Raw genomic sequence first — 54,300 nt, 5'->3', positions numbered from 1 at the left:
ACGACAACAAGGCGCTGGTGACCGACGAGATGAAGGCGGCGGTCGAAAAGGCCAAGGCCGACATCATCGCCGGCAAGCTCGAAGTGCACGACTACACCGCCGACAACGCCTGCCCCTATTGATCGGTAGGCACCAGGTTTCGAACCGCCGGGTGAAAGCCCGGCGGTTTTGTTTTTTGGAGGGATCTCGAAGGACGCTGAAGATTGGCGAAGGTCTCGGCGATATCCGATCTCCCCCCTTGCGGGGGAGATGCCTGGCAAGGCAGAGGGGGGTGCTGTCCCTCGGCCTAACAGCCAATTCACCGTTATTCAGAAGTCATTCAGGTTGGCGATCCTTCACACCCCCCTCTGGCCTGCCGGCCATTTCCCCCGCATGGGGGGAGATGGCAGTTCCGGCGTTGCGGGTCCTTATTCGCAAGAATCTTATTTGATTGGCTCGCAGGTCAGGGCAGAAGTGCGCTACCCGTCGACCAAAGCCCAGCGAGATAGCCAAGCGCGAAAACCGCGATCAGCACGATGGCGATGATAGCCCCGCGCCGGCCGCCAAGCGAATGCACGCCGACGCCATGGGGACGATGCTCCAGCTTGCTGATCACCGGCGTCGGCTTCGCCCCGTCCTGGCCGACCACACGCATCTGCGGCAGTTCGGCGATGCGTTGCGTCACCAGCGCCCAGTGATTGGCGCCACCCGGCTTTTCGGCACGGTCGAACATATGCATGCGTTCGGCAAGCTGCACCACCGCGTCGCGGAAGGCGGGGTCGATTTCCAGATCGCGCTCGGCCCGTTCGCGCTCCGCGTCGTTCATAAGGCCAAGCACATAGTCACCGGCCCTTGCGATGCGGTCGCTCATGATTGCACCCTCCCCTTTTTCCTCACCAATGCGGCGGCTTGGTCACCGGCACGTCGGGTGCGGACTGCTCCTCCAGCGCCAGGAAACGGTCGGTCAGCGCGTCGAGCTTGCGCTGCATGCGCTCGATCACCTTCCACTGCTCGGCAATCTGGCCTGACAGTTCCTCGATGGTCTTCTCTTGCTCGGCGGCGCGAATTTCCAGCGTCGTCAGCCGGTCGGCGGGCATGGTCATTGGCAATCCCTGGCTTTCATCAAGATGCTGATTTCGGCTCGTCATATTAGCGAATATGAAGGCCAGGGACACGTTGGAAATTGACAAGCGCACCGGGATTTGCCGAGAGTGGACGCCGCTCCGGCCGATTGGCATGGGCCGAGCGTCATGCTAGGCATTTTGACCAAGCGATAAAAAAATAAGAGTGGGACTGGCTGCATGGCGCAAGCCGCGATCGAACTGATTGGCATCAACAAGAGCTTTGGCGCCGTACGCGCCAACCGCGACATCAACCTGGAGATCGCGCGCGGCACCATCCACGGCATCGTCGGCGAAAACGGCGCCGGCAAATCGACGCTGATGTCGATCCTCTATGGCTTCTACCAGGCCGACAGCGGCGAGATCCACGTTGGCGGCAAGCTGGCATCGATCAAGACGCCCAACGATGCGATCGCGCTCGGCATCGGCATGGTGCACCAGCATTTCATGCTGGTCGACAATTTCTCGGTGCTGGAAAACATCATCCTCGGCGCCGAAACCAACGCCTTGCTGAAGAGCAGCATCGCCAAGGCGCGTTCCGAGCTGGAGCGGCTCGAGCGCGAATACGGGCTCGAAGTCGATCCCGACGCCATCATCGAGGAACTGCCGGTCGGCCTGCAGCAGCGTGTCGAAATCCTCAAGGCGCTCTATCGCGGCGCCGATATCCTGATCCTCGACGAACCGACGGGCGTGCTCACGCCGGCCGAGGCCGACCATCTCTTCCGTATCCTCAAGCAGTTGAAGGAACAGGGCAAGACGGTGGTGCTGATCACCCACAAGCTGCGCGAGATCATGGCCATCACCGACACGGTGTCGGTGATGCGCCAGGGCACGATGGTCGCGACCCGCGAGACCAAGAAAACCACCGTCGGGGAACTGGCCGAACTGATGGTCGGCCGGCGCGTGCTGCTCCGGGTCGAGAAGGGCGAGGCGGAAGCCGGCGGCGTCAAGCTCGCGGTCAAGAACCTGACGGTCAAGGATTCCCGCGGCGTCACCATGGTCGACGACATCTCCTTCGATGTGCGCGCCGGCGAAATCGTCGGCATCGCCGGTGTCGCCGGCAACGGACAATCCGAACTGCTCGAGGCGATTTCCGGCATCAGGCGCGCCGTTTCAGGTTCTGTCATGCTCGACGGCACGCCGATCGACCTGACGGGTGCCGCCGATCCGGGCGAACTGCGCGACCGGGGCTTGGCCCATGTGCCGGAGGATCGCCACCATGTCGGGCTGGTGCTGGCCTTCGAGGAGAACGAGAATTCGATCCTCGGCTATCACGACGATCCGCGCTATCTCAAAGGGCCGCTGCTCAACATCGAGGCCATCATCGCCGATGCCAAGGACAAGATCGAGAAATACGACATCCGCCCCGGCAATCCGCGCCTGAAGACCGCCAATTTCTCCGGCGGCAACCAGCAGAAGATCGTGCTCGCGCGGGAGATGGAACAGGACCCCGGTGTGCTGATCGTCGGCCAGCCGACGCGCGGCGTCGACGTCGGCGCCATCGAATTCATCCACAAGCGCCTGATCGCCATGCGCGACCAGGGCAAGGCCGTGCTGGTGGTGTCGGTCGAGCTCGACGAGATCCGTTCGCTCTCCGACCGCATCCTGGTGATGTTTGCCGGCCGCATCGTCGGCGAGCGCGGCCCCGAGGCGACCGAAGGCGAGCTTGGCCTGCTGATGGCGGGCGTCGAGCGCCAGGAGGCTGCCGAATGAGCACGCCTTATGCCAAGCTGCCGGCCTGGGCCGACTACGGGCTGATCCCGCTGATCAACCTTGCGGTGGCTTTCATCGTCGCCGGCTTCGTCGTGCTTCTGGTCGGCGAAAATCCGTTCCGCGCCGCAATCATCCTGGTCGAGGGCGCCTTCGGCAAGGGAACAGGCATCGCCTTCACCCTCTTCTATGCCACCACATTCATCTTCACCGGGCTTTCGGTTGCGGTGGCGGCGCATTGCGGCCTGTTCAACATCGGCACCGAGGGGCAGGCCTATATCGCCGGCCTCGGCATCGCCATCGTCTGTCTGCCCTTGGACAGCGTATTCCCGTGGTGGCTGACATTTCCGCTGGCGATCGTCGCTTCGGCGCTTGTGGGCGCGTTGTGGGCGCTGATTCCCGCCTATCTGCAGGCCAGGCGCGGGTCCCACATCGTCATCACCACCATCATGTTCAACTTCATCGCCGCCTCCATCATGGTCTACCTGCTGGTCGGCCCCTTGAAGCCGGCGGCCTCGCAAGCACCGCAGACGCGCAACTTCCTCGCCGGCGCCGAATTGCCGAAGCTCAACTGGATCATCGAACTGTTCGGCGCCAAGATCCGCTCGGCGCCGCTCAACGTCACCTTCCTGCTGGCGCTGGTCATGGCCTTCCTGGTCTGGCTGCTGATCTGGCGTACCAAGCTCGGCTACGAAATGCGCACCTATGGCCACAGCCCGAAGGCGGCGCGCTATGCCGGCATTTCGGAGACCCGCATCATCATCACCGCCATGATGATCTCGGGCGCGCTCGCCGGCATGATGGCGCTCAATCCGGTGATGGGCGACCAGCACAATGTCGCGATCGACTTCGTTTCCGGCGCCGGCTTCGTCGGCATCGCCGTGGCGCTGATGGGGCGCCTGCATCCGGTCGGCATCGTGCTGGCGGCGATCCTGTTCGGCATGCTTTACCAGGGCGGCGCCGAACTCGCCTTCGAGATGCCTGCGATCAGCCGCGACATGATCGTCATCATCCAGGGGTTGGTGATCCTGTTCGCTGGCGCGCTGGAGCACATGTTCAGGCCATACATCCAGGCGCTGTTCGCCTCGTTCAGTCCGGGATCGGTCGGGATGGAAGCGGTCAAGGGAAAGGGTGCCTGAGATGGATGTCTTTATCGCCATCGTGCAGATACTTGACTCGACCATCCGCCTGTCGGTGCCGCTGCTGCTGGCCTGCCTCGCCGGCCTTTATTCCGAGCGTGCCGGCATCTTCGACATCGGCCTCGAGGGCAAGATGCTGGTCGGCGCTTTCGCCGGCGCCGCCGCCGCTTCCGTGTTCCATTCGGCCCTTCTCGGCCTCGGCATGGCCATCCTGATCTCGGTCGCCTTCGCGCTGGTGCACGGCTTCGCCTCGATTACACACCGCGGCAACCAGATCGTCTCCGGCGTGGCTATCAATTTCATCGCCGCCGGATCGACCATCATCCTCGGCCAGGCCTGGTTCCAGCAAGGCGGGCGCACGCCGGCACTTGGACCTGGCGAGCGGTTCGACGCGATCATCTGGCCCGGCGCCGAGGCGGTTCGCGGTGTGCCGATCATCGGCCCAATCTACGCGGAACTGATCTCCGGCCATTCGATTCTTGTCTATCTTGCTTTCCTGATGGTGCCGTTCACCTGGTGGGTGCTGTTTCGCACCCGGTTTGGCCTCAGGCTGCGCGCGGTCGGCGAAAACCCGGCCGCCGTCGACACCGCCGGCATCTCGGTCGCCTGGCTGCGTTACCGCGCGCTGATCTGCACCGGCATCCTCACCGGCGTTGCCGGCGCCTACCTGTCGATGGTGCAGAATGGCGGCTTCGTGAAGGACATGACCGCCGGCAAGGGCTACATCGCGCTGGCCGCGCTGATCTTCGCCAAATGGAAGCCGGTCAACGCCATGTTCGCTTGCCTTCTGTTTGGCTTCCTCGACGCGGCGGCAATCCGCCTGCAGGGATCACCGCTGCCCTTGATCGGCAAGGTGCCGGTGCAGTTCATGCAGGCGCTGCCCTATATCCTCACCGTCATCCTGCTTGCCGGCTTCATCGGCAAGGCGATCCCGCCGCGCGCCGGCGGCGTGCCCTATGTCAAGGAACGCTGAGACCGCACCAGCGGGAAATCGCAGCGGTCGAAATCGGCACCGGCTTTTTGAACAAGATCATGGGAGAGAAGTACTGAAATGTCGCATGATCTGTTCGAGGCGGCCAGGGCCGCCATGGCCAAGGCCTATGCTCCCTACTCGAAGTTTCCGGTGGGTGCGGCCTTGCGCACCGAGGACGGGCGTGTCTTCACCGGCGCCAACATCGAGGTCGCCTCCTATCCCGAAGGCTGGTGCGCCGAGACCACCGCGCTGGGCCATTACATCATGGGCGGCGGCGGCAAGATCGTCGAAATCGCCGTCCTTGCCGAGCGCATGGCCAAATGCTCGCCTTGCGGCGGCTGCCGCCAGCGGCTAGCCGAATTCTGCCGACCGGAAACCAAACTCTATCTCTGCGACAATACCGGCGTCGCCGAGACCGTGACCATGGGCGACATGCTGCCCTACGGTTTTCGCGGCGATATTCTCAAGTGAAAGATCGGCTCCAATGAAGGGCAGGCAGGAATGATCGAAAAGGCCGTGGATCGTCTTATCGAAAGGCTGGACGGCTTGGCACCGACCACGGCGCTGGTGCTGGGGTCGGGCCTCGGCGGCTTGGTCGACCGGATCGAGAACCCGATCCGTGTCTCCTATGCCGACCTGCCCGGCTTCCCCAGAAGCGGCGTCAGCGGCCATGCCGGCGAAGTGGTGGCCGGGCTGTTTGCCGGCACGCCGGTGCTGATGCTGTCCGGCCGTGCTCACTATTACGAGCATGGCAATGCTGCGGCGATGCGACCGGTGCTGGAAGTGCTTGCCGGCATCGGCATCACCAAACTGATCCTCACCAACGCCGCCGGCTCGGTCGATCCCGAGATGCTGCCGGGCTCGGTCATGCTGATATCGGACCACATCAACTTCTCCGGCACCAATCCGCTGATCGGCGAGCCGAGCGACCGCCGCTTCGTCGGTCTCACCGAAGCCTACGATGCCGGCATCCGCAAAGCGATTGAACAGGCCGCGAAGGCAACCGGCACGGCGCTGCACAAGGGCGTCTATATGTGGTTTTCCGGCCCATGCTTCGAAACACCGGCCGAGATCCGCATGGCGCGCATCATGGGCGCCAACGCTGTCGGCATGTCGACCGTGCCTGAGGTCATTCTCGCCCGTTTCCTTGGCCTGCGCGTCGCCGCTTGCTCGGTCATCACCAATCTGGCGGCCGGCATGACCGGAGCCGAGCTTTCGCACCAGGAGACCAAGGACATGGCACCGGTCGGCGGGTCGCGGCTGGCGACGGTCCTGCAGCGTGTGTTCCGCGACGGACTGCTGGAGAACTGATGCTTCCACAGGAAATCATCCGCCACAAGCGCGACGGCCAGAGGCTGCCGGCCCGTGAAATTGCCGCCTTCATCGACGGCGTGACGTCGGGCGCCGTCACCGATGGCCAGGTCGCGGCTTTCGCCATGGCGGTGTTCTTCAACGGCATGAACCGCGACGAGGCCGTGGCGTTGACGCTGGCCATGCGCGATTCCGGCGACGTGCTCGATTGGTCGGATCTGCCGGGGCCCGTCACCGACAAGCATTCGACGGGCGGCGTCGGCGACAATGTCTCGCTGATGCTGGCGCCGATCGTTGCCGCCTGCGGCGCCTATGTACCGATGATATCGGGTCGTGGCCTCGGCCATACCGGCGGCACACTGGACAAGATGGATGCCATCCCCGGCTATGCCAGCCAGCCCGACATCGCGCTGTTTCGCAAGGCGGTGCTGGAAACGGGTTGCGCCATCATCGGCCAGACCGCCGATCTCGCGCCGGCGGACCGCCGGCTTTACGCCATTCGCGACGTCACCGGAACCGTGGAATCGGTGCCGCTGATCACCGCCTCGATCCTGTCGAAAAAGCTGGCCGCGGGCCTCGGCTCGCTGGTGCTCGACGTCAAGGTCGGCAACGGCGCCTTCATGGAGAAGTCGCGCGACGCGACGGCACTCGCCAACAGCCTGGTCGAGGTCGCCAGCGGCGCAGGACTGAAGGTCTCGGCCTTGATCACCGGCATGAACGAACCGCTGGCGTCCGCCGCCGGCAATGCCGTCGAGGTGCGCAACGCCGTCGATTTCCTGACCGGCCGTTTTCGCGACCGGCGGCTGGAGGATGTGACGCTGGCGCTGGCGGCCGAAATGCTGCAGTCGGCGGGACTGGCATCGTCCAACCAGGACGGCATGCGGCGCGCCACGGAGACGCTTGTCAGCGGCCGCGCCGCCGCCACCTTCGCGCGCATGGTGTCGGTGCTCGGCGGCCCCGCCGATTTCATCGAGAGGCCGGAAAAATACCTGGCCGAGGCAGCAACCGAATTTGCAGTCAAGGCAACGACCGGCGGCTTCGTCACCGGCATCGCCACCCGCGACATCGGCCTGGCGGTGGTTGGCCTTGGCGGCGGGCGCACGCGCCCGGACGACAAGATCGACCCGGCGGTCGGCATCACCAGGCTGCTGCCCATCGGCGCCGAGGTCGGTGCAGGCGAGCCGCTGGCGCTGGTGCATGCCCGCTCGCAGTCCGATGCCGAGGCCGCGGCCGCGGCCGTGCTTTCAGCCTACACGATCGGGGCTTCGAAACCACCGGCGGATAAAACCGTCATGCGGCGGATTCTGGCGCACGGTTGACCGGACGGAACTCTTCCTATTGAGCGAGCAGCAAGGTGCCGTTTTCGGCCTGGTATTTGCCAAGCCTGTTGAGGAAGCTCATGCCGATCAGGTTGGTGCGCAGCGCCTTGTCGTCGAGCACGATAGCCTGCACGTCATTGACGGTGATGCTGCCGATCTGCAGCCGATCGATCATCACCACGGCCGCCTTGATGGTACCGTTGGCGGTGCTGACCTCACGGCTGAAATCGGATGGATTGAGCGACAGCCCGATCCTGCGCGCCGTCGACGTATTGACCGCAACCAGTGTCGCGCCCGTGTCGACCATGCCATCGACCTGACGGCCGTTGAGCTTGAAGGTCGATGAAAAGTGCCCGCGCTCGTCCGCCGCGACGACGACCTTGCGGCCGGCCGGTTTCGGCGCCACCGGCTTGTCGGGCACCGATGCCAGGTTGATGTCGGGCTGGGCCTGGGTCTCGGCGTCGGGCTTGGCCGTCACCGCCGATCTCAGAAGGTCTTCGAAGACCTGCGGATTTGACTGGTAGACAACCGGGATCGACGCCGATGTGCCGGCAAAGACGCTGAAGATGAGAAGTTTGCGCAGCATGGATCGGCCTTTGTGAGTACCGATCCTTTAGCGCCGGATGGTGTTTGCCGCTTTAACGGTCGCTAAAACCGCGCCGTTGCGTAAACATTTGGTAAATTATTTGGTCCCGTACATGCGGTCGCCGGCATCGCCGAGGCCGGGCATGATGTAGCCCTTCTCGTTGAGCTGGCGGTCGATGGACGCGGTGAAGACCGGAACGTCGGGATGCGCGGTGGTGAAGCGCTCGATGCCTTCGGGCGCCGCCAGCAGGCACAGGAAGCGGATGTTGGTGGCGCCGCGCTCTTTCAATTTGTCGATCGCCGCGATCGCCGAATTGGCTGTCGCCAGCATCGGATCGACGACGATCACAAGCCGGTCGGCCAGATCGCTCGGCGCCTTGAAGAAATACTCGACTGCCTCCAGCGTCTCGTGATCGCGGTAGAGGCCGACATGGGCGACACGGGCCGCCGGCACCAGGTCGAGCAGGCCTTCCAGCAAGCCGTTGCCGGCACGCAGCACCGAGGCGAAGACCAGCTTCTTGCCCTCGAGCGTCGGCGCTTCCATGGTCTCCATCGGCGTTTCGATCGTCGTCGTCGTCAGTTCGAGATTGCGGGTGACCTCGTAGCCGAGCAGCAGCGATATTTCGCGCAGCAACCGCCGGAAGCCGGCTGTCGAGGTCTCCTTCTTGCGCATGATGGTCAGCTTGTGCTGGACAAGCGGATGGTCGACTACGGTGACGCCCTTCATGATGTTCTCCTGATGCGTGTCGCCCTATCCGCGCAGGCGCGGCAGGCAGCTCGGACGACCCTAGCGACTATGCGCCGGCCAAGGAACCGCCTGGGCTCGGTGGACCACAGATTTCGCAGAAATCAGCGCGCCACCGCGTTCAACCGGGCAAGAAGCGCGGACTTGGTCTTGCGATCGACGAAAGCGGCCTCGATCGCCGTTCGGGTGACGGCGGCCAGCGCTTTCTCGCTCATCGCGAAATGTTCGGCGGCGATGTCGTATTCGCGCTTCAGCGAGGTCCAGAAATAGGGCGGGTCGTCGGAGTTGAGCGTCACCTTGCAGCCGGCGGCCTTGAGCGCCGGAAACGGATGATCGGCAAAGCTGTCGAACACTTTGAGCGCGATGTTGGAACCCGGGCAGCACTCCAAAACGACGCCTTCGTCCGCGATACGCCGAACAAGATCCGGGTTTTCGATGGCGCGCACGCCATGGCCGATGCGCGAGGGACGGATATGGTCGAGCGCGGCCTGGACAGTCTCCCAGCCGGTCAGTTCGCCGGCATGGACGGTGATGCCGAGCCCGGCTTCGCGCGCGATCTCGAAAGCCCTGACATAGTCCTCCATGTCGCCGATGCGCTCATCGCCGGCGACACCGAAGCCGGTGACCAGCGGATGCCCGGAGCGCGCCGCGAAGCGCGCCGCCCGCTCGATCGATTCCACGCCGACATGACGCACGCCGGTGACGATCATGCGGCCCTCGATGCCTGTCTTGGCCTTGGCGCGCAGCATGCCTTCGCCGAGTGCGTCGGTATAGGCCTTGGGGGACAGCCCGGCTTTCTCCGCATGGTCCGGCGAGGTGAAGACCTCGGAATAGATGGCGCCGTCACGGGCCAGGCTGGTCAGATAATGGTCGGCCAGCCGCGCATAGTCCTCCTCGGTCCGAAACAGGTCGGAGGAGAAGTCATACGCCGCGAGAAAGGACGTGAAATCATGCCAGACGAAGGACCCATTCTGGATATAGGGCGAGGTATCCTTGCCATATTTCTGCGCCTGGCGGATGACGAGTTCGGGCGCCGCTGCCCCTTCGATGTGGCAGTGCAGTTCCGCTTTCAAAGGCATTCAAACATCCCGTCGGTCAGTCCAGGTCTTGAAAACCAGCACCTGGAAGCGCGGCTGAACACCGCGCCTTAAACAATAGCGCCCGCACCATCGATCGGCTATGGTCCCGCCGGTTTTATGACGGATCAAAAAAATGTCAGTTGAGAGAACCACGGCCGCGGGCGGCATGGAAACCTCCTATGGTTTCAAGCGTGTAGGGGAAGGCGAAAAGCAGTCCCTGGTCAACGATGTTTTCCACAAGGTCGCCAACCGCTACGACCTGATGAACGATCTGATGTCGGGCGGCCTGCACCGGCTGTGGAAGGATGCCATGGTGACATGGCTGAACCCTCCGAAAAGAGTGGGCTGGAAGGTGCTCGACGTGGCCGGCGGCACCGGCGACATCGCGTTTCGCATCGTCGACGCAAGCCATGGCCACGCGCATGCCACCGTGCTCGACATCAACGGCTCGATGCTCGCTGTCGGCTGCGACAGGGCGCAGAAGAAAGGCTTGTCCGGCAACACCGACTTTGTCGAGGCCAATGCCGAGGAACTGCCTTTCGCCGATGCCACTTTCGACGCGTACACCATCGCTTTCGGCATTCGCAACGTGCCGCATATCGACGTGGCTCTGGGTGAAGCGTTCCGCGTGCTGAAGCCGGGCGGCCGTTTCCTGTGCCTGGAATTTTCCGAGGTCGAGATGCCGCTGCTCGACAAGGTCTACGAAGCCTGGTCCTTCAACGCCATTCCCAAGATCGGCAAGATGGTCACCGGCGACGGCGAGCCCTATTCCTATCTGGTCGAATCGATCGCGAAATTCCCCAACCAGGCAAACTTTGCTTCCATGATCACCCACGCGGGCTTCGACCGTGTTTCCTTCCGCATTTATTCCGGCGGCATCGCGGCATTGCATTCGGGCTGGAAGCTTTGAGGCTGCACCGCGTTTCCCATTCTCGATATGGCCCCTGCCGGTTCTTTGAACCGACAGGATGTATGCAGCCATGAGCAGCGTCGGCGCCGGTTTCAGGCTCATGCGGGCCGGCTGGGTGCTGGTGCGCGAGGGCGTCGTCGCCGCCTTGCCGGGCGAGGAACTCTCAGGCCTGCCGAAACTCGGCTGGCGACTGGCGCGGCTGTTCACCCGCCGCCGCGCGCTGGCCTATGAGCGCAGCGATCGACTGGCCAAGGCAGTGGTCCGGCTCGGACCATCCTATGTCAAGCTCGGCCAGTTCCTCGCGACACGGCCCGACGTCGTCGGCAACGACATGGCGCTCGATCTCGCCATGCTGCAGGACAAGATGCACACCTTCCCGAAGGTCGAGGCGGTCGCGGCCATCGAGGCTTCGCTCGGGCGCAAGATAGGCGATCTCTACACGCAATTCGGCGATCCGGTCGCCGCTGCCTCGATCGCCCAGGTCCATGCCGCTGAAACCGTCCAGGCTGGCGCCGCGACCAAGGTGGCGGTCAAGGTGATCCGGCCGGGCGTGCGCCGCCGCTTCTTCCAGGACCTCGAAAGCTATTTTCTAGCCGCGCGCCTGCAGGAGAAATACATCCCGTCGTCACGCCGGCTGCGGCCGGTGGAGGTGACCGAGACGCTGGCGCAGACCACCAGAATCGAGATGGATCTGCGCCTCGAGGCGGCGGCACTCTCGGAACTCGGCGAAAGCACCAGGAATGATCCTGGTTTTCGCGTGCCATCCGTCGACTGGGAGCGCACCGGCCGCGACGTGCTGACCATGGAGTGGGTCGACGGCGTCAAGATGAACGATATCGCAGGCCTTCAAGCGGCGGGCCACGATCTCAAGGCGATCGCCACCAATCTCATCCAGTCCTTCCTGCGCCATACGTTGCGCGACGGCTTCTTCCATGCCGATATGCATCCGGGCAATTTGTTCGTCGAGGCAAACGGCACCATCGTCGCCGTCGATCTCGGCATCGCCGGCCGGCTCGGCAAGAAGGAGCGCCGCTTTCTCGCGGAAATCCTCTACGGCTTCATCACGCGCGACTATCTGCGCGTTGCCGAAGTCCATTTCGAGGCTGGCTACGTTCCGCGCCAGCACAATGTCTCGGCCTTCGCGCAGGCGATCCGCGCTATCGGAGAGCCGATCCATGGCCAGCCGGCCGAAACGATTTCGATGGCCAAGCTTCTGACGCTGCTGTTCGAGGTGACCGAGCTCTTCGACATGGCGACACGGCCTGAACTGATCCTGCTGCAGAAGACCATGGTGGTGGTCGAGGGCGTGGCGCGCACGCTCGATCCGGGCTTCAACATGTGGAAGACGGCCGAACCGGTCGTCGGCGGCTGGATATCAGGCAATCTCGGCCCGCGTGGCCTGATGGCCGATGCGCGCGACGGCGGCAAGGCGATGCTGGCGCTGCTTCGCCAGGTGCCTGAGCTTGCGGTGCGCACCGAGCGGCTGTCGCGCGAGATCGACCTGATGGCCGAGCACGGCCTGCGCTTCGACGAGAACACCGCCCGCGCCATCGGCAAGGCTGAAGCGCGCTACAGCCGCTCCGGCCGTATCGCGCTGTGGGTGATCGCGCTGACGCTGGTCTATATCGCCTGGAAGATCTTTTAGGCTCTGGCGCCATAGGTTGCGAGCATTTGATTGCATTGATATCATTGCAATCGATCAATCTCGGCAAAGTGCAATCATATGGCTAGCATCACGATCCGCAATCTCGACGATGAGGTCAAGGAACTGCTGCGCCGACTCGCGGCGGAAAATAGCCGTTCCATGGAAGAACAGGCGCGGGTGATGATCCGGGCCGCTGTCGACCGCCAGATCGTGCCTGAAGAGACCCTGCGCGAGCTGACGAGCGTGCACGGCACGGCGATCCCGGCTGCTGCCCCGGCAGACAAGATGTCGCCGCGCGGCGCCCTTTCCGGCAAACGCATCCTGCTCATCATCGGCGGTGGCATCGCCGCCTATAAATCGCTCGATCTCATCCGCCGGCTGCGCGAACGCGGTGCCGCGGTGCGCGTGGTCATGACACCGGCGGCGCAGGAATTCGTCACCACATTGTCGGTCGGCGCGCTCTCGGCCGATCATGTCTTCACCGAACTGTTCGACCGCAACGACGAGCACGATGTCGGCCACATCAGGCTGTCGCGCGAAGCCGACCTTTTGGTGGTCGCTCCCGCCACCGCCGACCTGATGGCAAAGCTCGCCAATGGCCATGCCAACGATCTTGCCTCGACAGTGCTCATCGCCACGGACAAGCCGGTGCTGATGGCGCCGGCCATGAACCCCAGGATGTGGTCACACCCCGCTACCCGCCGCAATCGCGCGACGCTGGGCAAGGATGGCGTCGGCTTCGTCGACCCGGCCAAAGGCGAGATGGCCGAAAGCAACGAGGCCGGCGAAGGCCGCATGGCCGAACCGCTGGAGATCGTGGCCGCCGTCGAGGCGCTGCTCGATGTCGGCCCCAAGCCGCTGGCGGGGCGCAAGATCATCGTCACCTCCGGCCCGACGCACGAGCCGATCGACCCGGTGCGCTATATCGCCAACCGTTCGTCCGGCAAGCAGGGCCATGCGATCGCTGCCGCATTGGCAAGGCTTGGCGCCGACGTGCGCCTCGTCTCCGGTCCTGTTGGCATCGCCGATCCCGCCGGCGTGAAGACCATCCATGTCGAACGTGCACAGGAAATGCGTGACGCGGTGGAACAGCTCCTGCCCGCCGACGCGGCGGTGTTCGTCGCCGCCGTCGCCGACTGGCGCACCGAAAATTCAGCCGATGAAAAGATCAAGAAAGTGGCTGGCGAAGGGCCACCGGTACTGCGCATGGTCGAAAACCCCGACATCCTTGCAGGGGTCGGCCACCACAAGCAGCGGCCCCGCCTCGTCGTCGGCTTCGCGGCCGAGACCCAGTATCTCCTGCGCAACGCCGAGGCCAAGCTTTCGAAGAAGGGCGCCGATTTCATCGTCGCCAACGATGTGTCGCAGGAAAGCGGCATCGGCGCTTCGGGCGTGATGGGCGGTGATCGCAACCGGGTGCGGATCGTGTCCGAGGCCGGTGTCGAGGAATGGCCCGAGATGACCAAGGACGAGGTGGCGGCACGGCTCGCCGCCCTCATCGCCGAGCGGTTGAAAACGATCGTCGTGTAGGCGTTTCCAGGAAAAGCGTGAAACGGTTTTCCCGGGAAAAGCGCGTAGCGCTTTCCCTTGGGAATTGCGTCAAAACAAGGGGTTACAGCAGTTCACCGGTACCGTGAACTGCTCCGTCAATTGGACAGGAGTTCCGCGGTTCGAGCCAGCTGCTGGGTTGCCGGGCAGATTCTCCGCCGCCGCGAAGGCAATCCAGGGCGATCCATGTGCCGGCCATGGCATCGCCGGACAAACGCCCTATATGCAAGGGATGAACAGGATTTTTTGCAGGAACGAGCGAATGTCAGCGCGTCGAACACCGGCGGCCGTTGCCGCGGCGCTACTGGCCGCTGTGGTCCTGGCGGGCTTTGGTCAATCTGCTTCCGCGCAGATCGTCATTCCCTCGGCCAACGGCAATGCCCAGATCCAGCAGAACGACCTGCAGGCCTTGCAGAACCGGGTTCAGCGCCAGCAATTCCAGCAGCAGCAGCAACAGTATCGTGCGCAGGACCGCGTGGTCGTCCAGCCGCCGCAGCTGGTCGTGCCGCGGGTCAAGCCGAGCTGTCAGACGCAGATAATTGGCAACACCGCCGTGAGCACCTGCCGCTGACAGGCGGCTACCTTCTTTTATTTAGCCGACTTACATGGTAGGGGCCTTCAAGTGCCCCTGCGGCAGTTTGGGTTTTGCAAAGATGCCGCATCACGCTATGGGGCACTGCACCGACTGGATTTTTACGAATGGCAGCCACCAAGAAAAAGGCCGTGCGCAAAGCCAAGAAAGGCGAGAGGATCCGCCAGGTGGCGGCTATCCCCTTTCGGCTGAACGCGCACGGCGACATCGAGGTGATGCTGGTCACGTCGAGAACGACGAGACGCTTCATCGTGCCCAAGGGCTGGCCTATGAAAGGCAAGAGCGGGCGCAAGGCGGCCACCATCGAGGCGCAAGAGGAAGCCGGCGTGCTCGGCAGGACGCTGAAGCAACCGGCGGGCCTCTATTCCTACTGGAAGCGGCTGGCCAGCCGTTTTGTTCGCGTCGACGTCATCGTCTATCTGCTTGAAGTGACGGAAGAGCTTGCCGACTGGCAGGAAGCCAAGCGGCGGCAGCGGGCCTGGCTGGCGCCGGCCGACGCCGCGATGCTCATCGATGAACCTGATCTCTCGACGCTGGTGAAGACCTTGAAACTTCCCGAGCCCGCGCCGGTCGACGCAGCCTGAGGCAGGGCCATGGGCAAGCGCACCATCGCCGAGGTCGTCGAAAGCGACGGCATCGCAGCCGCTCTGCCGGCGATCGGCGTCGACTATGCCCAGGGCTATGGGATCGCCATGCCGCAGCCCTTCGATGCCTCGGCGGTGCTGCTCGGCCCGAGAAGCACTCCAGCCACAGCCGACACCGCCGATCCTTGGGCCGATCAGGCGCGCAAGCTGCGCCGCAAGGCGGGCCAAGGTCTCCAATCCCGGTTTTAAGGCTGCCGCTCCAGCAGGACGGTCGGGGCGTCGTGATAGGTGGTCCGAACCACTTCCCGGTAGCCACACTTCGTCGCGACGTTCAGTGAGGCGGTATTCTCCGGATCGATGATGCAGACGGTCTTCGTGCGCCCGAATGTCTCTTCACCCCATGAAAGCACGCGGCCGACGACCTCGGTGGCAAGGCCAGCGCCATGCACCGTCGGCGCCAGCGCCCAGCCGGCCTCCGGGATACCCTCTATCGATGGCTGGATATCGCGCTTCAGGTCGTGAAAACCGGCCTCGCCGACGAAGCGGCCCGTCGCCTTCTCCTCGATGGCCCAGAAGCCGTAGCCCAGCAGCGACCACAGGCCAGCGTGGCGCAGGAAGCGCATCCAGCTTTCCTCGCGCGTGCGTGGCTTGCCGCCGATGAAGCGGGTGACGACCGGATCGGCCCACATGGCGACATAGGCATCGAAATCGCCGAGCCGATGCGCCCGCAGGATGGTTCGCTGCGTCTCGATGACCGGAACGCCGTGCGAATTGTTCATGATGATCTGCCTCGCTGGTCGTCAGCGCTTACCAAATCGCCGCTGCGGCGCAAGGGCCAGGGCGACACGCGCCATCATCCAGGGCGCCGTGCCGCTACACAAGCTCGCTCTGGGAATTCTGTCCGGGAGTGTTATTTTCCCGGCAGGCAGATTCGAGCACCCTTTAGGGCAATCTTTTCAGACGTGGACTGGGCCGTCATCAAACCCAGGGGAATGAGAATGGACACCACCGACCTTGTGCTTGCCATCGTCCATCATCTGCTGGTGTTTTCCCTTGCAGGCATCATCGGCGCCGAGTTCGTGCTGATCCGCGGCGACCTCGCCGCCGCCACGCTCAAGCGGCTCGCTGGCATCGACCGCCACTATGGCATCATCGCCGCGCTGATCATCATCGTCGGCATCGGCCGTGTCTTCTGGGGCCTCAAGGGTTGGGAATTCTACGTCTACAACTGGGTGTTCTGGGCCAAGATGGCGGCGTTTGGTGTTGTCGGCCTGCTGTCGATCATCCCGACCATCCGTTTCATCTCCTGGAACAGGCAGGCCAGCGCCAATCCAGCCTTCGCCGTGCCAGCAAGCGAACTGGCTTCGGTCAAGACCTATATCCGCGCCGAAGCCTTCGTCTTCCTGCTGATCCCGGTCTTCGCGGCGGCAATGGCGCGCGGCTACGGCTATTAACCAGCGGCAACCGTTTCGAGCGGAGCGATCGGCACCAGGGGCGCCGGAATGCTGGTCGTCTTCACCTCCGCCTTGCAGATGTCGGCAATGACGCAGGCCGGGCAATCCGGCTTGCGCGCCTTGCAGACATAGCGGCCATGCAGGATCAGCCAGTGATGCGCATGGCGCATGTATTCGTCCGGGATTATCCTTAGCAGCCCCTGCTCGACCTGCTCCGGCGTCTTGCCGGGCGCCAGCCCGAGCCGGTTACCGATCCGGAAAATATGCGTGTCGACCGCCATCGTATGCTGGCCGAAGGCCATGTTGAGCACTACATTGGCGGTCTTGCGCCCGACCCCGGGCAGCTTGACCAGCTCGTCGCGGTCGTCAGGCACCGCGCCGCCATGGTCGCGGATCAGCGCTTCGGACAGCGCGATGACGTTCTTGGCCTTGTTGCGCCACAGGCCGATGGTTCTGATGTGGTCGCCGACCTTGGCCTCACCCAGCGCCAACATCTTCTGCGGCGTATCGGCGGCCTTGAACAGGGCCCGTGTCGCCTTGTTGACGCCGGCATCCGTCGCCTGCGCCGACAGCACCACCGCGACCAGCAGCGTGAAGGCGTTGAGATGTTCGAGTTCGCCCTTCGGTTCCGGCCGCTGGACGGAAAAGCGCCGGAAGATCTCGTGCACTTCCGCCGGGCTGTAGCGCGACGAACCCCGTGCCGGACGTGGGCGTGGCTTGGCGTTCGAGCCGTCACGCCGGCCGGGCGCGAGTTCTTTTTTGGGCATGGAAGACTCTTTGGACTTGGGGCTCGCCATTCCCTTCCTATAATATCCAGTCATGAGCGACACAAACGTCTCATTCCAGGCCGACGAACCATTCTTCCAGGCGCTGCTGACCCCACACCGGTCGCTGGGCCGGACGGGCTTCTTCGTGCTGATGGGAGCGCTGCTGTTCGGCTGGCTGGTGACGGGCGCGTTTTTCCTGTCGCACGGCGCCTGGCCGGTGTTCGGCTTCTTCGGCCTCGACGTGGTCGCAGTCTACGTCGCCTTCCGCGTCAACTATCGGGCTGCCCGCGCCCGCGAGGAGGTGTCGATCTCACGCACCAGCCTCGACATCCGCAAGACCGCACCCTCCGGAAAATCGGAAGCGCATCGCTTCAATCCGTTCTGGGCAAGGTTTTCGGTCGCCCGACATGCCGAGATCGGGATCACCAGGATGACGGTCGAAGGACAAGGCCAGAACGTACCAATCGGCGGCTTTCTCGATCCCGATTCGCGCGAGACTTTTGCGACGGCCTTTTCGCGGGCGCTGGCGACCGCCAAGGCGCGCTAGAAGCAATTCCCCGAAAAGTTATGCAGCGCTTTCCTTGGGAAATTGCGGCAAACAAAGTGCTTCAGAACCTGTAGCGCAAAAGCCTGCCGATCTTGCGCAATGCGGGAATGTGCTTCCAAAGGCGAACGAACAGCTTGGCGGGCCAGCCCATGCGAGCGGCGTGTTCGGGCTTGTAGGCCGGGATATCCTCGACGAACCGCAGCTTCGGAACCGCCAGTTCCAGCTCGTGCGGATCCTCGATAGCCCAATGGACCTCGGCGCCTGTCGCCCTGACCGCCGGATTGAGGCGAAGCAGCTTCAGGCCGAAACGGCTATAGGCGTCGAATATCAGTTCGCCGCCGGCAAGATGGGAGACAAGCCTCGAAAGCAAGCGTGGCCCTTCTTCGGCCGGGAGATAGGGCGTCAGCCCTTCCGCCACGACGATGGCCGCGCGGTTTCGGGGCATTTCAGCCAGCCAATCGGGATGGGTCAGTGACGAACCGATCAGATGGTAGCGATCGCGCGGCGGGTAGAGCTTGCGCCTGAGTTCGATGGCCTCGGGATAGTCGACGTCGAACCAGTCCACGCCTGATGGTGGATCGACCCGAAAGACACGCGTATCGAGCCCGCAACCCAGATGCAGCACGATGGCGCCGGGATTTCTGGCCAGAAAATCCTGCACGTGGACGTCCAGCGTCTTGGCCCGGATCGCCAGGCCAATGCCGAGATTGACGTCGACCTTGAGCCTGGCAAAATCATAGTCGATCTTGCCAACCGCCTCGTCGGCGAAATGGTCCTCCAGCAGCGAATTGGGCAGCCGGCTCTCCAGCGCCTTGCCGTAGAGCGTCATCAGCAAGGTTTCCCTTTCCCCGGTCAGATGCACTTTCTCGCCAGCCATCTGTGCCTCGTGGTTCGAAATTGCGTGTCTATCTGGGTATGCGCCGCAAGAAGGCAAGTTTCGGGTGGCGATCGGCGCCCCAAGGGGCGATATTCCGGCTCAAGGAGATGCTTCCATGAGCACACACACAGCAGTCCTCGAGAAGGACATCACGCCGCAAGGCAGCGACTACGAGATTGTGCGCCGCGCCATCGAGAAGATCAGCCTCGACTACCGTGATCAGCCATCGCTGGAAGAACTGGCCGAAGAGGTCGGCGAGACACCGACCGGCTTGCAAAAACTCTTCACCCGCTGGGCCGGCCTGTCGCCCAAGGCGTTCCTCCAGGCAGTGACGCTGGACCATGCGCGCAGATTGCTCGATTCCGGCATGCCGCTGCTCGAAACCTCGTTCGAACTGGGCATGTCCGGCCCCGGCCGGCTGCATGACCTGTTCGTCACCCATGAGGCGATGTCGCCGGGCGACTACAAGACGCGCGGCGCGGGCCTCACCATTCGCTATGGCCACCACCCCTCGCCTTTCGGCACCGCCCTGATCATGGCCACCGACCGCGGGCTTGCCGGCCTTGCCTTCAGCGATCCGGGCGAGGAGCGCGCCGCCTTCGCCGACATGTCCAGCCGCTGGCCGAACGCCAACTATGTCGAGGACATGGCCGCGACCGGCCCCTATGCCGCGCGCATCTTCGACCCGACGCTGTGGCGTCCCGATCAGCCGCTGCATGTCGTCATGATCGGTACCGACTTCCAGGTTCGTGTCTGGGAGGCGCTGCTCAAGATCCCGATGGGCAAGGCCCGCACCTATTCCTCGATCGCCGCCAGCATAGGCACGCCAAGCGCCAGCCGGGCGGTCGGCGCCGCCAACGGCGCCAATCCGCTCTCCTTCGTGGTTCCCTGCCACCGCGCCATCGGCAAGTCCGGCGACCTCACCGGCTATCACTGGGGCCTGACCCGCAAACGCGCCATCCTTGGATGGGAGGCCGGGCAAGTGTCGTCGTGAATATCGATTTTCCAGTTTCCGCCGTATAAATCTACATATCCTTATAAACTGGAAGTATCGACAATAATTCTGCGGCGTTTTTCTTCCTTACAACCTACGACAACCCAGGGTTTGCGCAACAGGTACTTCAACTAACTATTTTAGTTTACCCTAAATTAACCACGATAAAGCGATGATGACCTATATTAATTCGGGCAATCCGGCTTAGTAGGAGGTCTCGATGAAGTTGTTTCGCGCTGCCTTCGGTGCAGCCATGTTGGTCGTCTGTATGGACCAGGCGGCGTTGGCCACGACGCAGAATGTCATTTTCAACGGCACGATCACCGCGACCTGTACGCTGGTGGTCGCCACCAATGGCACGATGACGGTGAGCCCCGATCTCCAGTCGCTGAGCTCGCATAACAGCGGTGGCTCGGCGGGGACGGTCACGCTCACCACCACCGGAGGTGTGTCGCTGAGCGTCGACCCGGTCACCATCACCACAGTGCCGGCCGCCGACACCACGGCCATCACCTGGACGCCAACCTATTCGGCGAGCGGTGCCCATACGATAGCGGAGACAGGCTCGGCCACCAGCCTGACCGCCCCCGGTGCCGATCTCGTCACGGTCCACCTCGCCGGCACCAAGGGCGGCAGCAACCGCTTCGCCTCTGGAAGCTATCAGGCAACGGTGACGGTGCGCTGCGAATAGCCCTCGGGAAGGAGGCATCCTTGACCTTTTCTGGAACCTTGGCGACGGCGCTGGCCGTCGGCCTGATCCCTGTTGCCGCGGCCGCTCAGTCGATGTCGCCGATGCGCGGGGAGGTCAACAGTTTCACTGACGTCTTCGCGGTCCGCGTCTTCCCAGCCAATCCCTACGACCAGAAGATCAAGATCGAAGTCCACGTCTACGATCAGGATTTTCAGCCGGTGGAGGCCAAAATCTCTCCCAGTGTCTTCCAACTGGCTTCGCAGGCTTCCCGTCCCGTCCTTGTGGTCGTCCCCTTCGACGGCGCCCCCGACCGTAAAGTGCGTATCTGTACCGAAAGCATTCCCTTTCCCAATCAGCAGACCCAGATAAAGGCACAGATATGCGGAAAGTTCTTTGGACATCGCAAATCCTGACGCTGGCACTCGCGGTTGCCTCGGCAAGCGCCGCGCCTGCTCTGGCCGAGGATGTCTACAACCTCAACCAGAACGAGAGCGGCTTCAACCTGCCCGGCGTCACCTTGCCCCAGGGCCAGGACGAGGTTCATGCCGCTGACGGCACCACTTGCCGCTCGGCGGTTTCGGGAAGCGGCGCCTATCTCGATCTCGGTGTCATCAGAGGCAACAGCCAGTCGAACAATGACGTCGCCACCTATGGCCGGGTCGTGATCCCGATCGGCCGGACGCCGAAGCGTCTCGACTGCAGCCGGCTCTATGAACTCGAGGTGCAGCGCCTGCAAATGGAACTGAAGCTGTTGAAGATGGGCGTCAATGTCGACGGCGGCACGACGGCAAGCGTTGCCACCACTGCTCCCATGGCCGCATCACCTGGATGGGCCAACGAAGGCTGGAGCATCAGGACCGGAAATAGCGATGGCAAGAAAAAGAAGAAGAAATAACCGCGCGCTGCTTGCGATGGCAGCACTTGCCGGCTTCTGTCTTCCCGTGCAAGCGGCAATCATCGGGACCTGCACCATCATGGTCGGGGCATCGGGAACAATGACCGCAAATCCCGCCATCGGCATACTGGGCTCCAAACAGGCTGGCGGATCGAGCGCCAGCGCCACCGTGGTGGCAAACTCCCTGCTGTGCTCAATACTCAACCTGCTGGACTGCTATTCCGTTTCGGCGCCGGCGCCTGCCGCATTCTCGTCGGCGCCGAGCGGCGGCAGCACCAACGTGACCTTCGCCTCGGTCTTCCGCCTCGATGGTGCCGGGGTCGACAACAACGGCAGCGTGCCGCAGAGGGTCGTCAACGGCACTCACGCCATGCAGCTCGATCTAACCGCCACCAAGTCAAGCGGTATCTTTCCGGCCGGAACCTATCAGGGCATCGTCACCGTGCGCTGCGAGTGAGGCGACAAATCACCTTTTGATATCCAGATGTGTCTGGCAAGTCACCGCATGACGCGGTAGCTTCCCGCGCAACCGAGGTGACGGTGCATCCATATGGATGCACCGGCGCACCTCGCCATCTCGATCCACATCGTGCTTTCCGAAAGTCGATCCTGATTTCCGGCCAGCGCTGGCAGGGAGGCACCTTTCTTGATAGTCGTCATCGGCTCGATCAACCTCGATCTTATCGCCAATGTGGACCGATTGCCGAACCCTGGCGAGACGGTGAGCGGCTCGAGTTTCGCCACCGCGCCAGGCGGTAAGGGCGCTAATCAGGCGCTGGCCGCCGCGCGCGCCGGTGGCCAAGTGCGCATGGTGGGCGCCGTTGGCAAGGACAGCTTCGCCGCGGAGGCGCTGGCACTATTGCGCGACGGCAAGGTCGACCTGTCCGGCGTCGCCGAAACCTTTGCCTCGACGGGTACGGCGCTGATCATGGTCGGCGATGACGGCGAGAACATCATCGCCGTGGTGCCGGGGGCCAACGCTTCGGTCCTGCCCGGCGACCTCTCCAAGGCCTTTCTGAAAAAGGGCGACGTCGTGCTTTTGCAGCACGAGATCCCGCTGGCGACCGTGGATGCGGCACTCGACCAGGCTAGGGCGGCCGGCGCCATCACCGTGCTCAACACGGCGCCCTTCCAGGGCGAAGCAGCGGCTTTCCTCGGCAAGGCCGACTACGCGATCGCCAACGAGACCGAGTTCGACCTCTATGGCGAAGCGTTGAAGGTGAGCGGCCGCGACCGGGCGGCACGCATGCGTGACTTCTCGGTGAAAACCGGCCGCACCATCGTCGTCACGCTCGGCGGCGACGGCGTCATGGCGGCGACGCCGAGCGGCTTCCTGACCGTTTCGGCCATGAAGATCACGCCTGTCGACACCGTCGGCGCAGGCGACACGTTCTGCGGTTACTTCGCCGCTGGCCTGTCGTCCGGTCTCGCGCTCGAGGAGGCATTGGCACGCGCCGGTGCGGCCGGCTCGCTGGCCTGCTTGAAGCCCGGCGCCCAGCCGTCAATCCCTCGGGCTGGGGATGTCGATCAGGCTTTGCAGGAAAAGCGCTGAGATGCTGCGTCCCCAGACGAAACATGCCGTGCCGCCGGCCGGCGATATCTGTCGCTTGTCGGCGATCGACTTGGCAGCCGCGATCCGGCACAAGAAACTGTCCGTGCGCGAGGTGGCGGCGGCCTTCCTCGACCGCATCGAAGCGGTCAATCCGCTGGTCAACGCCATCGTCTCCTTGCGCGACCGTGGCGACATCCTGCGCGAGGCCGATGCGGCCGATAGTCGCCGGGAGGACGATACAGGCCCGCTCTTCGGCCTGCCGATCGCCATCAAGGACCTCGCCTCGACCACCGGCCTCAGAACCTCCTTCGGCTCGCCGATCTTCGCCGATTTCGTGCCGCAGGAAGACGATTTCTTCGTCGAGCGCATCCGCGACGCCGGCGCCATCATCATCGGCAAGACCAATGTCCCCGAATTCGGGCTCGGCTCGAACACCTACAACCCCGTATTCGGGCCGACGCTGAACGCTTTCGATCCGGCGCTCACCGCCGGCGGATCGAGCGGCGGCGCGGCGGTGGCGCTGGCGCTCGACATGGTGCCCGTCGCCGACGGCAGCGATTTCGGCGGCTCGCTGCGCAATCCGGCGGCCTGGAACAACGTCTACGGCTTCCGCCCGTCGCAGGGGCTTGTCCCCGGCGGGCCGGACCTCGAGGTCTTCCACGCACAGATGGGCGTTGACGGGCCGATGGGCCGCAATGTCGCCGACATGGCGCTGCTGCTCGACGTGCAGGCGGGTTACCATCCGCATGCGCCCTTGTCCTATGAGAAGCAAGGCTCGTTCCTCGAAGGGCTTGGAACGCCGGCGAAAGGCGGCCGCGTCGCCTGGTTCGGCGATCTCGGCGGCCATCTGCCGGTCGAACCGGGCATCCTCGACCTGTGCGAGGCGGCACTCGGCCGGTTCGCGGAAGCATCCTTCCTGGCCGACCCCTTCAAGCCGGATTTCGATTTGGAGGGGCTGTGGCAGGCCTTCGTGACGCTGCGCCAGGCCAGCAGCGGCTGTGCGCTCAAAACCCACTATGACGACCCTTCCAGGCGCGGCCTGCTGAAGCCGGAAGCCGTCTGGGAGGTGGAAAACGCAATGCGGCTGACGGCACCGCAGATCCGCGCGGCATCGGTCATCCGCACGTCCTGGCATCGGATGCTGCTGTCGATCTTCGACCGCTTCGACCTCATCGCGCTGCCGACCGCGCAGGTCTTTCCCTTCGACGTCGGCACGCACTGGCCGCGCGAGGTCGCCGGCCGGGCGATGGACAGCTATCATCGCTGGATGCAGGTTTCAGCCTTCGCCACGCTGGGCGGCTGCCCGGCGGTCAACGTGCCCATTGGCTTCGACGACAAGGGCCGACCAATGGGCATGCAGCTGATCGGCCGGCCGCGCGGCGACCTCGCCGTGCTCCAGGCGGCGGCGGCCTATGAGGCGATACTGCCCTGGCAGGCCGGCGCCTGACCCGGGCGCATCGGCGTATCGCAACGCAGCGCGCCGGCTTGCATCGCTATCGCCGCCATGCATTGATTGCCACCAGCCGCACCGCATCGGCGGCATTCCAAGGGAAAAAATCCATGTCGCTGGAACTCTACGCCGCCTATGTCCTCGCCTGCATCGTCATCATCCTTGTGCCCGGTCCGACCGTCACGTTGATCATCGCAAACAGCATCCGCCACGGCTCCCGCGCGGGCCTTGCCAATGTCGCCGGCACGCAGGCCGGGCTTGCCATTATGATCGCCATCGTCGGCATCGGCCTCAACACGCTGATCGCGGGCATGGGCCACTGGTTCGAATGGATCAGGCTGATCGGCGCCGCCTACCTGATCTGGATGGGCGTGCAGATGCTCCGCTCCAAGGGCACGCTGAACGCCGACGGAACGGCGCGAAAGCCGCGCGGCGGCTTCTTCCTGCAGGGCCTGCTGGTGGCGCTGAACAATCCCAAGACGCTGGTGTTCTTCGGCGCTTTCTTCCCGCAGTTCATCGCCCCGCAAGGCAATTATTCGCTGCAGATCGTCGTCATGGGCCTCACCGCCATGATCTTCGCCGCCTTCTCGGATTCGTCCTATGCGCTCGCCGCCGGCCGCGCCGGGCGCCTGCTGTCGGCCAGCCGTATCAAGCTCATGTCCAGGATCAGCGGCAGCTTCCTGGTCGGCGGCGGCCTGTGGCTGGCATTTTCACGGTCGAAGTAACGGCAGAAGCCGGCGACAGTCGAACTACCATCGCCGGGAACAGGGTGACGGCTGATTGAAAGTCTGTTCTCCTGCCACCACATGAATCGGCATTGAGGGATTCATGTCTATGTCGTGGACGTATGAAGGTTTGAAGAGGAATGCGCCTGGCGTGATCCTATTCGGCGGTTTATTTGCGATAATGGCTGTGTCGGCGCTTAACAAGTCGGCGAATGACGCAAGTTTGATCCGGTCGGTTGTTGCGATCAATGGAACGATCAAGAGCGTCTATTGGGCCAAGAATAACGGCCCCACTTACGCGCTGTCCCTCAACGACAACTCGCTCGTGTTCGTCGACGATGAGCAGCCGCACCTGATTGGCTCGAACGCCAGGATTGAGCGCGTTACCCGAAACAATGGCTCGGTATCTTACCGGTTTTCGAACTGAAGCTTCGGGATTAATTTTAAAAGTCCCCTTGAAGTAAAATCGAGAGCCCACTTATCTGTTGGACATGGGAACGTCCCAGTTTTCTTTTAGAAATCGCCTGCTTTTGCTTTGGGATGAATTTGGTGAAGCAGCCGTTGGCGTAGCTATGTTTTGCGCTCTCGCTCTTGGGCTTTTGATCCCTGCCATGATGAGGCAAGCCGACCCCGTTGTCGGCACACAGCTGGTGAGGTTCGTCGAATACAGCACGACGATGCCCCTCAATCCAAAAATTGCTGTCGGCCAAGGGTTTCACTATAGATATGAAGTCCGCCTCGCGGACACCGCCGAACTCGTGTTTGTCGACGGCGAATTGGATGCGCCACGCATGATCGGGTCGGAAGTATCGATCGAGCGGCAGCACCACAAGCATGGCGCCGACACCTATCGATTGCCAAACGGGTGAAGAGACGGCCCCTAAAGCCGCCCCAACCTTTCCACCAGCAGCGCGAAAAACTCGTCATGGTCGATGTCGCGCATCACCATGGCGTTCTTTTCCCGATTGGTGACGCCCCACCAGTCGATGACGGTCATGCCCATGGTCAGCTCCGAAACGGTTTCCACGCTGACGTTGCAGTTGCGGCCCTTGAACAGGTCCGGCTTCAGCAGATAGGCGATGACGCAGGGATCGTGCAGCGGGCCGCCGTCGGTGCCGTATTTCTCCTCGTCGAAGCGTTCGAAGAATTCCAGCATCTCGGCGGCGGCAATGCCGACCTTGGTGCCGAGTTTGCGGAAGGCCTGCGTGCGCTTGGCTGTGGTCAGCGCCTTGTGGGTGACGTCGAGCGGCATCATCACGATCGGAATGCCGGACTTGAACACCAGGTCGGCCGCCTGCGGATCGACGTAGATGTTGAATTCGGCCGTCGGGGTGACGTTGCCGCCTTCGAAAAAGCCGCCGCCCATCAGCACGATTTCCTTGATGCGCGGCGCGATCCGCGGTTCGCGGATCAGCGCCAGCGCGATGTTGGTGAGCGGTCCGAGCGCGCAGAGCGTGATGGTGCCACTGTCTTCCTTCATCAGCGTCTCGACGATGAAGTCGACGGCATACTGCTCCTGCAGCTTCATCGCCGGTTCGGGCAATTGCGGCCCATTGAGGCCGGTCTTGCCGTGCACTGCCTCGGCGGTGACCAGTTCGCGCGCCAGCGGACGGATGGCGCCGGCATAGACCTTGATGTCGGGCCGGCCGGCCAATTCGCAGACCTTGCGGGCATTCTTTTCGGTAAGCTTCAGCGGCACGTTGCCGGCGACGGCGGATATGCCGACGATCTCCAGTTCGGGGCTGCCAAGCGCCAGCAGAATGGCGACGGCATCGTCCTGGCCGGGGTCGGTGTCGATGATGATCTTGCGTGGTTGCGGCATTTCAATTCCTTGTTTGGCTGGCCGTGAGCTCACCGGGTCGATCACGCGCCCGAAGGACGCCGAAACGTCTGCAAACTGCCGAACCGCTCGACCGGGAACGATCCCGACCCCAGCGCTTCTCCTTGCATCCGCGCGTCGTTTCAAGCGCCATGTCGATTATTCCTGTGAGTCCAAGGCCTGGTCTTTTTGGGCGGGTCTTTTGACGGCTTGAACTTGGTCGTGGGGCGGACCATATCAAGGGCAACGGGAAAAATGCCATCTGGGTTTTTCCACTTTATGTCGCTCTTCAGAGGACAGTGTAACATGAGCCGAATGACGCCTTTCTCCAGCCCGCTTCTCCTGGGTTTCGACGCCATGGAAAAGACGCTGGAACGTCTGGCGAAATCCGGCGACAGCTACCCTCCCTACAACATCGAACGGCTCAGCGGTGCCGACGGCATGGCCGAAAGGCTGCGCATCACGCTCGCCGTCGCCGGTTTCGCCGAAAGCGATCTCGATGTGACAACGGAGGAAAACCAGTTGGTCGTGCGCGGCCGTCAGACCGACGACACCGAGCACGAATTCCTCCATCGCGGCATTGCCGCGCGCCAGTTCCAGCGCTGCTTCGTGCTGGCCGACGGCATGCGAGTTATCGCGGCGGAGCTGAAGAACGGCCTTTTGTCGATCGACCTCGATCGGCCGGAGTCCGAACGGCTGGTACGGAAAATAAACATATCGGTGAAAGACTGATCTTTACCGATGGCTCTCATGCGGGATGGCCTATGCCCCTGAAAAGGGCGGCGTCCTCGCGCCAAGGAGGCTTGAAATGACCAGAACTGAAAATATCACCATGACGAATGGCGAATTCGCCCATCTCGGCGAGGGCTCCGTCGCTTATCTGCGCAAGGTCTCGAGCGATGACCTGCTCGGCCGCTTCCCTAACATCGGTGAAATCGCGCCCGGCATGGAATTGTGGGCCCTGTTTGCCGCCAACGGCCAGCCGATCCTGCTTTCCGACGCGCGTGACCGCGCGCTGGCGGGCGCCATGGAAAACGACCTGACCACCGTCGCCATTCATTAAGGCAATTGCAGGAAAAGTGTTGGCGTTTTTCCCGGGAAAAACGCATGGCGTTTTCCTTTGGGAATTGCGTCAAGACAAAATCGGCGGATTGGCCGGCTGAAACGAAAAGGGCCGCTCACCCGCGGCCCTTGGATATCCGTTCAAAAAAACATCAGGCGGCGTGCGAGGCCTGCGTATCCGACAAAAGCGCGTGGATCGCCGCGGCATCGCGCGTACCCCTGACCTTGGCCACGGTGTCGGCGTCGCGCAGCACCCGGGCAATGCGCGACAGCGCCTTCAGGTGATCGGCGCCCGCCCCTTCCGGCGCCAGCAGCAGAAACACCAGATCGACAGGCTGGTCGTCCAGCGATTCGAAATCGACGGGCGTCTCCAGCCGGGCGAAAACACCGGCAATACGCTTCACGCCGGCCAGCTTGCCGTGCGGAATGGCGATGCCATTGCCGACGCCGGTCGAGCCCAGCCGCTCGCGCTGCAGGATGGTGTCGAACACCTCCCGTTCCGGAATGCCCGAAATCGCCGCGGCACGCTCGGACAGCAACTGCAGAAGCTGCTTCTTGGAGTTGGCCTTCAACGCCGGCAAAATCGCCGGAACGCTGATAAGATCGCTCAGACCCATGCTTGAAAATCCTTGTTCGCCTGCCGTCACCAGTCCCCACCCCTCGTGCGGCCGGCTTTTATCCCTGTGCGACCCATGTCGTCACGCCCAGTGCGACCCTTGTCGTCACCTCAGTGCGACCCTTGTCGTCACGCCTGTGAGACCTTGGTCGTGGACGGGTCGATCCAGCCGATATTTCCATCGGGCCGGCGATAGACGATGTTGAGATGGTCGGTTCCAGCGTTACGGAAGACGAAGACCGGGCTGTCCTTGGTGTCGAGTTCGATGACCGCAGACGCCACCGACATGGTCTTCAGCGTCATGGTCGATTCGGCGATGATGGCGGGCGCAAAATCCTCCGACATCTCCTCTTCGTCATCGGCAAGCGGCGCCATTACCGTATAGGCGATGTCGGTCAACTCACCGTTGCCGCCGCCTGAATTGTGCGATTTCAGCCGACGCTTGTAGCGCCGAAGCCGGGTCTCCAGCCGGTCCGCCGCCGTCTCGAAGGCAAGCGTCGGATCCTGAGCATCGCCTGTGGCCTGCAGCGAAGCGCCCGAATCCAGCCGGATCATGCAATCCGCCGAATAGCGCGAGCCCGATTTGATGACCGTGACATGTCCCGCGAAGCCGCGATCGAAATATTTGCCGATTGCTTCGCCGACACGATCGTTAATGCGTGTACGGAACGCATCGCCGATATCCATGTGTTTTCCCGATATGCGCAGATTCATCTGAAAACTGACCTTCCTTGCTCAGGCTTCAAACTGGCCGGAGTTTATACTCGTGGTCCGTGCGCACAAGCTTTGCGGCGTCACTCGCGCCGATTTAAATCCAAACTTTCCGGTTGATCACAAGCCGCCTTCTTGACCATCCCGAGGTCATTGTCGTGACGGACCATCCGCTAGCGGGCATCGAGCCCGTCTCATGCGGGCGGGCTTCTAGCCACTTCACCGCGGCTTGTCAATGAAGCTCGAAGGCTGTGGAAAATCGGGAGCGTCTGGAGCAGTTCGTCGTTTCGCGGAAACGCCGAACCGCTTCATCTCTTTGCCTTCACGCAATTCCCTCGGGAATTGCCTCTAGCGCCCGGCGCTGGCCAATGCCCGTTTCTCGCGCCGGCGCTGCACGGAGGATGGAATATTCATGCCTTCCCGGTATTTGGCGACCGTTCGCCGGGCAATATCGACGCCGCTTTCCCTGAGCATGTCGACGATCGCATCGTCCGACAGCACATCGACGGGTTTCTCCTCGTCGATCAGCTGCTTGATGCGGTCACGCACGGCTTCCGAGGAATGCGCGTCGCCGCCGCCCGATGCCGCGATCGAAGCGGTGAAGAAATAGCGCAGCTCGAACACACCGCGCGGGGTCAGCATGTATTTGTTCGCGGTGACCCGGCTCACGGTCGATTCGTGCATGCCGATGGCATCGGCCACCGTGCGCAGGTTGAGCGGCTTCAGGTGGCGCACGCCATGGACCAGGAAGGCATCCTGCTGGCGGACGATCTCCGAGGCCACTTTGAGGATCGTCTTTGCCCGCTGGTCGAGGCTGCGCGTCAGCCAGTTGGCGTTTTGCAGGCATTCGGCCAGGAAATCCTTTTCCGCCTGGTTCTTGGCGTGCGGAGAGACCTGGGCGAAATAGATATGGTCGACCAGCACGCGCGGCAGCGTTTCGGCATTGAGTTCGACGGTCCAGCTGCCGTCATTGGCCGCGCGCACCTCGACATCGGCGACGATGGCGTCGCTGGCGCCGCCCGAAAACGCCATGCCCGGCCGCGGATCGAGAGCCCGGATCTCGGCCAGCATGTCGAGCAGGTCTTCTTCGTCGACGCCGCAGATCCGTTTCAGCGCGTGGAAATCGCGCCGCGCCAGCAGTTCGAGATTGGCGACCAGGGCCTTCATCGCCGGATCGAGCCGGTCACGCACGGCAAGCTGCAGCGACAGGCATTCGGCAAGATCGCGCGCGAACAGCCCCACCGGCTCGAAGGTCTGGCACACGGCCAGCACCTTGCCCACGGCCGCGGCGTCAGTGCCCAGCCGCGTGGCGATCTCGGCGAGATCGGCCCTGACATAGCCGGTTTCGTCGAGGCCATCGGCGAGTTCCCTGGCGATCAGCCGCGCCGCGGGATCGACGAAGGCGAGCGCGATCTGCTCGCCGACATGGTCGCGCAGCGTGATGGCGCTCGCCGCCATGTCGCCGGCATCGAGCCCCTCGGACGAGGAGCCGCCGCCATTGCCCGAAGCTGATTTCCATTGCGCCGTCAGGTCAGGCCCGAGCCGCTCGCTGGTGCCCGGATCGTCGGGAAACAGGTTTTCCAAGGACGTATCGAGCTTGTCCGAGATCGCCTCGGCGCTCCAGCCCGCCTCGTTCTCGAACCAGTCGCCTTCGGCGGCCGCTTGCGGCTCCGCCTCGGCTTTCTGCGCCAGGTCGCCCACGGCATCGTCCTGCGGCTCGGCGCGCTCCAGGAGAGGGTTGCGCTCGATCTCCTCGTCGATGAAATGTTCGAGTTCGACATGGGTGAACTGCAGCAGCCGAATCGACTGCATCAGCTGCGGCGTCATCACCAGCGACTGCGATTGTCGGAGCTGTAGTTTGGCCGCCAACGCCATGGTTCGGTTTCAAACGCCTCGTCTACGCATCCGGACATCCGGAAAAGAATTTTCGCGGCCGGCCATAGAAACTGGCCCGGCTTTTGCTTGTCAAGGCAAAGGCTAGCAAAACCCGCTTACCGGAGCGTTATCCCGGAGCAAAATCGCGGAAAAACGGGCCGCAACGCGCAAAAAATCGTGTCAGGAAACAAATTTCACGCTCAGAGCGATTCCAGGAAAAGTTTGAGACGGCCTTCCCGGGGAAGGCGCCCGGCGCTTTCCCCAGGGAATTGCGTCACGACAAAAGGCTGAGCGGCTTGGCGTTTCCGTGAACCGGTGAACCGCTTACAGCGTAAAACCCTCACCGAGATAAAGCCGCCGCACGTCGGGGTTTGCCACCACTTCGTCGGCCCGGCCATGGGTCAGCACCTGGCCGGCGTGGATGATGTAGGCGCGGTCGATCAGGCCGAGCGTCTCACGCACATTGTGGTCGGTGATCAACACGCCGATGCCGCGCGCCGTCAGATGGCGCACCAGCTGCTGGATGTCGGCAACGGCGATCGGATCGATACCGGCAAAGGGCTCGTCGAGCAGCATGTAGGCCGGGCGCGTCGCCAGAGCGCGCGCGATTTCCAGGCGCCGCCGCTCGCCGCCCGACAGCGACATGGATGGCGCCTTGCGCAGATGGCTGATGTGGAACTCCTCGAGCAGTTCGTCCAGGTTGCGCTCGCGCACCTTGCGGTCCTTCTCGACCACTTCCAGCACGGCGCGGATATTCTGCTCGACGTTGAGGCCACGGAAAATCGACGCTTCCTGCGGCAGGTAGCCGATGCCAAGGCGGGCGCGGCGGTACATCGGCATCGAGGTGACGTCGAAGCCGTCGATCTCGATCGTGCCTTCATCGACCGGCACCAGGCCGGTGACCATGTAGAAGCAGGTGGTCTTGCCGGCGCCGTTGGGGCCGAGCAGCCCCACCGCCTCGCCGGCACGCACGCCAAGCGTGACGCCACTGACAACCTTGCGGCCCTTGTAGCTCTTGGTCAGACCCTTGGCGATCAAGGTCCCCTTGAACTTCGCCTTGTCGACATTGATCGTGGCCGGAGCCGAAAGCTTAGCTGCGGCTCGTCCCGGAAGACGTGCCGTCAGCGACGACAGGCTGGCCATCAGGGGTTCGTCGCTCCCGATTTCGGCGGCGGCGTGATCGACATCACGACGCGCTTCCCGGCGCATGGATCGACCTGGGCAAGCCCGGTTTTCATCTGCACGACCAGTTTGCAGCCGACCAGGACGTTGTCGTTTTGCGAGAGCACCACCTTCTGACCCGAAAGCACCAGAACCTGGCTCTTCATGTCGAAGCTGCCTTGATCGGCGGTCGCGACCTGCGCATCCGACTTGATGTAAACCTTGTCGGAAATCTCCAGGTGATCGATGTTGGCAGAGCCGGTCATCGCGGCGCCCGCGGCTTCCGTTCCCTTGGCGGCGGCGTTGGCATCCTTGACGTAATAGACCGTCATCTTGCCGGCCTTCATCAGCGTCGGCCCCTGGACGACGCTGACATTGCCCGTGAAGATGGCGACACTGTCGGCCTGGCGGACTTCCAGCTTGTCGCTTTCGATCTGGATCGGCTTGTCGCCGGACAGTTTCAGGCCTGATTGGGTGGTCGACTGCGCCAACGACGGTGCCAAGCCCAGCAGGAGCAGCGCTGACGTTGCGGCCACCAGCCGTGTCGAACTATTGAGCCACATTCGCTTCTTCGCCCTTTGCCTCAGCCGCCTTCAGAGCGGCGGGATCGATATTGACTCGCACTTTGTTCTCGAACACCAGGATCTTGCCATTGTCCTGGACCGACATCGAATCCGCCGTGATCTGCGACCCGCCACGGCTGACATCGACGGGATCGTCCGTCTTCATAGTGCCTTTGCCCATGTCGAGGAAGACCGATTTGAACTTGGCTTGCAAGCCGTCTGTCGTGGTGATCGTGACATCGCTGTTCAGTTTCATCGTATTGCCATCGCGATCGTAGGTACCGTGCGAGGCTTTGACCGCCGCGACATTGTCGGACGCGATCGGCACCTTGGCGTCTATGCCCTCAAGCTCGATGATGCCTTGCGTGCTGACATCCTGTATCGCCCGCAGGGCCGTCATCGAATAAGGTTGCTTCAGCTTGGTGAACCCGTTGAGCTTGGGATTGGCCATCACCAGCTTGCCATTCGAAAAGGCGGTACCTTCCGCCTGTACGGCGACGGAAACGGGTGCGGCGAGATAGGAATAGACCGGGAAGGCGACGGCGATCAGCGCCGCGGCCAAGGGCAGGGCGAATTTGAGCACCCGCACGCGGCGCGAATGACGCTGGGCACGGTCGAACGCATCGCCCCGCGTCTGGTCATCCGCCGGGGGCGCCAACTCCGCCTCGGGACTGGTCGGCTCAATCGGTCGCGCTAACATGACTGCTTTCTTCTAAAACCCTGCCCCCACGGAGCACCGCCTATAGGTGGTACGCCAGCGCTCTCAAGCAAGCACAAGCCCACGAAAACCGCAAAAATGTGACAGCTGTCGTTGTACAAACGAAAACGAGGTCAGCACAACAGCCGCTGCTTCATAGCAGAAATGGACGTCCTTGCGTCGTTTTTTCATGACTGGCGCCCCTCGGCTCATCTTGCGTGCGTTGCGCGGGCCGTCCACAAAACCGACAGCATGGGAATCGACGTGCGCGGATTGCCGCGCCGTAAAAGGACGGAACTGCTTCCCGATGGGGACATCATGGTCTAAAAGCGTCTCTTCCCGCCGACTGTGAGGCTGACCATGGCACTAAGAGCCGACGACCTGATCGACCGCCGCCGTTTGCGGCGCAAGCTGACATTCTGGCGTGTCGCGGCCATCGGCATCGTGGCCCTCGGGGTGATTGCGCTATCGATCTGGTTTTATGGCGACGATTTCGGCGGCGCGACGGTCGACCATATCGCCAAGGTCAGGATCGAAGGCACCATCACCGAGGACGACGAACTGATCAAGCGGCTGGAAACCATCCGCCAGTCGTCGAAGGTGAAGGGCGTGATCCTGGCGATCGATTCGCCCGGCGGCACCACCGTCGGCGGTGAATCGATCTACGAGGAGGTGCGCAAGCTGGCCGCCGACAAGCCTGTCGTGGCCGAGGTCGGCACGCTGGCCGCTTCGGCGGGCTACATGATTGCCACTGCCGCCGACCACATCGTCGCCCGTAAGACCTCGATTGTCGGCTCGATCGGCGTGCTGATCCAGTATCCTGACGTCAGCGGCATGATGGACAAGCTCGGCGTCAAGCTGGAAGAGGTGAAATCCTCGCCGCTGAAGGCCTCGCCCTCGCCTTTCAAGCCGACCAATGACGATGAGCGCGCCATGGTCCGCAAGCTTATCCTCGATAGCTACGACTGGTTCGTCGGCATCGTCGCCGAGCGCCGCAAGATGACCCATGAGCAAGCGCTGGCGCTGGCCGACGGTTCGATCTTCACCGGCCGCCAGGGCGTCGCCAACGGACTGATCGACGCAGTCGGCGGCGAGACCGTGGCGATCGACTGGCTGGCGACCAAGGGGGTCGATGCCAAACTCAAGGTGATCGAGTGGAAGGAGACAGAACGGCGCGGCGGCTTCCTGTGGTCAAAAGCCGTGGTGAAAACGGTCGGCAGCGCGCTCGGCCTGCCCGATTCCGGCGGCGACATCATCCATGAACTTGGCGCCGACCGCTTGTTTCTTGACGGTCTCGTTTCCGTCTGGCACCCTTGAGCGCCGTTTGGAACAGCCGAAAAAGCAAATAAAATCATCCTCATAATTTTGACCGCAGTACTTTCACGGGGACCCGTCTGATGATCAAGTCTGAACTTGTGCAGATTATTGCCACGCGCAATCCGCATCTTTTCCTGCGCGACGTCGAAAACATCGTCGGCGCGATCTTCGATGAGATCACCGACGCGCTTGCCGAAGGCAACCGGGTCGAACTGCGGGGCTTCGGTGCGTTTTCGGTGAAAAACCGCCCTGCCCGCACCGGCCGCAATCCGCGCACCGGCGAATCCGTCGAGGTCGAGGAGAAGTGGGTGCCGTTCTTCAAGACCGGCAAGGAACTGCGCGAAAGGCTGAACGGCGGCAAGTAGGCGCTGCGTCAGCGCCAGCTTCCGACGGAAAACACAATGCTCAATCGTTTCATGCTCATCGTGGTCTTCGTGCCTCTCGCGATCATCCTGATCGCGCTCGCCGTCGCCAACCGCGAACTCGTCGCCTTCACGCTGGACCCGTTCAACCCAGGCAATCCAAAGCTGACGCTGAGCTTGCCGCTGTTCATCTTCCTGTTCGCCGCTCTCGCCATCGGCATGATCGTCGGCAGCCTGGCAACCTGGGTCAAGCAGGGCCGTTACCGCAAGCTGGCGCGCCAGCGCGGCGTCGAGGCCGAAAGCCTGCGCCAGGCGGTCAGCCGCGCGCCGGCGGCACCACAGGGGCCTGTCCAAGGGGCAGCATTGCCCAAGCCGACCGCTTGAACCGCCGCTCGCCGTCTTTCGTTCAACGGAGCCTTTCATGCTGACCATTTCGGCCGCCGAGGTCGACCGTGCGCTGACCTTTCCTGGATTGGTCGAGACATTGCGCACCGCGTTTCGCGAGGGCGCGGTGCAGCCGGTCAGGCATCATCACGCGGTCGAGCGGCCGGACGGCGCGGCTTCGACCTTGCTGCTGATGCCGGCATGGACCGATTTCAACGCCGCCGGCACCTCGGCCGGCGGTCACATCGGCGTCAAGATCGTCACCGTCTCGCCCGACAACAACGCCGTCGCCAAGCCGGCGGTGATGGGGCTCTATCTCCTGCTCGAAGGCGCCACCGGCGAACCGGAAGCCTTGATCGACGGCCAGCGGCTGACCCAGTGGCGCACGGCCTGTGCCTCGGCGTTGGCGGCTTCCTATCTCGCTCGCGACGATGCCGCGCGGCTGCTCGTGGTCGGCGCCGGAGCGCTATCCCCCTTCCTCGCCAAGGCCCATTCGGCGGTACGGCCGATAAAGACCATCCGCATCTGGAACCGCACGCCGGCCAACGCCGAGAAAGTCGCGGCCGGTCTGCGCGCCGAGGGCTTCGCGGCCGGCGCCGCGACTGATCTCGATGCCGAACTCGGGCAGGCCGACATTATCTCCTCGGCGACAATCACCACCACGCCGCTAATCAAGGGCGCATTGCTCAAGCCCGGAACCCATGTCGACCTGGTCGGCGGCTTCACTCCGGCGATGCGCGAGAGCGATGACGACGCCATCGTGCGCGCTCGCGTCTATGTCGACACCCGCGCCGGCGCCACCAAGGAGGCCGGCGACATCGTCCAGCCACTGGCCTCGGGCGTGTTGAAGCCGGAAGCCATCGTCGCCGATTTGCACGAACTGGCGCGCGGTCAGAAGAAGGGCCGCGAAAGCGACGGCGAAATCACGCTGTTCAAATCGGTCGGCGCCGCGCTCGAGGATCTTGCCGCCGGCATTGCCGTCTACGAGGCGCTGAAGGGCTAGCTTGACGCAGGTACCGCCAGTTTGGCGCCCATCGCCCCGGCGATCAGCGCGAAGTCGGCCGCGCTGATCGGGAACAGGCCAAAGCGCAGCTGATACCCCCAATTCGATTTGCCGACGGTGAAGTCCAGCCTGTCGAGCAACGGCTTGATCGGCGCTTCCTCGGCCCTCGCCCAATCGACATCGCGACGGAACGGCGTGAAGCCGCCGCCCATCTCGCCTTGATAGGGCTCGCCTTCCCGCACCGTGCCGATCGCCGTGAACGACTGCAGGCCATCTTTCTCGCCCAGGACAGTGGTCGGCGAATAATAGACGATGCCGTCGCCGGGCTTGACGCGGCGCAGGGGTGCCGCCTTGCCGTGGTTGACCTGCATGAAGCCGCCCTGGCGACCGCGCCGGACATGTTGCGCCGAAGCCACCGCGATCCAGTGCGCGCTCATTTTTGTTCTCCATTGGCCTGTTCCCCGTCGGACAGCCAATAGACACGCAGGCGATGATTGTCGGGATCGAGCGCGACGAATGTGCGGCCGAAATCCATGTCGGTCGGCGCCTGCAGGATTTTCAGGCCGCGTCCGGACCAATCGGCATGGGCGGCATCGACCGCCTCAGGCGTATCGAGCGCAAAGACGATCTCGGCGCCGCCACCGGCCGCTTCCGCCGCCGGCCCCACCGTATGCCGCGACCAGAGGCCGAGCTTGAAGCCGTTGTCGAGCACGAACAGCACGAATGTCGGCGCGCTCTCCACCGGCTCGCGCCCTAGCAGCGTACTGTAGAAGGCGCCGCTCCGCAGCGGCTGGTCGACATAGAGGATAACGAAATTGGGGGTCGCCATATCTGTTCTCCAGGGCTGAGCGTTTTATGTGCCCTGTATAGGATTGCATACTGTCAGATTCTGGCAGCAGCGTTCATGGACCACGCGGTTGGTCGAGCGTGGCCCGCCATTCCTTGAGCAGCGCCTGCCGGCGGCGCGGGTAGCGCATGTCGGTTGCCTTCAGCTCGGCGATACGGTCGGCGCGAAAATGGCGGAAATCCTGCCGCATTTCGCACCACGCCACCACCACCCGCACCTTGTCGAAGAAGCCGAGCGCAAACGGCCAGACCACGCGCTCGGAAGCGGCGCCACCGGCGTCGCGATAGAGGAAGCCGAGCTTGCGTTCGTTGCGGATGGCCTGCCGCACGATGCCGAGATCGATGCCCTCGATGATTGCTGCGGGTGGCCCGACAAGCAGCGTCGAGGCATCAAGGCCCTGGCGCAGATCGTCCGGCAGCACGGCGGCGATCTTGGCCAGCGCATTGGCGGCCGCGGCCGAGAGACGCCGGTCCGGCTGCTTTGCGACCCAGCGCGAGCCGAGCACGATGGCCTCGATCTCCTCGTCGCTGAACATCAGCGGCGGCAGCATAAAACCGGGCTTGAGCACGTAGCCGACCCCCGCCTCGCCCTCGATCGGCGCCCCCTGCCCCTGCAGCGTGGCGATGTCGCGGTAGAGCGTGCGGATCGAAATCCCGAGTTCGGCGGCCAGCACATGTCCGCTCACCGGCCGGCGATGCCGGCGCAGGCACTGGATGAGGTCGAGGAGACGTTCGGAGCGGGACATGATGCTGCAATCCGGTGCTGCCGGACGATAGGGCTACCGCGCTTTCGACGGCAAGCGATTTGACCTGGAACACCTTCGGCATCCCCCCGTTATCCGGCAATGACGGAGATGCGCGGCTTCCTGTTGTTCTGGTGTACCCTGACCGCCACCATCGCGGCGCTCAGCCTTGGACCGTCCTTCGCTCATGTCCTGGAATCGGTCCCTCGACTGACCAAATGGTCGCCATCCCTCTGGCGCGAAACCACCGTTTTCAACGGCCAATTCCTGCTGTTCGCGGCTATTGGCGCTCCCCTGGACGTGGCTGCGATTGCCTGTCCGGGACTTCTGGCATGGCAGCTGCGTGCCGATCGTCCGGCCTTCTGGTTCGTGCTGGCCGCCGCCGTGCTTTATGCCGTCTCCCTGGCGATGTGGTCCATTCTGGTCAAACCGGCGAATGATGTTCTGGCGACATGGGTGCCCGGACCAATACCGGAGAACTTCGACGCCATCCGGCTGCGTTGGGAAACCGGCCATATGGTCGTCACCGGCATCAAGGCCGCCGGCTTCGTATCGCTGGTTGTCGGCCTGCTTTCGATCAGGCACGGCTGACCGGTTGGAGCCGTCGGCGATCGCCGTTTGTTGCGCACAGGGGTGAAGCTGTGGCAGAAGCGGGCCGAACCGCCGGAGATGCTGCTTCTTGAAGTCTTTTCGCGACAAACGCCGCGACGGCCGCCCGCACCAGCCGACGAAAAGTGGGGGCGCACAGCCGCGCCCGCCGGAGAACCGGCCGGCGGTCAAGGCAGACGCCAGGCCGCGCGACCAACACATCGTGAAACCGGACAACCAGCCCGAGCCGAAATCCGCGCCGCGCGTCCTTGCCCGCCGCGATGGCGCCCTGCCCGCCGAGCAGCTTCCCGTGATCCTCGAAGTGGCGCCGAATGCCGATTATGCGCTGCTCGACAGCGGTACAGGCCAAAAACTCGAGCAGTACGGCCCCTACCGGATCGTGCGGCCGGAGGGGCAGGCGATCTGGCAAAAGGCCTTGCCGGCGAAGGACTGGGAGCGTGCCGACGCCATCTTCACCGGCGACACCGACGAAGAGGGCATTGGCCGCTGGCGTTTTCCGAAGACGCCGCTCGGCGAAACCTGGCCGATGAAGCATGACGGCATCGACTATCTCGGCCGTTTCACCTCGTTTCGCCATGTCGGCGTCTTTCCCGAGCAGGCCTCGCATTGGGACCACATGGCCGGGCTGATCGCTGCGGCCAAGCGTCCGGTCAAGGTGCTGAACCTGTTCGGCTACACGGGTCTTGCCTCACTGGTGGCGGCCCGCGCCGGCGCCGAGGTCACCCATGTCGACGCCTCGAAGAAGGCCATCGGCTGGGCGCGCGAAAACCAGGAGATGGCCGGGCTTGGCAGCAAGCCGATCCGCTGGATCGTCGACGACGCGGTGAAGTTCGCCGAGCGCGAGGAACGCCGCGGCAGCCGCTACGACATCGTGCTCTTCGATCCGCCGGCCTATGGTCGCGGCCCCAAAGGCGAGGTCTGGCAATTGTTCGAGGATTTGCCGGCGCTCACCGATCTCTGCCGCTCGATCCTGACCCCAAAGCCGCTTGCCGTGGTGCTGACCGCCTATTCGATCCGCGCCTCGTTCTTCGCCATTCATGCCTTGATGCGCGATACGTTTGCCGGCATGGGCGGCAAGGTCGAGTCGGGCGAGTTGATCATCCGCGAAAAGTCCGCCGGCCGGGCACTTTCGACCTCACTGTTTTCGCGCTGGGTAGCCTGAATGCCCCGGAGTCCTGAATGAACGAACGGCATGCCGGCGCACCCGGGCAGGTTAAGGAAGTCACCAGCCTCGCCAATCCGTTGGTCAAGGACATCAAGGCGCTCGCCTTGAAGAAGTTCCGCGACCAGCAGAACGCCTTCATGGCCGAAGGACTGAAGCTGGTCATCGATGCACTCGACTTGGGCTGGCAGATCCGGACGCTTGTGTTCGCCAAGGCCGGACGCGGCAACCCCGCGGTGGAAAAGGTCGCGGCGCGCACGGTTGCCGCCGGCGGCACGGTGCTCGAAGTGTCGGAAAAGGTGCTTGTCGCCGTCACCCGGCGCGACAATCCGCAAATGGTGGTCGGCGTCTTCTCGCAGAAATTCCTGGCCCTGAAAGATGTCCACGCCGACAATGGCGACGTCTGGGTGGCGCTCGACCGGGTGCGCGATCCCGGCAATCTCGGTACCGTCATCCGCACCGTCGACGCCGTCGGCGCCAAGGGTGTCATCCTGGTCGGCGACACCACCGATCCGTTTTCCGTGGAGACGGTGCGCGCCACCATGGGTTCGATCTTCGCCGTACCCGTCGCCAAGGCGACGACCGAGGCTTTCCTCTCCTGGCGCGGCGGCTTTTCAGGCCTCGTCGCCGGCACCCATCTCAAAGGCGCCGTCGACTACCGCTCGGTCGACTTTTCCCGCGGGCCGGTACTTCTGATGATGGGCAACGAGCAGCAGGGCCTGCCCGAAAGCCTGGCGGCGAGTTGCGACAGGCTGCTCAGGATTCCCCAGGCTGGCCGCGCCGATTCGCTCAATCTCGCCGTCGCCACCGGCATCATGCTGTTCGAGATCCGGCGCGGCGCGCTGAAGCTCGAACCCGTCACCGACCAGCAGTGAAGGTTGCCTGCCCATGAGATCATGGTCCCCCTATGCACTGCTCGCCGTCATCGCCATAGCGCTCGACCAGTGGGTAAAACACCTGGTCGAGACCGGCCTGCCGTTTCAGGAAAAGCTCGATCTCTTGCCGTTCCTGGCGCTGTTTCGCACCTACAACACCGGTATCGCCTTCTCGATGTTCTCCTCCCTCGGCGATACCGGCCTCGTGGTCATCGCCGTGGTGGTCGTCGCTTTCGTGCTCTATCTCGCCACGCACACGCCATCGGGCCATGTCATCGCCCGCACCGGCTTTGCCCTGATCATCGGCGGAGCGCTGGGCAATCTGATCGATCGCGCCATCTACGGCCACGTCATCGATTACATCCTGTTTCATACCCCGGTCTGGTCCTTCGCCGTCTTCAACCTCGCCGACGCCCTCATTTCCGTGGGCGCGGCATTGGTCGTCTTCGACGAGCTCATCGGCTGGCGGCGCGAGCCCAAATCTTCGAACGCCAAGCCTTCCAAGGATTGACCGCGCGCGGCCATCGCCGCACAGTCCACACCGCCAAGCAAGCTCGCGGAGAAGAAGATGCCCGAAACCTTCAAAGCCATCCTCGTTTCGCGCGACGCCGACAAGAAGCAGTCGGTAGCCGTGACAAATCTCACCGACGCCGACCTGATGGACGGCGACGTCACCATCGCGGTGGAAGCAACGACGGTGAATTACAAGGACGGACTGGCCATTACCGGCAAGGCGCCGGTGGTCCGCCGCTGGCCGCTGGTGCCGGGCATCGATCTCTCCGGCACCGTCGTCTCGTCTTCCCATTCCGGCTGGCGCAAGGGAGACAAGGTGATCTTGAACGGCTGGGGCGTCGGCGAAACGCATTTCGGCGCTTATGCGGGGCGCGCCCGTGTCAACGGCGACTGGCTGGTTCCGCTGCCGGAAGGCATGAGCCCGCATGATGCGATGGCGGTCGGCACCGCCGGCTACACCGCCATGCTCTGCGTCATCGCGCTGGAGCGGCACGGCATCCTGCCCGATCGTGGCCCGGTGGTGGTCACGGGTGCCGCCGGTGGCGTCGGTTCCGTCGCGGTCTCCATCCTGTCCAGCCTCGGCTACCATGTCGTTGCCTCGACCGGCCGCAATGCCGAAAGCCCCTATCTGATCAACCTTGGCGCGGCCGAGGTGATCTCGCGCGACGAGCTCAACCAGCCCGCCAAGCCGCTGGCCAAGGAACGCTGGGCCGGCGGCATCGATGCGGTCGGCAGCCACACGCTGGCCAATGTGCTGTCGATGACCTCCTATGGTGGCGCGGTCGCCGCCTGCGGCCTGGCCGGCGGCATGGATCTGCCGTCGAGCGTGGCCCCCTTCATCCTGCGCGGCGTTTCCCTGCTCGGCATCGATTCGGTGATGGCGCCGAAGGCGGTGCGTCTCGAGGCCTGGCGACGCATCGGCGCCGATCTCGATCTGCAGAAACTCGCCAGCCTGTCCACGACCATCGGCTTCGACGGCATCATCGATGCCGCGCGCGACATCGTCGACGGCAAGATCCGCGGGCGCGTCGTCGTCGACATGTGACCTGCCTGACAGGCCTGCGGGCGGCCCGAATCGGCCAAATCCGGTGGCAAATCCGCCGCTGTCGCGACAAAAACGCCCTAACCGCTAAAATTCGAACGATCCCCCGCAATTTTCCATAATCTCTGTCTGGCAAGGGTTTCGCATGATCGCGGAATCCGGCAGCCAACAGGCGGATATTGGCGACGACGTCGATGCGCTTGCCGCGCCGTCGCCGGCGCGGCGGTTCATCGCCGCGCCACCGCTGGTGCCCGAGCAGCAATTGGCCGGCGGGGAAGGTCTGCCGCTCGTGACCTTCTTTGCCATCGTCGTGCTGGCGGGCCTCGCGCATCTGACTGGGGCCCCGATCTTCATCAGCCTCGCTCTGCTGGCAACCGGCCTCGCCGGCCTTGCCATGCACCTGCAAGCCAGGCGCAGCGTCCACCGCACCGCGGTGATGCTCGACGAGACCAGCGCCCGCAGCCGCGCCGAGATCGAGACGCTGGCCGACCGCATGTGGGAAATGCAGGAAAGCGAAGAGCGCTTTCGCGGTCTCATCGACGCACTTGGCGACCTCGTCATCCATCGCGACCGCGATGGCTACATCGTCTACGCCAACAAGGTGTTCGCCGACCTCGTCGAAACCGATCAGCGCGACCTTGCCGGCAAGACGCTGGCCGAACTCGGCATCGAAGTCGGCATCGTCCCCGATGCCGCCTTTTCCGATCATGAATGCCTGAGTTCCACCGATGTCGCCATCCGCACGCCGAGCGGCCCGCGCTGGTTCTCGTGGATCGAACTGTCGGTGCGCGACAAGGACAGCGGAGCGGCTTCGCATCGCGCGATCGCCCGCGACATCACCGCCCGCAAGCGCGCCGAATCCTCGCTGATCACCGCGCGCGAGCGGGCCGAATACGCAAGCCAGGCCAAATCGCGCTTCCTCGCCACCGTCAGCCATGAGATCCGCACGCCGATGAACGGCATCATGGGCATGGCCAGGCTGCTCGCCGACACCAGCCTGTCGCCGGAGCAGCAGACTTATGTCGGCGCCATCTCGACATCGGCCAGCGCCTTGCTCGCCCTGATCGAGGACCTGCTCGACTATTCCAAGATCGAGGCAGGGCGCTTCGATCCCGAGCCGCAGCCGATGTCGGTGCGCGAGATCGCCGACAACATCATCGAACTCCTGGCCGCGCGCGCCTTCGCCAAGGATATCGGCCTGGGCTGCCACGTCGAACCGGATGTGCCGCAGATGATTACCGCCGATCCGGGCAGGGTCAGGCAGGTGCTGCTCAACCTCATCGGCAACGCCATCAAGTTCACCGACGGCGGCGGCGTGCTGGTCAGCGTCGCGCGCGCCCGCACCGAGACCACAGATCGCATCTGCTTCACCATCGCCGATACCGGCCCCGGCCTGCGCGACGAGGATATGGAGCGCATCTTCGAGGAGTTCGAGCAGGCCGACGGCACCTCGACGCGCACGCATGGCGGGGCCGGCCTGGGACTTGCCATCTCCAAGCGTCTGGTGGCTGCCATGGGCGGCACGATCTCGGTCTCCAGCCGGCTTGGTCAGGGATCGGAATTCGTCTTCGAAATCCCGGCCACGGCGGCCACCGAAGCGCCGCAGGGCCGGCTCGACGCGCTTGCCGGCAGACACGCTGTGATCCTGTCAAGGAACGCCGTCGAGGCCGATGCCATCGCCCGCACCATCCGCGCCAGTGGCGGCACGGCCGGCATCGCCACCACCGTCGCGCAGGCTGCGCCCTTCGCTCACGGCTGCGACGTGCTTCTGGTCGACGCGGCCATGGAAGAGAGCGACGGAAGGCTGCTCAAGCGGTTGCGCCAAAGCGGCTTCTCCGATTGCGAGGCCATCACGCTGATCGCACCGACCGACCGCGGCATGCTGGGCGAATTCCGCGCCAGCGGCTACACGACCTTCCTTGCCCGGCCAGTGCGCGGGGGAACACTTTTGCGTGTCCTCTTGAGCAGCCATGCGCCGGCACTTGCCCACCCGCAGCCGGAAAAGCGTCGCACACCCGCGCTGCGTGCCTCGAGTGACCGCCAGCAGGGCCTGTCGGTGCTGATCGCCGAGGACAACGACATCAATGCCATGCTGGCCCGTGCCACGCTGTTGAAGGCTGGGCATCGCGTCCAGGTGGTCGGCAATGGCAAGGCCGCCGTCGAGGCCGTCACCAGCGCCGGGCACAAGCACCGCTTCGACGTGGTACTGATGGACCTGCATATGCCGGTCATGGATGGGCTGGACGCCATTGCCGCGATCCGCCGCCATGAAGAGGAGACATCCGCGCCGCCCGTGCCGATCATGGTGTTGTCGGCAGATAGCCAGGAAAAGACCCGCCATGCCGTGCTTGCCCACGGCGCCAGCGGTTTCGTCACCAAGCCACTAGATCCCGACGCGCTGGTCAACGCCGTCGAGGGCCAGGTCGCCGCATGAGCCGGTTTCTTCCAGCGCGCGGCTGATCCATTTGCCCAAAAGTGGGCCTCGGCTTCGGAAAAACGACATGCATGAAAACAAGGCCTGGAGCGCGTTGCCCGAACCCGCGCGGGCGCGCCGCGCCTCGAGTTTCCTCACCTAACGTAGCCGGTTGACCGTTTTCGCCAGCCGACGAAGTATTGCCCGCGACGTCGTATCACGGTACTGTCACAATCCTGTTGCACCTACACCGTATCCCCGTGCCAAGAGGGATGGCTCGAAGGAGAATCACTCGTGCATACAGTTATGCCGGAATGTGACACTCGGCCGAACGCCAGCAGCGCCTTGCTTGCCGGACGTAATGTCGATTCCGTCATAAAGGGCGCAGCACTCGGTCGAATCGGCAATCTCGAAGTGCGGCTGGCTCGCAACGAGGCCGAGATCGCGGCCGCGCAGGAAGTGCGTTACCGGGTGTTTTACGACGAGCTTGGCGCCAGGAAAGATCTGTTCCAGGCGCAGGATCGCCGTGACGCCGACCGGTTCGATCCGCTCTGCGATCATCTGCTTGTCTTCGACAATTCAATTTCCGGCCCCGAGCATCGCCGCATCGTCGGCACCTACCGCCTGCTGCGGCAAGAAATCGCGGCTGCTGCCGGAGGCTTCTATTCCGAAGGCGAATTCGAGCTGACCAAGCTCATCGCCCGTCACCCTGGCCAACGTTTTCTCGAGCTCGGCCGTTCCTGCGTTTTGCCCGAATACCGCTCGAAGCGCACCATCGAGGCGCTCTGGCAAGGCATCTGGGCCTACATCAATCACTACGAAATCGGCGTGATGACCGGCTGCGCTTCCTTCCAGGGCACCGTGCCGGCGGCGCATGCCGAGGCGCTCACCTATCTCTCCCATCATTGCCGTACGAACTCGGCTTGGGACGTGCGCGCGGTGACCGGGCGCTATTGTTCCATGGACCTGATGCCGATCGAGGCGGTCAATGCCAAGGCAGCGATCGCGGCGATGCCGCCTTTGGTCAAAGGCTACCTCCGCGTCGGTGCTCGCATCGGCGACGGCTGCGTCATCGACCGCGAGTTCTCGACGGTCGACGTCTTCGTGGTGATGCCGGTCAAGGAGATTGGTGCCCGCTACGTCAACTACTATGGCGGGGAAGCGCAGCGCTTCGCCGCGTGAGGCAGTAGGCCGTAGGAAAGACGTCACGAGTCACGCTCCTCTGACTACTCACTACTGACTAGTCCCTACTGCCTCTCTTACGGAATATCCTCAGGCCGCCGGCCGGGCCGGCTCTTGTAGGACGGAAATGCCCAGCCGAAACGAAGCGCACCGCCACGCACCGCAAGCGCCACGGCGAAACCGGCCAAGCCTGAGACAAGCTGCGGCAGTCCGGCGACGTCGCCCAGTGTGAAGATGGCGGCACCCGCCAGGGCGGCCGTAACATAGATCTCTGGCTTCAGCAGCACCGATGGCTCACCGGCCAGGAGATCGCGCAATATGCCGCCGAAGGTCGCGGTCAGCATGCCGGTGATGATCGAAACCACCGGCGAACCGGTGATAGCCAGGCCCTTTGCCGCGCCCATCACCGAAAAGGCGGCAAGGCCGATGGCATCGAGCCACAGCAGCAGTCTGTAGCGGGATTCGACGCGGTGCGCGGTGAAGAACACCAGGATCGCCACCACCGCGCAGATCAGCACATAATCGCGGTTTCCCACCCAGAACACAGGCACATTGAGGATGAGATCGCGAAACGTGCCGCCGCCGATGCCGGTGACGCTGGCCAGGAACAGGAAACCGATGACGTCGAGCTGCTTGCGCGACGCAGCCAACGCCCCCGTCGCCGCAAAAACGGCAATGCCGGCATAGTCGAGAAGGGCGATGGGATGCATGGAAGCCAAGGGAGTAGGGGAGTAGGGGAGTAGGGCAGTATGTTTATCACGAAGCCGGAGAGTTGGTACGACCCCTACTGCCCTACTGCCCTACTGCCTAACTACGCATCCTTCTCCGCCTGCTCGTTGACCGGCCCCGGCTCGACCGGCGCCTCGGCGGCGACCTTCGGGCCGCCCTTGGCCACGCCGACCATGGCCGGCCGCAGCACGCGCTCGCCGATCGAATAGCCCGGCTGCACGACCTGAACCACCGTGTTGGCCGGGACATCGGGATTGGGCACTTCGAACATCGCCTGATGGAAATTGGGATCGAATTTCTCGCCTTCCGGAGTCAATTTCTTGACCCCGTGCCGTTCCAGTGCCGACAGCATGGCGCGCTCGGTGAGGTCGACGCCTTCGATCAGCGCCTTGAAGCCGGCATCGCCCGACGCCTTGGCCTCGGCCGGAATGGCGTCCAGCGCGCGGCGCAGATTGTCCGACACCGACAGCATGTCGCGGGCGAAATTCGCCACCGCATAGGTGCGCGCGTCGTGCACGTCGCGCGCGGTGCGGCGACGCAGGTTTTCCATCTCGGCCGCGACGCGCAGCGCGCGGTCCTTCAGCTCTTCATTTTCCTTCAGCAATCGCACAAGCGCTTCATAGTCGCCGTCGATGCTGCCTTCCGTGCGCTCGGCACTGGCCTCGGCCGCCTCGGCTTCGCTGGGCGCGCGTTCGTCTTTTGCCTGGTCGCTCATCGCCGTTTCCCGTCATTTCGAATGGTTTGGATTTTGTGCCCGATATCGAGGTTTGGCGCTCAAAAATCAAGAGGTAAGCGACTGTGAGGGCCTTCGGGCGGACCCAACGCGGCCGATGGCAATACTTCGATTTTAATTCAAACTTTACCGTACTTGCCGGCTGTGCTTGCCACAAGCGCGTGATGCGGGAACCATTCGCTTGCTGGAGGAGTTTCGGAGCCGACACAGGATTTTGAAATGATGACCCGCAGCAAGGCTGAAAACGAAGAACGGCTCGCCACGGAGGTCAGGCGCCAAGTCGGTGCCAAGACGATGACGCGTTTTCTGCGCACCTTGCCGGCCTTCCGCATCGAAGCCGACATTCCCGACCGCTTCAAGGATTTGCTTGACCGCCTCGATCGGGTCGCCGGGAGCCCTTCAAGCAGCAGCGGGCGCCAGTAGCGACACATCTGCGACGCTGGCCTCCAGCCGCGACGCTCACGAATTTGACTCCTCAAATGTCCACGGCCTTGCCGTCTCGGCATCGAAAAAAGGTTCAACTCGGTGTAGCGCCACGGCACGGAATTGATCCATCGCGCGACGATTACGCACAGTAATTTCGCGTGATCTTTGTCTTGCGGTGGCGGAACGCGCCGCCTATGGTTCCTGATGAACATGATTTCCCCTGAGGCTGCGGCCAACAGCAAGCGCGCCTGGCTCAAAATCCTGGCGCGCTACAAGAAGCCCGACCGGCGGCGCAGCACACTTGAACTCGCCATCACCCTCATTCCGTTCGCCACGCTCTGGGCGCTCTCTTCGGCTGCCTATGCCTATGGCCATTGGTGGGGACTGATCCTCATCCTTCCCGCGGCCGGGTTCCTGGTGCGGATCTTCATGATCCAGCACGATTGCGGCCATGGCTCCTTCTTCGCCAACCGCTACGCCGACGACTGGATCGGCCGCGCGCTCGGCATTCTGACCTTGACGCCCTATGACTGCTGGCGGCGCGCCCACGCCGTGCATCATGCCAGCGCCGGCAATCTCGACGAGCGCGGCATGGGAGACATCAGGACGCTGACCGTTACCGAATACCGGCAACTGTCATGGCGAGGCCGCCTGGCCTATCGTCTCTATCGCCATCCCCTCGTGATGTTCGGCCTGGGGCCGATCTGGCTGTTCATCTTCGAGCAAAGGCTGCCTGTCGGCATGATGCGCGGCGGCCTGACACCCTGGGTGTCGTCGATGACCACCAATCTCGGCATTGCGCTTGCCGCGGCCATCCTCATCTGGTTCGTCGGCCCCGGCGCCTTCCTGGTGGTCCATCTGCCGATCGTCATCCTCGCCGGTTCGGCCGGCATCTGGCTATTCTATGTCCAGCATCAGTTCGAGGAGACGGAATGGGCGAAGGATTCCGAATGGGAATTCCAGCATGCCGCCTTGCACGGGTCATCCTACTACGACTTGCCGCGGGTGCTGAACTGGTTCACCGGCAACATCGGTGTCCACCACGTCCACCACCTCTCCGCCAAAGTGCCCGGATACCGGCTGCAGGAAGTGCTGCGCGACTATCCGGAACTGCGTGGCATCGGCCGCGTCACGCTGATCGAGAGCCTGCGCTGCGTCAAACTGGCATTGTGGGATGAAAGCCGCCGCAAGCTGGTGTCGTTCCGCGAGGCACGGGCAGCGGCCTAACCAATTCCAGGAAAAGTGTGACGGTTCCCCGGGGAAAAGCGCGTAGCGCTTTCCCTTGGGGAATTGCGTCAAGACAAGAAGTAAAAAAAACCGCCGCGCCTGGGGCGCGGCGGTTGGCAACGTCCGGATCAGGCCGCCTGGCGTTCGTCGCGCATCAGAATCTCGCCATGGCGGATTTCCGTGCCCAGCACTTTCAGGCATTCGCGGATGAAGTTGGACAGGCCCGGCCAGCCCTTGGCTGACACGAGATTGCCGTCGACATGGGCGCCGGTCGGCGCGACGTCGATGTAGATGCCGCCGGCCAGCGTCACTTCCGGCTCGCAATAGTGGAGTGCCGCGACTTCCCTGCCGCGCACCACGCCGTCGACGGCGATCAGGATCTGCACGCCGTGACAGATGGTGAAGATCGGCTTGCCGGCCTCGTGGAAATGGCGCACCAGCGCCTGCACGCGCTTGTCGATGCGGATGTATTCCGGCCCGCGTCCGCCCGCCGCGTAGACGGCGTCGTATTTGGCCGGGTCCACCTCGGAAAACGTCTTGTTGAGGATATAGTCGTGGCCGAGCTTTTCTGTATAGGTCTGGTGGCCTTCGAAGTCGTGCAGCGAGGTCTTCAGGACGTCGCCCGCTTTCTTGTCCGGGCAGACGACATGAACCGTGTGGCCGACGGCATGCATTGCCTGTTCAAAGACGAAAATCTCATACTCCTCGCTGAACTCGCCAACGAGCATCAATATCTTCTTGCCTGCCATTTCCAGTTCCTCCCTTGTGGCCCTATTTATTTCGGATCACGAAATAATACCCATATCCTACGGGCAGGACGACGAAAGGGAAAGCACAAATCGCACAATTGGTACGACCAGTTGGCGTCGAGACCCGTCCTCCTGATCATTGAGGAGTTCGCGGAGGAGGAAAACGGCGCCACTGGTTCGACCAGAGCTACAATCAGGCGGCCGTCTTGATCATGTCAGCGGCCTTTTCGGCGATCATGATGGTCGGCGCGTTGGTGTTGCCGCCGATCAGCGTCGGCATCACCGAAGCGTCGACGACACGCAAGGCTTGCATGCCGCGCACACGCAATTGCGGATCGACTACCGCCATATCGTCGACGCCCATCCTGCAGGTGCCCACGGGGTGATAGACGGTGTCGGCGCGAGCGCGGATATGGGCCATTAGTTCGGCATCACTCGAAGCCCCGGCGGTGTAGATCTCCTTGGCGCGGTATTTGGCCAGCGCTGGCGCTTCCAGGATGCCGCGCATCGTCCTGACGCCCTTGAGGAGCAGATGGGCGTCGCGTTCGTCGGACAGGAAGCGCGGATCGATGCGCGGTGGCGCCAACGGATCCGGCGTCGACAGCCCGACTTCGCCGCGCGAATGCGGCCGCAGCACACAGACATGGCAGGAGAAGCCGTAGCCCATGTGCAGCTTGCGGCCATGATCATCGACGATGGCGATGCAAAAATGGAGTTGCAGGTCAGGGCGGTCGATCTCTGGGTCGGATTTGAGGAAGGCGCCGCCCTCCGCATAGGGCGTGGCGATCATGCCGCCGCCATCCTTGCGCCAGCGCAGCATATGCCGCAGCAAGCCAGGCAGACCGCGCAGCCCGATGCCCATCATGTCGGCATCCCTCGATGTCCAGCCCATGATGAAATCCAGATGATCCTGCAGGTTCTTGCCGACGCCAGGCAATTCATGGACCATCCGAATTCCGTGGGCGGCGAGCTCGACGGCTGGGCCTACTCCAGACAGCAACAACAGTTGCGGCGAGCCAAAGGCGCCGCCGCAGACGATGACCTCGCGCCTGGCACGCGCAACGGCTTCGCTGTTGCCCTCGCGATAGCGCACGCCGGTGGCCCGCTTGCCGTCAAGGACAATGCCGGTGGCATGCGCTCCGGTGATGACGGTCAGGTTTGGCCGGCCGATCGCCGGATGCAGATAGGCCGCCGCCGCCGAACAGCGTTCGCCATTGCGGTCTCCACCCCAGAATTGCGTGACCTGATAGAGTCCTGCTCCTTCCTGTTCCGGTCCATTGAAATCGTCATTGCGGCGGATCTGGTTTTCGCCGCAAGCCTCGACAAAGGCCCGGGAGAGCGCACGCGGCTCCTGCTGCTCGGCAACCCGCAGCGGCCCGTCGTCGCCGTGCAGGGCATCGCTCCCGCGCTGGTTGCCTTCCGCGCGCCGAAAATACGGCAACACCTCGTCCCATGACCAGCCGTCGCAGCCGAAATTGGCCCACTCGTCATAGTCGCTGCGATGGCCCCTGACATAGAGCATGGCGTTGATGGCGCTCGAGCCGCCAAGCGCCTTGCCGCGCGGCTGGTAGCCCTTGCGGCCGCCGAGACCTTGCTGCGGCACCGTCTCGAATGCCCAGTTGTGGATCTTCGGCCGGCCGGGCAACAGCGCGATGACGCCGGCCGGGGCGCGGATGAACAGGTTCTTGCCCTCGCCGCCGGCTTCGACCAGGCAGACCGTCTTCGATGGATCCTCGGAGAGACGCGCCGCAAGCGTGCAGCCTGCGGATCCGCCGCCGGCGATGACGTAGTCGAAAGTCATGATTCCCTCCTCCCACCCGGCGGATGTTTCCGTCCGGATAGCCCAGAGAAGGCCCGATCAGAGCTGATGTAAAGACGTCGGCGATTACCGCAGCGTCAGCTGTTGCGAAGGCGCCGCCAGGAATATTTCGGGCCCTTGGGTTCCTGCGCTTCGGCCGGCTGGTAGTAGAGCCCCAGGCCGCCGGTGCGGCCCTCCTCCAGGCGCTTCAACAGCACAGGGTTGGAGATCTCGAACTCGTCGAAGCCGAGGCGCAGCATATGCGGCAGCTGGTCGACGAGAACCTGGCCGGTAGCGCGGACAGCGCCCTCGAAATCATAGCGCTCGCGCAGCAATTCTCCCTTGGAGAAGGAACGGCCGTCACTGAAGGCAGGAAACGCCAGTGCCACCAGCGACAGCTGGTCGAGCAGGTCGGCTATCTTCTCGAGCTGATCGCCGGGCTGCAGCACCACGCCGAGCCGCTCCCTGGCGGAGCGGCGCAACTCCGGATCGAGATCGAGGAATGCCTGCAGCGGCAGGATGAAGCGGCCATTGCCGGCGAGCGCGTCCGCGCTCTCGGCATGTGTCCATTCATCCTCGCGAAAACCATCCGGGGTCCAGAGCCGGGTGACCGGTGTCGTCGGTTCAGTCATCAAAAAAGTTCCTAAATATTCAAACGAGCCAAGGATGTGATGAGATTCAGGTCGGGCTGCGCCGAAAATGGCGGCTTCCAAGAACCGGAGCGGAGCGTACTAGAAGTACGCGAGCACCGGCCTTCGCCGACCGTAGCCTTAATTACCACGGCCATTCAAGAGTGCTTCGGCCGGCGAAGGCCGGAAGCGCGGGAAGCTGGCATTTGCAGGCCAGTCTCACCTGAATACCAGCATATCCTACAGGGATGCGTCGGTCAGCGATACTTCCAGCCCCGACAGGTGAATGCCGCACTCGGTCTTGGCATGGCCGGCCCAGCGGCCGCTGCGCGCGTCCTCGCCCGGCTGCACCGGCTGCGTGCACGGGAAACAGCCGATCGACAGATAGCCATAGGCGACCAGCGGATTTTCGCGCAGCGCGTGCGCACGCATGTAGTCCGCCTGGTCCGATGTCGTCCAGTGCGCCAGCGGATTGATGCGGATGCGCGGACCGACCGCCTCGAACACCGGCAGTGCGGCGCGCGTCGAGGCCTGGAAGCGCTTGCGCCCGGTGAACCAGGCACGGAACGGTGCAACGCCACGCGCCAGCGGCTCGACCTTGCGCACGTTGCAGCAGGCATCGGTATTGCTCTGGTGCAGATTGCCCGTCGGGTCGACCCGCTCGAGCGCCGCTTCCTCGGGTTTGATCACCCTTATGTTGGTCAGCCCGAAATCCGCGACGAGCGCGTCGCGATAGCCGAGCGTCTCCTCGAAATGCTTGCCGGTGTCGAGGAAGATGACAGGCAGTGTACGGTCGATCTCCGAGATCATGTGCAGCAGCACGGCCGAATCCGCCCCGAAGGACGACACGGCCGCGATCTCGTCATGAAACAGATCGCTCGCCGAGCGTTCGATGATCTCGAGCGCGTTCAGGTGCCCATAGAGCGCATCGAGCCCCGCCGCCTTGGCGGCGGCGCCGTCATCGACGTCGGCTATTTGGTCAAGCGGCCTTGGCTTCGCCAGCATAGAGCGCCTCCTTGAACGGCGCGGGACCGACTCGGCGGTAGGCGTCGATGAATTTTTCCTGCGGGTTGAGCCGAAGGCCGAGATAGGTATCGACGATCTGCTCGATGGCGTCGGTGATCTCTTCCGACGAGAAGCCGCGGCCGATGATCTCGCCGACCGACGTGTTTTCGTCGGCCGAGCCGCCCAGCGTCACCTGGTAGAGCTCGGAGCCCTTCTTCTCGACGCCGAGGATGCCGATGTGGCCGACATGGTGGTGGCCGCAGGCGTTGATGCAGCCGGAAATCTTCAGCTTCAGCTCGCCGATCTCGCGCTGCCGTTCAAGCGAGGCGAAGCGGCGCGAGATTTCCTGCGCGATCGGGATCGAGCGCGCCGTGGCCAGCGCGCAATAGTCGAGGCCCGGGCACGCGATGATGTCCGATATCAAATTGGAATTGGCCGTCGCCAACCCGATGTCGACCAGCGCGTCATACACGGCCTTGAGGTCGGCGCGCGCCACATGCGGCAGGATCAGGTTCTGTTCATGGCTGACGCGAAGCTCGTCGAAAGCGTATTTCTCGGCGATGTCGGCGACCGCTTCCATCTGACTGTCCGAAGCGTCGCCCGGCACTTCGCCGATGCCCTTGAGCGAGATCGTCACCGCCGCATAATCGGGATGGCGATGCGTCACCACGTTCTGGTCGAGCCATTCCGAAAAGCCCCTGGAATCGAGACGCGCCAGTTTGACCGTCTCGTCGCCGTCCGGCCGATCCGTCAGCGCCGGCGGCGCGAAATAGGCCTCGATGGCGCGGATGTCGGCATCCGGCAGCTTGAGCTCCGCATCCTTCAACTCTTGCCACTCGGCCTCGACCTGGCGGGTG

Annotated in this window: 65 protein-coding genes (2 of these 65 running past the window's edge); 40 read left to right on the top strand and 25 right to left on the bottom strand. The window is 63.5% G+C overall.

Annotated elements, in window-relative coordinates:
- Positions 1-122 carry the 3' portion of a BMP family ABC transporter substrate-binding protein gene (locus X741_RS145325; protein WP_023779298.1) on the top strand. 868 nt of this gene lie to the left of the window's left edge, so only the last 122 of its 990 coding nucleotides appear in the window; the start codon falls outside the window, past its left edge; its stop codon occupies positions 120-122.
- A gap of 320 nt (positions 123-442) precedes the next feature.
- Here X741_RS145325 and X741_RS145330 read toward each other — a convergent pair whose 3' ends face one another.
- Complete coding sequence (locus tag X741_RS145330) at positions 443-850, bottom strand: hypothetical protein (RefSeq protein ID WP_023779297.1); 408 nt, start codon at positions 848-850, stop codon at positions 443-445.
- A 22-nt stretch (positions 851-872) separates the two neighbouring features.
- The gene (locus X741_RS145335) at positions 873-1,082 is read right to left on the bottom strand and encodes a SlyX family protein (RefSeq protein WP_013893045.1); all 210 of its coding nucleotides are present in this window, start codon (positions 1,080-1,082) and stop codon (positions 873-875) included.
- Positions 1,083-1,280: 198 nt separating this feature from the next.
- On the opposite strand from X741_RS145335, the gene X741_RS145340 reads away from it, so the two are divergent.
- The 6 genes from X741_RS145340 (at position 1,281) to deoA (ending at position 7,552) form a co-directional block, all read left to right on the top strand.
- A complete protein-coding gene (locus X741_RS145340; RefSeq protein WP_013893044.1) occupies positions 1,281-2,813 on the top strand; it encodes an ABC transporter ATP-binding protein in 1,533 nt (510 codons plus the stop codon).
- Entirely contained in the window at positions 2,810-3,949 is a 1,140-nt protein-coding gene (locus X741_RS145345; RefSeq protein ID WP_023779296.1) for an ABC transporter permease, read from the top strand. The genes X741_RS145340 and X741_RS145345 overlap by 4 nt, the downstream gene beginning before the upstream one ends.
- A 1-nt stretch (position 3,950) precedes the next feature.
- Entirely contained in the window at positions 3,951-4,922 is a 972-nt protein-coding gene (locus tag X741_RS145350) for an ABC transporter permease (RefSeq protein ID WP_013893042.1), read from the top strand.
- 78 nt (positions 4,923-5,000) lie between these two features.
- Positions 5,001-5,393, top strand: a complete 393-nt coding sequence (gene cdd / locus X741_RS145355) for a cytidine deaminase (RefSeq protein ID WP_023779295.1) — start codon at positions 5,001-5,003, stop codon at positions 5,391-5,393.
- A gap of 30 nt (positions 5,394-5,423) precedes the next feature.
- Positions 5,424-6,233 (top strand): purine-nucleoside phosphorylase, encoded by an 810-nt coding sequence (locus tag X741_RS145360; protein ID WP_023779294.1) that lies wholly within the window; start codon positions 5,424-5,426, stop codon positions 6,231-6,233.
- Entirely contained in the window at positions 6,233-7,552 is a 1,320-nt protein-coding gene (gene deoA, locus X741_RS145365; RefSeq protein WP_023779293.1) for a thymidine phosphorylase, read from the top strand. The genes X741_RS145360 and deoA overlap by 1 nt, the downstream gene beginning before the upstream one ends.
- 16 nt (positions 7,553-7,568) lie before the next feature.
- On the opposite strand, the gene X741_RS145370 is transcribed toward deoA, so the two are convergent.
- From X741_RS145370 to X741_RS145380, 3 genes are all read right to left on the bottom strand, one after another.
- Complete coding sequence (locus X741_RS145370; RefSeq protein WP_023779292.1) at positions 7,569-8,138, bottom strand: TIGR02281 family clan AA aspartic protease; 570 nt, start codon at positions 8,136-8,138, stop codon at positions 7,569-7,571.
- 96 nt (positions 8,139-8,234) lie between these two features.
- Positions 8,235-8,864: a uracil phosphoribosyltransferase gene (gene upp, locus X741_RS145375; protein ID WP_013893037.1), complete on the bottom strand. Its 630-nt coding sequence runs from the start codon at positions 8,862-8,864 to the stop codon at positions 8,235-8,237.
- A gap of 122 nt (positions 8,865-8,986) precedes the next feature.
- A complete protein-coding gene (locus X741_RS145380; protein WP_023779291.1) occupies positions 8,987-9,961 on the bottom strand; it encodes an adenosine deaminase in 975 nt (324 codons plus the stop codon).
- Positions 9,962-10,094: 133 nt separating this feature from the next.
- On the opposite strand from X741_RS145380, the gene ubiE reads away from it, so the two are divergent.
- The 6 genes from ubiE to X741_RS145410 all read left to right on the top strand — a co-directional run bounded on the left by ubiE (position 10,095) and on the right by X741_RS145410 (position 15,489).
- Positions 10,095-10,871: a bifunctional demethylmenaquinone methyltransferase/2-methoxy-6-polyprenyl-1,4-benzoquinol methylase UbiE gene (gene ubiE / locus X741_RS145385; RefSeq protein ID WP_023779290.1), complete on the top strand. Its 777-nt coding sequence runs from the start codon at positions 10,095-10,097 to the stop codon at positions 10,869-10,871.
- A gap of 70 nt (positions 10,872-10,941) precedes the next feature.
- Positions 10,942-12,516 carry a 2-polyprenylphenol 6-hydroxylase gene (gene ubiB / locus X741_RS145390; RefSeq protein ID WP_023779289.1) on the top strand — a complete coding sequence of 525 codons (1,575 nt, stop codon included), beginning with the start codon at positions 10,942-10,944 and terminating at the stop codon, positions 12,514-12,516.
- Positions 12,517-12,594: 78 nt separating this feature from the next.
- On the top strand, positions 12,595-14,046 hold the full coding sequence (coaBC, locus tag X741_RS145395) for a bifunctional phosphopantothenoylcysteine decarboxylase/phosphopantothenate--cysteine ligase CoaBC (RefSeq protein ID WP_023779288.1): 1,452 nt from the start codon (positions 12,595-12,597) through the stop codon (positions 14,044-14,046).
- Between the two features lie 280 nt (positions 14,047-14,326).
- Positions 14,327-14,635, top strand: a complete 309-nt coding sequence (locus X741_RS145400) for a hypothetical protein (RefSeq protein WP_023779287.1) — start codon at positions 14,327-14,329, stop codon at positions 14,633-14,635.
- A 128-nt stretch (positions 14,636-14,763) separates the two neighbouring features.
- Complete coding sequence (locus tag X741_RS145405; protein ID WP_023779286.1) at positions 14,764-15,240, top strand: NUDIX hydrolase; 477 nt, start codon at positions 14,764-14,766, stop codon at positions 15,238-15,240.
- A gap of 9 nt (positions 15,241-15,249) precedes the next feature.
- Positions 15,250-15,489 (top strand): EAL domain-containing protein, encoded by a 240-nt coding sequence (locus X741_RS145410; protein WP_023779285.1) that lies wholly within the window; start codon positions 15,250-15,252, stop codon positions 15,487-15,489.
- Here the strand turns inward: X741_RS145410 and X741_RS145415 are convergent.
- Positions 15,486-16,019 (bottom strand): GNAT family N-acetyltransferase, encoded by a 534-nt coding sequence (locus tag X741_RS145415; protein ID WP_023779284.1) that lies wholly within the window; start codon positions 16,017-16,019, stop codon positions 15,486-15,488. The two genes, X741_RS145410 and X741_RS145415, sit on opposite strands and share 4 nt — an antisense overlap.
- Positions 16,020-16,238: 219 nt before the next feature.
- On the opposite strand from X741_RS145415, the gene X741_RS145420 reads away from it, so the two are divergent.
- On the top strand, positions 16,239-16,694 hold the full coding sequence (locus X741_RS145420) for a DUF2214 family protein (RefSeq protein WP_023779283.1): 456 nt from the start codon (positions 16,239-16,241) through the stop codon (positions 16,692-16,694).
- Here X741_RS145420 and nth read toward each other — a convergent pair.
- Entirely contained in the window at positions 16,691-17,491 is an 801-nt protein-coding gene (gene nth, locus X741_RS145425) for an endonuclease III (RefSeq protein WP_023779282.1), read from the bottom strand. The two genes, X741_RS145420 and nth, sit on opposite strands and share 4 nt — an antisense overlap.
- Positions 17,492-17,513: 22 nt before the next feature.
- Between nth and X741_RS145430 the strand changes: the two genes are divergently transcribed.
- Positions 17,514-18,008: a DUF2244 domain-containing protein gene (locus tag X741_RS145430; protein ID WP_023779281.1), complete on the top strand. Its 495-nt coding sequence runs from the start codon at positions 17,514-17,516 to the stop codon at positions 18,006-18,008.
- Positions 18,009-18,069: 61 nt separating this feature from the next.
- Here X741_RS145430 and X741_RS145435 read toward each other — a convergent pair whose 3' ends face one another.
- Positions 18,070-18,885, bottom strand: a complete 816-nt coding sequence (locus tag X741_RS145435; protein ID WP_023779280.1) for a class I SAM-dependent methyltransferase — start codon at positions 18,883-18,885, stop codon at positions 18,070-18,072.
- A 115-nt stretch (positions 18,886-19,000) separates the two neighbouring features.
- On the opposite strand from X741_RS145435, the gene X741_RS145440 reads away from it, so the two are divergent.
- The 10 genes from X741_RS145440 (at position 19,001) to X741_RS145485 (ending at position 26,061) form a co-directional block, all read left to right on the top strand.
- Positions 19,001-19,879, top strand: a complete 879-nt coding sequence (locus X741_RS145440; protein WP_023779279.1) for a bifunctional helix-turn-helix domain-containing protein/methylated-DNA--[protein]-cysteine S-methyltransferase — start codon at positions 19,001-19,003, stop codon at positions 19,877-19,879.
- 220 nt (positions 19,880-20,099) lie between these two features.
- Entirely contained in the window at positions 20,100-20,570 is a 471-nt protein-coding gene (locus tag X741_RS145445) for a hypothetical protein (protein WP_023779278.1), read from the top strand.
- Positions 20,571-20,590: 20 nt separating this feature from the next.
- On the top strand, positions 20,591-20,983 hold the full coding sequence (locus tag X741_RS145450; RefSeq protein WP_023768787.1) for a hypothetical protein: 393 nt from the start codon (positions 20,591-20,593) through the stop codon (positions 20,981-20,983).
- The gene (locus X741_RS145455; protein WP_023779277.1) at positions 20,950-21,465 is read left to right on the top strand and encodes a hypothetical protein; all 516 of its coding nucleotides are present in this window, start codon (positions 20,950-20,952) and stop codon (positions 21,463-21,465) included. Before X741_RS145450 ends, X741_RS145455 begins: the two co-directional genes overlap by 34 nt.
- The gene (locus X741_RS145460; RefSeq protein ID WP_031250274.1) at positions 21,440-21,922 is read left to right on the top strand and encodes a hypothetical protein; all 483 of its coding nucleotides are present in this window, start codon (positions 21,440-21,442) and stop codon (positions 21,920-21,922) included. The genes X741_RS145455 and X741_RS145460 overlap by 26 nt, the downstream gene beginning before the upstream one ends.
- A 189-nt stretch (positions 21,923-22,111) precedes the next feature.
- Positions 22,112-23,017, top strand: a complete 906-nt coding sequence (locus X741_RS145465; RefSeq protein ID WP_023779275.1) for a ribokinase — start codon at positions 22,112-22,114, stop codon at positions 23,015-23,017.
- 1 nt (position 23,018) lies between these two features.
- Positions 23,019-24,464 carry an amidase gene (locus X741_RS145470; protein WP_023779274.1) on the top strand — a complete coding sequence of 482 codons (1,446 nt, stop codon included), beginning with the start codon at positions 23,019-23,021 and terminating at the stop codon, positions 24,462-24,464.
- A 113-nt stretch (positions 24,465-24,577) separates the two neighbouring features.
- Entirely contained in the window at positions 24,578-25,192 is a 615-nt protein-coding gene (locus X741_RS145475) for a LysE family translocator (protein ID WP_023779273.1), read from the top strand.
- A gap of 151 nt (positions 25,193-25,343) precedes the next feature.
- Positions 25,344-25,619: a hypothetical protein gene (locus X741_RS145480; RefSeq protein WP_245272760.1), complete on the top strand. Its 276-nt coding sequence runs from the start codon at positions 25,344-25,346 to the stop codon at positions 25,617-25,619.
- Between the two features lie 58 nt (positions 25,620-25,677).
- Positions 25,678-26,061: a hypothetical protein gene (locus X741_RS145485; protein WP_198023994.1), complete on the top strand. Its 384-nt coding sequence runs from the start codon at positions 25,678-25,680 to the stop codon at positions 26,059-26,061.
- Between the two features lie 11 nt (positions 26,062-26,072).
- Here X741_RS145485 and X741_RS145490 read toward each other — a convergent pair whose 3' ends face one another.
- On the bottom strand, positions 26,073-27,014 hold the full coding sequence (locus tag X741_RS145490) for a nucleoside hydrolase (RefSeq protein WP_023764056.1): 942 nt from the start codon (positions 27,012-27,014) through the stop codon (positions 26,073-26,075).
- Between the two features lie 303 nt (positions 27,015-27,317).
- Between X741_RS145490 and X741_RS145495 the strand changes: the two genes are divergently transcribed.
- Positions 27,318-27,743, top strand: coding sequence for an Hsp20 family protein (locus tag X741_RS145495; protein ID WP_023779270.1), 426 nt, complete (start codon positions 27,318-27,320; stop codon positions 27,741-27,743).
- Between the two features lie 76 nt (positions 27,744-27,819).
- On the top strand, positions 27,820-28,074 hold the full coding sequence (locus tag X741_RS145500) for a DUF1150 family protein (RefSeq protein ID WP_023779269.1): 255 nt from the start codon (positions 27,820-27,822) through the stop codon (positions 28,072-28,074).
- A gap of 151 nt (positions 28,075-28,225) precedes the next feature.
- Here the strand turns inward: X741_RS145500 and ptsN are convergent, their stop codons facing one another.
- From ptsN to lptC, 6 genes are all read right to left on the bottom strand, one after another.
- Positions 28,226-28,690: a PTS IIA-like nitrogen regulatory protein PtsN gene (gene ptsN, locus X741_RS145505; RefSeq protein ID WP_023779268.1), complete on the bottom strand. Its 465-nt coding sequence runs from the start codon at positions 28,688-28,690 to the stop codon at positions 28,226-28,228.
- A gap of 128 nt (positions 28,691-28,818) precedes the next feature.
- Positions 28,819-29,403 carry a ribosome-associated translation inhibitor RaiA gene (gene raiA / locus X741_RS145510; RefSeq protein WP_023764055.1) on the bottom strand — a complete coding sequence of 195 codons (585 nt, stop codon included), beginning with the start codon at positions 29,401-29,403 and terminating at the stop codon, positions 28,819-28,821.
- 345 nt (positions 29,404-29,748) lie between these two features.
- Positions 29,749-31,275, bottom strand: coding sequence for an RNA polymerase factor sigma-54 (gene rpoN, locus X741_RS145515; protein WP_023779267.1), 1,527 nt, complete (start codon positions 31,273-31,275; stop codon positions 29,749-29,751).
- A 324-nt stretch (positions 31,276-31,599) separates the two neighbouring features.
- The gene (gene lptB, locus X741_RS145520; RefSeq protein WP_023764053.1) at positions 31,600-32,418 is read right to left on the bottom strand and encodes an LPS export ABC transporter ATP-binding protein; all 819 of its coding nucleotides are present in this window, start codon (positions 32,416-32,418) and stop codon (positions 31,600-31,602) included.
- The gene (locus X741_RS145525; RefSeq protein WP_023764052.1) at positions 32,418-32,999 is read right to left on the bottom strand and encodes an LptA/OstA family protein; all 582 of its coding nucleotides are present in this window, start codon (positions 32,997-32,999) and stop codon (positions 32,418-32,420) included. The genes lptB and X741_RS145525 overlap by 1 nt, the downstream gene beginning before the upstream one ends.
- A complete protein-coding gene (gene lptC / locus X741_RS145530) occupies positions 32,986-33,699 on the bottom strand; it encodes an LPS export ABC transporter periplasmic protein LptC (RefSeq protein WP_023764051.1) in 714 nt (237 codons plus the stop codon). Before lptC ends, X741_RS145525 begins: the two co-directional genes overlap by 14 nt.
- A gap of 357 nt (positions 33,700-34,056) precedes the next feature.
- On the opposite strand from lptC, the gene sppA reads away from it, so the two are divergent.
- From sppA to X741_RS145550, 4 genes are all read left to right on the top strand, one after another.
- Entirely contained in the window at positions 34,057-35,013 is a 957-nt protein-coding gene (sppA, locus tag X741_RS145535) for a signal peptide peptidase SppA (RefSeq protein ID WP_023779266.1), read from the top strand.
- Positions 35,014-35,093: 80 nt separating this feature from the next.
- Complete coding sequence (locus tag X741_RS145540) at positions 35,094-35,378, top strand: integration host factor subunit beta (RefSeq protein WP_006200394.1); 285 nt, start codon at positions 35,094-35,096, stop codon at positions 35,376-35,378.
- Positions 35,379-35,414: 36 nt separating this feature from the next.
- On the top strand, positions 35,415-35,759 hold the full coding sequence (locus X741_RS145545) for a DUF1049 domain-containing protein (RefSeq protein ID WP_023779265.1): 345 nt from the start codon (positions 35,415-35,417) through the stop codon (positions 35,757-35,759).
- A 37-nt stretch (positions 35,760-35,796) separates the two neighbouring features.
- Positions 35,797-36,762 (top strand): ornithine cyclodeaminase family protein, encoded by a 966-nt coding sequence (locus X741_RS145550; protein ID WP_023779264.1) that lies wholly within the window; start codon positions 35,797-35,799, stop codon positions 36,760-36,762.
- Here the strand turns inward: X741_RS145550 and X741_RS145555 are convergent.
- From X741_RS145555 to X741_RS145565, 3 genes are all read right to left on the bottom strand, one after another.
- Entirely contained in the window at positions 36,759-37,199 is a 441-nt protein-coding gene (locus X741_RS145555; RefSeq protein WP_023779263.1) for an EVE domain-containing protein, read from the bottom strand. The two genes, X741_RS145550 and X741_RS145555, sit on opposite strands and share 4 nt — an antisense overlap.
- Complete coding sequence (locus X741_RS145560; RefSeq protein WP_023779262.1) at positions 37,196-37,591, bottom strand: VOC family protein; 396 nt, start codon at positions 37,589-37,591, stop codon at positions 37,196-37,198. The genes X741_RS145555 and X741_RS145560 overlap by 4 nt, the downstream gene beginning before the upstream one ends.
- 73 nt (positions 37,592-37,664) lie before the next feature.
- Entirely contained in the window at positions 37,665-38,354 is a 690-nt protein-coding gene (locus tag X741_RS145565) for a YafY family protein (protein WP_023779261.1), read from the bottom strand.
- Positions 38,355-38,453: 99 nt separating this feature from the next.
- Between X741_RS145565 and X741_RS145570 the strand changes: the two genes are divergently transcribed.
- The 7 genes from X741_RS145570 to X741_RS145600 all read left to right on the top strand — a co-directional run bounded on the left by X741_RS145570 (position 38,454) and on the right by X741_RS145600 (position 46,147).
- Entirely contained in the window at positions 38,454-38,942 is a 489-nt protein-coding gene (locus tag X741_RS145570; RefSeq protein ID WP_032928109.1) for a DUF1772 domain-containing protein, read from the top strand.
- 88 nt (positions 38,943-39,030) lie between these two features.
- Entirely contained in the window at positions 39,031-40,122 is a 1,092-nt protein-coding gene (locus X741_RS145575; RefSeq protein ID WP_023779259.1) for a class I SAM-dependent rRNA methyltransferase, read from the top strand.
- Between the two features lie 17 nt (positions 40,123-40,139).
- Positions 40,140-40,997, top strand: coding sequence for an RNA methyltransferase (locus X741_RS145580; protein ID WP_023779258.1), 858 nt, complete (start codon positions 40,140-40,142; stop codon positions 40,995-40,997).
- Positions 40,998-41,010: 13 nt separating this feature from the next.
- Positions 41,011-41,508, top strand: coding sequence for a signal peptidase II (gene lspA, locus X741_RS145585; protein ID WP_023779257.1), 498 nt, complete (start codon positions 41,011-41,013; stop codon positions 41,506-41,508).
- Positions 41,509-41,565: 57 nt separating this feature from the next.
- Positions 41,566-42,555: an MDR family oxidoreductase gene (locus X741_RS145590; protein ID WP_023779256.1), complete on the top strand. Its 990-nt coding sequence runs from the start codon at positions 41,566-41,568 to the stop codon at positions 42,553-42,555.
- Between the two features lie 142 nt (positions 42,556-42,697).
- The gene (locus tag X741_RS145595; protein ID WP_023764039.1) at positions 42,698-44,986 is read left to right on the top strand and encodes a PAS domain-containing hybrid sensor histidine kinase/response regulator; all 2,289 of its coding nucleotides are present in this window, start codon (positions 42,698-42,700) and stop codon (positions 44,984-44,986) included.
- A 285-nt stretch (positions 44,987-45,271) separates the two neighbouring features.
- Entirely contained in the window at positions 45,272-46,147 is an 876-nt protein-coding gene (locus X741_RS145600; protein ID WP_023764038.1) for a GNAT family N-acetyltransferase, read from the top strand.
- 77 nt (positions 46,148-46,224) lie between these two features.
- Here the strand turns inward: X741_RS145600 and X741_RS145605 are convergent, their stop codons facing one another.
- Both X741_RS145605 and grpE read right to left on the bottom strand, forming a co-directional pair.
- Complete coding sequence (locus X741_RS145605) at positions 46,225-46,857, bottom strand: trimeric intracellular cation channel family protein (protein WP_023779255.1); 633 nt, start codon at positions 46,855-46,857, stop codon at positions 46,225-46,227.
- Between the two features lie 101 nt (positions 46,858-46,958).
- Positions 46,959-47,591 (bottom strand): nucleotide exchange factor GrpE, encoded by a 633-nt coding sequence (gene grpE / locus X741_RS145610; RefSeq protein WP_023764036.1) that lies wholly within the window; start codon positions 47,589-47,591, stop codon positions 46,959-46,961.
- Positions 47,592-47,828: 237 nt separating this feature from the next.
- Between grpE and X741_RS145615 the strand changes: the two genes are divergently transcribed.
- On the top strand, positions 47,829-48,032 hold the full coding sequence (locus tag X741_RS145615; protein ID WP_023779254.1) for a NepR family anti-sigma factor: 204 nt from the start codon (positions 47,829-47,831) through the stop codon (positions 48,030-48,032).
- Between the two features lie 207 nt (positions 48,033-48,239).
- Entirely contained in the window at positions 48,240-49,262 is a 1,023-nt protein-coding gene (locus tag X741_RS145620) for a fatty acid desaturase (protein ID WP_023779253.1), read from the top strand.
- Positions 49,263-49,390: 128 nt separating this feature from the next.
- Here the strand turns inward: X741_RS145620 and X741_RS145625 are convergent, their stop codons facing one another.
- From X741_RS145625 to X741_RS145645, 5 genes are all read right to left on the bottom strand, one after another.
- Positions 49,391-50,011: a DJ-1/PfpI family protein gene (locus tag X741_RS145625; RefSeq protein WP_013892983.1), complete on the bottom strand. Its 621-nt coding sequence runs from the start codon at positions 50,009-50,011 to the stop codon at positions 49,391-49,393.
- A gap of 193 nt (positions 50,012-50,204) precedes the next feature.
- Positions 50,205-51,812: a GMC family oxidoreductase N-terminal domain-containing protein gene (locus tag X741_RS145630; RefSeq protein ID WP_023779252.1), complete on the bottom strand. Its 1,608-nt coding sequence runs from the start codon at positions 51,810-51,812 to the stop codon at positions 50,205-50,207.
- 95 nt (positions 51,813-51,907) lie between these two features.
- Positions 51,908-52,441 (bottom strand): DUF934 domain-containing protein, encoded by a 534-nt coding sequence (locus X741_RS145635; protein ID WP_023779251.1) that lies wholly within the window; start codon positions 52,439-52,441, stop codon positions 51,908-51,910.
- A gap of 237 nt (positions 52,442-52,678) precedes the next feature.
- The gene (locus X741_RS145640) at positions 52,679-53,443 is read right to left on the bottom strand and encodes a phosphoadenylyl-sulfate reductase (protein ID WP_023779250.1); all 765 of its coding nucleotides are present in this window, start codon (positions 53,441-53,443) and stop codon (positions 52,679-52,681) included.
- On the bottom strand, positions 53,418-54,300 hold the 3' portion of the coding sequence (locus X741_RS145645) for a nitrite/sulfite reductase (RefSeq protein ID WP_013892980.1). The gene runs 788 nt beyond the window's last position; only the last 883 of its 1,671 coding nucleotides appear in the window; its start codon lies beyond the right edge, outside the window; it ends in the stop codon at positions 53,418-53,420. Before X741_RS145645 ends, X741_RS145640 begins: the two co-directional genes overlap by 26 nt.

Origin of the sequence: Mesorhizobium sp. LNHC221B00 (assembly GCF_000502935.1) — a bacterium.
Lineage (GTDB): Bacteria > Pseudomonadota > Alphaproteobacteria > Rhizobiales > Rhizobiaceae > Mesorhizobium > Mesorhizobium opportunistum.
Note: the sequence above shows the minus strand (reverse complement) of the source record. Positions and strands in the feature narration are given on the sequence as shown.

Coding starts and splice junctions, on each gene's coding strand:
- X741_RS145330 (WP_023779297.1), bottom strand. CDS start 850: ATGAGCGACCGCATCGCAAGGGCCGGTGACTATGTGCTTGGCCTTATG.
- X741_RS145335 (WP_013893045.1), bottom strand. CDS start 1,082: ATGACCATGCCCGCCGACCGGCTGACGACGCTGGAAATTCGCGCCGCC.
- X741_RS145340 (WP_013893044.1), top strand. CDS start 1,281: ATGGCGCAAGCCGCGATCGAACTGATTGGCATCAACAAGAGCTTTGGC.
- X741_RS145345 (WP_023779296.1), top strand. CDS start 2,810: ATGAGCACGCCTTATGCCAAGCTGCCGGCCTGGGCCGACTACGGGCTG.
- X741_RS145350 (WP_013893042.1), top strand. CDS start 3,951: ATGGATGTCTTTATCGCCATCGTGCAGATACTTGACTCGACCATCCGC.
- cdd (WP_023779295.1), top strand. CDS start 5,001: ATGTCGCATGATCTGTTCGAGGCGGCCAGGGCCGCCATGGCCAAGGCC.
- X741_RS145360 (WP_023779294.1), top strand. CDS start 5,424: ATGATCGAAAAGGCCGTGGATCGTCTTATCGAAAGGCTGGACGGCTTG.
- deoA (WP_023779293.1), top strand. CDS start 6,233: ATGCTTCCACAGGAAATCATCCGCCACAAGCGCGACGGCCAGAGGCTG.
- X741_RS145370 (WP_023779292.1), bottom strand. CDS start 8,138: ATGCTGCGCAAACTTCTCATCTTCAGCGTCTTTGCCGGCACATCGGCG.
- upp (WP_013893037.1), bottom strand. CDS start 8,864: ATGAAGGGCGTCACCGTAGTCGACCATCCGCTTGTCCAGCACAAGCTG.
- X741_RS145380 (WP_023779291.1), bottom strand. CDS start 9,961: ATGCCTTTGAAAGCGGAACTGCACTGCCACATCGAAGGGGCAGCGGCG.
- ubiE (WP_023779290.1), top strand. CDS start 10,095: ATGTCAGTTGAGAGAACCACGGCCGCGGGCGGCATGGAAACCTCCTAT.
- ubiB (WP_023779289.1), top strand. CDS start 10,942: ATGAGCAGCGTCGGCGCCGGTTTCAGGCTCATGCGGGCCGGCTGGGTG.
- coaBC (WP_023779288.1), top strand. CDS start 12,595: ATGGCTAGCATCACGATCCGCAATCTCGACGATGAGGTCAAGGAACTG.
- X741_RS145400 (WP_023779287.1), top strand. CDS start 14,327: ATGTCAGCGCGTCGAACACCGGCGGCCGTTGCCGCGGCGCTACTGGCC.
- X741_RS145405 (WP_023779286.1), top strand. CDS start 14,764: ATGGCAGCCACCAAGAAAAAGGCCGTGCGCAAAGCCAAGAAAGGCGAG.
- X741_RS145410 (WP_023779285.1), top strand. CDS start 15,250: ATGGGCAAGCGCACCATCGCCGAGGTCGTCGAAAGCGACGGCATCGCA.
- X741_RS145415 (WP_023779284.1), bottom strand. CDS start 16,019: ATGAACAATTCGCACGGCGTTCCGGTCATCGAGACGCAGCGAACCATC.
- X741_RS145420 (WP_023779283.1), top strand. CDS start 16,239: ATGGACACCACCGACCTTGTGCTTGCCATCGTCCATCATCTGCTGGTG.
- nth (WP_023779282.1), bottom strand. CDS start 17,491: ATGGCGAGCCCCAAGTCCAAAGAGTCTTCCATGCCCAAAAAAGAACTC.
- X741_RS145430 (WP_023779281.1), top strand. CDS start 17,514: ATGAGCGACACAAACGTCTCATTCCAGGCCGACGAACCATTCTTCCAG.
- X741_RS145435 (WP_023779280.1), bottom strand. CDS start 18,885: ATGGCTGGCGAGAAAGTGCATCTGACCGGGGAAAGGGAAACCTTGCTG.
- X741_RS145440 (WP_023779279.1), top strand. CDS start 19,001: ATGAGCACACACACAGCAGTCCTCGAGAAGGACATCACGCCGCAAGGC.
- X741_RS145445 (WP_023779278.1), top strand. CDS start 20,100: ATGAAGTTGTTTCGCGCTGCCTTCGGTGCAGCCATGTTGGTCGTCTGT.
- X741_RS145455 (WP_023779277.1), top strand. CDS start 20,950: ATGCGGAAAGTTCTTTGGACATCGCAAATCCTGACGCTGGCACTCGCG.
- X741_RS145460 (WP_031250274.1), top strand. CDS start 21,440: ATGGCAAGAAAAAGAAGAAGAAATAACCGCGCGCTGCTTGCGATGGCA.
- X741_RS145470 (WP_023779274.1), top strand. CDS start 23,019: ATGCTGCGTCCCCAGACGAAACATGCCGTGCCGCCGGCCGGCGATATC.
- X741_RS145475 (WP_023779273.1), top strand. CDS start 24,578: ATGTCGCTGGAACTCTACGCCGCCTATGTCCTCGCCTGCATCGTCATC.
- X741_RS145490 (WP_023764056.1), bottom strand. CDS start 27,014: ATGCCGCAACCACGCAAGATCATCATCGACACCGACCCCGGCCAGGAC.
- X741_RS145495 (WP_023779270.1), top strand. CDS start 27,318: ATGAGCCGAATGACGCCTTTCTCCAGCCCGCTTCTCCTGGGTTTCGAC.
- X741_RS145500 (WP_023779269.1), top strand. CDS start 27,820: ATGACCAGAACTGAAAATATCACCATGACGAATGGCGAATTCGCCCAT.
- ptsN (WP_023779268.1), bottom strand. CDS start 28,690: ATGGGTCTGAGCGATCTTATCAGCGTTCCGGCGATTTTGCCGGCGTTG.
- raiA (WP_023764055.1), bottom strand. CDS start 29,403: ATGAATCTGCGCATATCGGGAAAACACATGGATATCGGCGATGCGTTC.
- rpoN (WP_023779267.1), bottom strand. CDS start 31,275: ATGGCGTTGGCGGCCAAACTACAGCTCCGACAATCGCAGTCGCTGGTG.
- lptB (WP_023764053.1), bottom strand. CDS start 32,418: ATGGCCAGCCTGTCGTCGCTGACGGCACGTCTTCCGGGACGAGCCGCA.
- X741_RS145525 (WP_023764052.1), bottom strand. CDS start 32,999: ATGTGGCTCAATAGTTCGACACGGCTGGTGGCCGCAACGTCAGCGCTG.
- lptC (WP_023764051.1), bottom strand. CDS start 33,699: ATGTTAGCGCGACCGATTGAGCCGACCAGTCCCGAGGCGGAGTTGGCG.
- sppA (WP_023779266.1), top strand. CDS start 34,057: ATGGCACTAAGAGCCGACGACCTGATCGACCGCCGCCGTTTGCGGCGC.
- X741_RS145540 (WP_006200394.1), top strand. CDS start 35,094: ATGATCAAGTCTGAACTTGTGCAGATTATTGCCACGCGCAATCCGCAT.
- X741_RS145545 (WP_023779265.1), top strand. CDS start 35,415: ATGCTCAATCGTTTCATGCTCATCGTGGTCTTCGTGCCTCTCGCGATC.
- X741_RS145550 (WP_023779264.1), top strand. CDS start 35,797: ATGCTGACCATTTCGGCCGCCGAGGTCGACCGTGCGCTGACCTTTCCT.
- X741_RS145555 (WP_023779263.1), bottom strand. CDS start 37,199: ATGAGCGCGCACTGGATCGCGGTGGCTTCGGCGCAACATGTCCGGCGC.
- X741_RS145560 (WP_023779262.1), bottom strand. CDS start 37,591: ATGGCGACCCCCAATTTCGTTATCCTCTATGTCGACCAGCCGCTGCGG.
- X741_RS145565 (WP_023779261.1), bottom strand. CDS start 38,354: ATGTCCCGCTCCGAACGTCTCCTCGACCTCATCCAGTGCCTGCGCCGG.
- X741_RS145570 (WP_032928109.1), top strand. CDS start 38,454: ATGACGGAGATGCGCGGCTTCCTGTTGTTCTGGTGTACCCTGACCGCC.
- X741_RS145580 (WP_023779258.1), top strand. CDS start 40,140: ATGAACGAACGGCATGCCGGCGCACCCGGGCAGGTTAAGGAAGTCACC.
- lspA (WP_023779257.1), top strand. CDS start 41,011: ATGAGATCATGGTCCCCCTATGCACTGCTCGCCGTCATCGCCATAGCG.
- X741_RS145590 (WP_023779256.1), top strand. CDS start 41,566: ATGCCCGAAACCTTCAAAGCCATCCTCGTTTCGCGCGACGCCGACAAG.
- X741_RS145595 (WP_023764039.1), top strand. CDS start 42,698: ATGATCGCGGAATCCGGCAGCCAACAGGCGGATATTGGCGACGACGTC.
- X741_RS145600 (WP_023764038.1), top strand. CDS start 45,272: ATGCCGGAATGTGACACTCGGCCGAACGCCAGCAGCGCCTTGCTTGCC.
- X741_RS145605 (WP_023779255.1), bottom strand. CDS start 46,857: ATGCATCCCATCGCCCTTCTCGACTATGCCGGCATTGCCGTTTTTGCG.
- grpE (WP_023764036.1), bottom strand. CDS start 47,591: ATGAGCGACCAGGCAAAAGACGAACGCGCGCCCAGCGAAGCCGAGGCG.
- X741_RS145615 (WP_023779254.1), top strand. CDS start 47,829: ATGATGACCCGCAGCAAGGCTGAAAACGAAGAACGGCTCGCCACGGAG.
- X741_RS145620 (WP_023779253.1), top strand. CDS start 48,240: ATGAACATGATTTCCCCTGAGGCTGCGGCCAACAGCAAGCGCGCCTGG.
- X741_RS145625 (WP_013892983.1), bottom strand. CDS start 50,011: ATGGCAGGCAAGAAGATATTGATGCTCGTTGGCGAGTTCAGCGAGGAG.
- X741_RS145630 (WP_023779252.1), bottom strand. CDS start 51,812: ATGACTTTCGACTACGTCATCGCCGGCGGCGGATCCGCAGGCTGCACG.
- X741_RS145635 (WP_023779251.1), bottom strand. CDS start 52,441: ATGACTGAACCGACGACACCGGTCACCCGGCTCTGGACCCCGGATGGT.
- X741_RS145640 (WP_023779250.1), bottom strand. CDS start 53,443: ATGCTGGCGAAGCCAAGGCCGCTTGACCAAATAGCCGACGTCGATGAC.